Raw genomic sequence first — 57,671 nt, 5'->3', positions numbered from 1 at the left:
GGAATTCGATATTTACGGCAACGTCAACTCCACCCATATATCGGGCACGAAAATGATGAACGGCATCGGCGGTTCGGGAGATTTTGCCCGCAATGCCAGATTATCGATCTTTGTCACCAAAGCGACAGCCAAAGACGGGAAAATTTCAAGCGTAGTGCCGTTTGTCTCCCATGTTGACCATACCGAACATGATGTCGATGTACTGATTACGGAACATGGCTACGCCGACCTCCGTGGCCTTGCGCCAAGGGAGCGCACTGCCCTCGTTATTGAAAATTGCGCCGATCCAACTTACCGGCCCCAATTGCGCAGCTATTACCAGGAAGCACTGACGCGGGGAGGCCACACTCCACATGTGCTTGAAAAGGCATTTTCCTGGCATCTGCGGCTGGCAGAGAAAGGCAGCATGCTGGAAGAATAGCCATGCCTTTTTCCTGCACCAGTAATTGCCGGAAATGCTTTATAATGAAGCAGTCATATAGAAACAGGGGGAAAAGTATGGAGAAATTCACATTCGGTTCGCTGCTGGACGTCATGGGAGAACTATTCTCCGATGAAATTTCCATCGCGGTGTCGGACACAGAACAATATATTTATTACAGGCCGAGCAAACGCATCGATCTGAAAATAAAACCGGGAGACCCGGTGAAAAAAGGGACCATTGCCCATAAAGCGCTGACGACCAATCAGAAAGCTTCCGAGTTCATCGATCGTGAAGTGTTCGGGGTGCCGTATAACGGGATGGCTGTGCCGTTTGAAGAGAATGGCGAACTGCAGGGCTGTGTGATGGCCATATATCCTGCTTATACAGAAGGCAAATCCGTAGTGACGGTGAAAAGTCCGGATGGCTGGAAGCCGGTGCCATTCGATGACGTCGTCAGCCTTGAAGTGAAAGACCGCAAAACGCATGTGCACGCGGCAAACTTTTCAGGCACGAATAAAAACCCGCTGCAGGAGTTCGAGTTTCTGCTGCCGCGGGAAACGTTCATCCGCTGTCACCGGTCGTTTATCGTCAACGTCCATCATATAGAAGAAATCTATCCGGATACCCATTCGACTTTTGTGCTGGCCATGGACAACGGCAGCCGGATTCCGGTCAGCCAGTCCTATTCGAGCTATTTCAGGAAGCTGCTTGGGTTTTAGGGCATGCTTTCGAATTTGCCTTGACTGATATTCAGAAAGGCAACTGCTCCTGTCTCTGCATCGCTGGCTTCGATACATGAAAAACAGTTGATCCCCTGCTTAAAGCAGGGGATTTTCTGCTTCAGCGGCACAAATGCTTATCGGCGTCCCAATCACTCCATGCGCTCTCTGGATATATTAAAATTATCTAATAATTAACCTCGGAATCTGCCTCCGTTTCCATTCGGATAAATGTAAACGCTTCATTCCATCGGCAGCCGGAGTTTATCCCTTAAAACCTTTGAGAAAGAGAGTGATTGATATGACGAACAGCAGTAACCGGATCAAAGCAGCAGGACTTCAGGAGCGAGTGGTGTCACCGCAGGAAGCCGCTTCCTGGATAGAGGACGGCATGACGCTCGGCCTCAGCGGATTCACGCGGGCAGGAGATGTAAAAGCGGTGCCGTTTGCACTGGTGGAACGTGCGGAAACGGAAAGTTTCAAAGTGAATGTGTTCACGGGCGCCTCCCTCGGTTCAGATATCGACCGATTGTTCGCCGAAGCGGGCATCGTCAATAAGCGGCTGCCGTTCCAGGCGGAACCGGCTATGCGCAACAAGATCAATTCCGGCGAGATGCTATTTGTTGACCACCATTTATCGCACACAGCGGAATGGGTGCGCACCAATGTCACGGAGACGATCGACTTTGCAATCATCGAAGCCCTGTCAATTACAGAAGACGGCATGATCATCCCGACAACGTCTGTCGGCAACTCTCCGGTCTTTGCACAGCATGCCCGCAATATCATCATTGAGATCAATACAGCGCAGCCGGAGCTCTTTGAAGGCCTGCATGATATTTACGATACCGGAAAGCAGGGGGAACGCGCGCCGATTCCACTGACATCTGTCAAAGACCGCATCGGAACGATCGGCATCCCTGTGGACCTGGAGAAAATCCGCGGCATCGTCTTTACGGAGCAGAAGGATTCGCCATCGAACATTGTACCTCCCGACGAGGAAACGAAAATCATGGCGGACCATCTATTGGAATTTTTCCGTTCGGAAATCCGTGACGGCCGGTTGACGGAGGAACTGGCACCCCTCCAGTCCGGCATCGGCTCTGTTGCCAATGCGGTGCTCCACGGCATGATCGATTCGGAATTCAAGAACCTCGAAGTCTATTCGGAAGTACTGCAGGACGCAGTATTCGATTTGATCGACGCAGGGAAAGTCGGTTTTGCCTCGTGCTGTTCGATTACGCTGTCCGAACCGAAGATGGAGCAGGTATTCGGTGAATTTGAAAATTACCGCAATAAAATCATCATGCGCCCGCAGGAAATTTCAAACCACCCGGAAATCATCCGCCGCCTCGGTTTAATTTCCATTAATACGGCGCTGGAATTTGATATTTACGGCAATGTGAACTCCACCCATGTGTCGGGTACGAAAATGATGAACGGCATCGGAGGATCGGGAGATTTTGCCCGCAATGCGCGCCTCGCGATATTTGTCACCAAATCGGTTGCCAAAGGCGGCAATATTTCCAGCGTCGTGCCATTCGTTTCACACATTGACCACACGGAACATGACGTGGATGTGCTTGTCACCGAACAGGGCTATGCAGACCTGCGCGGCCTTGCGCCGCGCCAGCGTGTGGAAGTCATCATCGAAAACTGTGTCCATCCGACTTACCGTGCGCAGATGCGCGAGTATTACGAAGAAGCGCTGACCCGCGGCGGCCAGACGCCGCATGTCCTCGAAAAAGCGTTCTCGTGGCATACCGCACTTGCGGAAAAAGGCACCATGCTGCAGAAAAAAGAGCAATTGGTGTAAGTGGAATAAAGCAAATCAATAGTTATGGAAAAAAACCAGCCCCTTCTGAACAGACAGGGGCTGGTTTTGTTTTTTTCCGTATCCAGATGTCAGCAGCGCCGTTTCGTCGCAAAGGGATGGCCCAAGAAAAATTGGCCACCTCTCACTGTCGCTGTTCTTTTTAAGTATTGCTGTAGACTTCCGCTGTGCTGCGGGTATAGAGTTCGATGATATGGCCGAAAGGATCTTCAGCGTACACAAGATAATGGGGCTTGCCTTTGTTGATGTTCCAGATTTTGCTGCGCTGTTTGCCGCCGTGAAGAACGACTTTTTCAATCGATTCCACAATGTCTTCGACTATCAGGCATATATGGAAGAAGCCGGCATGGGGCGAGGGCTTTTCTTCATTGAAATTAGGATTCTGAAACTCGAACAATTCGAGGCCGACACCGCTGTGTGTCATCAGGTGCACATTTCGCATTTTCTTGACCTCGGAACCTTGCAGGTCCTGGGTCATTGAAAAAAGCTGTTCATTCCTTTCGTCAAATTCGTATGGCCCGGCCAGTATGTAAAAGCCGAAGACTTTGCTGTACCAGTCGATTGCCCTGTCGAGGTCAGGTACTGCCAGGCCGATATGGGTGACTGTTGAAGTCATATTAAAACCTCCTCTATAAATCCTGATACCCGCAGGCAAGGGCTTTTAAGCCTGTGAAAAAGCAGAGTTTTCTGTTTAAACGAAAATAGTTGTTGTCATAGCTTATCTTTAGTATTATAATAATCAATTGTGAAATTCGAAATGAGGGTCCTGAAAATGAAAAATTCTATATATGGATTAACGATAGATCAACTGAAAGAATGGTTTTTGGAAAATGGCCAGAAAAAGTACCGTGCAGAACAAGTATGGGACTGGTTATATATCAAACGCGTGGCACAATTCTCTGAAATGAATAACCTGAGCAAGGAAGTTATTCAATTATTGGAAGAGAATTTTGCAATCCGCACACTGGAAGAATCGGTCAAACAGGAATCCGCTGACGGCACGATCAAATTCCTTTTCCGTCTGCAGGATGGCAACCTGATCGAAACTGTCCTGATGCGTTTTAAATACGGAAACTCCGTCTGTGTTACGACACAGGTCGGCTGCAACATCGGCTGCAGTTTCTGCGCAAGCGGACTTTTGAAAAAGAGCCGCGATTTAACTGCGGGCGAAATCGTTGAACAGATCATGCAGGTCCAGGCGCATTTCGACGCTCAGGAAAAAGGCGATCGCGTAAGCCATATCGTGGTCATGGGTATCGGCGAACCATTCGATAATTACGCAAACATGATGGACTTCCTGCACGTGGTCAACTCACAGAAAGGCCTTGCCATCGGCGCGCGCCACATCACCGTATCGACAAGCGGAATTGTTCCGAAAATCTACGATTACGCGGATGAAGGCCTGCAGGTCAACCTGGCAATTTCGATCCATGCACCGACCAATGAATTGCGGACACGCATCATGAAAATCAACAAAGCTTACCCGGTCGAGAAATTGATGGCGGCCATCGATTATTATCTGGAAAAATCCAACCGCCGCATCACATTCGAATATATCATGCTTCGTGACGTCAACGACCATGTTGAAGAAGCGAATAACCTGGCGAAGTTGCTTGAAAACAAGCGCCATCTATCATATGTCAACCTGATTCCGTACAACTCGGTCAGCGAACACGATCAGTATCAGCAAAGCACACCGGAAGCGATTTCCGCTTTCTACGATGCATTGAAGAAAAAGGGCATCAACTGCGGCGTGCGCCACGAACAAGGAGCGGATATCGACGCTGCCTGTGGCCAATTGCGAAGCAAACAGATCAAAAAAGAGAAAAAACCAGCAACAGTTTAATAATGAAAAGAAACAGCCACCGATTTCTTCGGCGGCTGTTTTTTATTTAAATTTTGTAATTTACACATAGTTCTTTATAATTAGAATATAATGACGCAAAGGGGAGTCGCAGATGGCTGAGATCAGGATCAATAACCTTGGCAAAAGATATGACAAAGGTGCTTTGGCGGTAACCGATTTTAATTTACATATAAAAGATCAGGAATTCATCGTGTTTGTCGGGCCGTCAGGTTGCGGAAAATCAACTACATTGCGGATGATTGCCGGATTGGAAGAGATTACGGAAGGTGAATTTTTCATCGATGGCAAACGGATGAATGACGTGGAACCGAAGGAACGGGATATTGCGATGGTTTTTCAGAACTATGCTTTATATCCCCATATGACGGTCTACGAAAACATGGCTTTCGGGCTGAAGTTACGGAAATTCAAGAAGCCTGAAATCAAAAGGCGGGTCGAAGAAGCCGCCAAAATACTTGGCCTCGAAGATTACCTGGATCGGAAACCCAAGGCGTTGTCAGGTGGACAGCGGCAGCGGGTCGCTCTCGGACGGGCCATTGTACGGGATGCCAAGGTATTCCTGATGGATGAGCCCCTGTCGAATCTGGATGCCAAACTGCGTGTGCAGATGCGGGCGGAAATCGCCAAATTGCATCAACGTCTCAAAACGACGACAATTTATGTGACCCATGACCAGACCGAAGCGATGACGATGGCTACGCGCATTGTCATCATGAAGGACGGCATCATCATGCAAGTCGGCACGCCGAAAGAAGTTTATGACTTTCCGGCAAATCGCTTTGTGGGCGGTTTTATCGGCTCCCCGGCCATGAATTTTTTTGAAGGAAAAATTGCTGACGGCAACTTTCTGGTCGACGGAAAATCCGTAGCGATACCGGCTGAAAAAGCAGCTCTTCTGAGAGATTTGGGTTATGATGGCCGACCGATTGTGCTGGGAATCCGACCTGAACATATACACGTTAACAACGAAGATCTCGCAGATTTGCCGGCCAGCGAATTTGAAGCCGAAATCACCGTAGCTGAATTGACGGGCGCAGAAACCATTCTTTATGCAGTCTATGCGAACCAGGAATTCATCGCCCGTGTCGATGCCGATTCACAGATCGAATCCGGTGATACAGCGACCCTGGCTTTTGATATGTCGCACGCCCATTTCTTCGACCTGGAAACCGGAGAACGGTTGAAAGCATCGGAACGGTCCGTCACTTCGCCTGCCAATTAGTGTGCTCCGTCCCTCTTCTGGAGCGGGAAAGGGGCTCTTTTCCCTTTTGGTATTTATGGAATATTTCAAATTTTTTTAAAAAAATATAAAGAAGTGTTTAAGTTCCTGTAATTAGGGAAAATAAAGTAATAGACATTTTTGGAAAAGGAGTGGTAATCAGATGGTAAAAATCGCAATTGAAGAACCGTTTACATCCGTACAACAAGCCTTGCTTCAAAGAGGGTATAAGGCAGAAATGCTTGAGGATAAATCAGACGCCATGGATTATGACTGTGTTGTAGTTCGCGACAAAGAAGATCTGGTGGATTTCCACATGAATGTTCCGTTAGTGGAAGCGAAAGGCCGCACATTATTTGAAATCATCGAAGAAGTTGAAGAGCGTCTCGTACGCAGCGGCAAAATTATGCCGCCACCACCGATAGAGTCGGACGAAAAAGAAAAATCGGGCGGCGGATTTATCGCCGGCGCAGCAACAGGCGTTCTGCTCGGCGCGGCAGCCGGTTTGATGCTGGCACCGAAAAGCGGCAAGGAATTGCAGCAGACAGTTAAGGATAAAGCTGCAGAAATGAAAGAAAAGAAAGAAGCCAAATCGGATTCCGATGACAATTCAGGCGGCGGCAAACTTGAGCAAGTTAAAAGCAAGGTCGGCCAGGTCAAAGAAAAGACAAATGGTGTGACTGAAAAAGCCAAGGGTAAAGCTGATGAATTGAAAGCGAAACGCGAAGAGATGAAAGAAGAAAAAGAGCTGAAGAAACAGCAAAAAGCAATTGAAAAAGAAGAAAAAGAAGAAGAAAAAGCGAAAAAAGAACACGAGAAAGCCATGAAAGAGGCAGAAAAAGAAGAGAAGAAAGCTGAAAAAGAAGCCAAAAAGGAAAGCGGCGGCATCGAAGTCGTGGAATTCGGCAGCTCGACCGTTGAAAAAACTGACAGTGGTGATGTTAAAGTTCAACCTGACGACGATAAGAAATAAAGTGAAAACCGGCGCTCCCTGATGGGGGCGCCGGTTTTTTGATGGCTAAGATGGACAGCAAATTGTCTTCATTCAGAAATACGATCAACTTTCTATCGAATACGATCAACTTTGAATGAAATACGATCAACTTCCACAGAAATACGATCAACTTCAACAGAAATACGATCAACTAGCTTACAATTGATATTTTGCATCTTTGAAAGTCCCGATTTTATTCAAATTCATCTCTTTTAATAATCGACTAACCAAATGCCGATCACCCACCCCCAAAATCTCCCGCCCCACCTTATTCGTCATCGGCTCGCCGGTCAGCAACAGCCAGTCCCGGATTGTCCGGATATGTGCATTTTTCTCCGAGACGCCGCAGTCTGGGCAAAACCAAACGCCGTAGCGCCGCACCATGCCGATCCGGTTGCACGCCGCACACCAGACGCCGCACCGCATCACCTCGATGGGGTATCTCGGATCGCTGCAGATTGGCTTCGGAACGAAACGAACCAGCGCCGCCACCATCAATTCGGCCAATCCCTTCATTTCATCCGGATTGAAAATGGCTTGCTCAACCGGAAGCGTATGAAGATATCGCGGCAGCTGGTGGGAAAAGATGATGGGCTGCGACGGCGGGACGTTTTCAGCGATTTGCTTGGAATAGGACAGCACCAGCACGGAGCGTACAGGGACCAGAATGTCCCGCTCCCTCAGCCATTCTTCCAGCAGCCATTCATTGTCAGCCATTTGTTCAATAGGCGACCTGCGTCCGATCACCGTGCCGTCTTCCTTCATCTGCAGCATCTGAACAGGATGGCTGTTGAAGAGCAGGCGCCCGTTCATATTTTTCACTTCGAACACGTAGACGCCCCACGGGGTGATCATCACCGAATCCATTTGGAACACGCGGAACGATTTCAGTGTAACGTTGTGCAGCATATAATGCGGAAACGTCACCCGGCTCGCCGCGTAATAATGGTCGAATCGCTTTTCGCCTGCCTGTCCGGCCGTCTCCGCATAATTGTCCCTTTCCACCTGCCCATATAAAGCATGCCGCTTTGGCAATCGCCGCAACAGCACTTCCAGCTCCTCTTTATTTCCCGATACCTCCCGCTCCTTCCAAATCACCGGCATCCCCCGTTTTTGATTTGACTGTAGCATTTAAACCAAGCGATGCCTATACTTTTATTGAAAATAAAAATTTGAATGCCGCATAGACGCCAAAAATGAGATTTGGAATATAAAAAATGCACCTCCCCTTTAAGGGAGGTGCATAATAAAATTGAAATCACGATTCCCCCGCAATTTCATCAACGGGTTCGTGGACGACCGGTTCCGGTACGCGCGACAGCACAATCAGTCCGATGACAAAGAGGATCACGAGACTGAAAACCCCATAACGCGAATCGCCGGTAAGTTGCGCGGTGACTGCCACGAGGACGGGCCCTGTGATGGCGGCAAATTTCCCGAAGACGTTATAGAAACCGAAAAATTCATTGGAGTTTTCTTTCGGCACCAGCTTGCCGAAATACGAGCGGCTAAGGGCCTGGATTCCGCCCTGACTGGAAGCCACAAGCATGGCCAACACCCAGAAATCGCCTATGGTTTCCATAAACACTGCGTAAATGCAGACCACGATATAAACGCATATTCCGACATACAGCATTTTTTTACCGGTAAAGCGGTCCGCGAGCCGGCCATACAAAATGGCGAACGGAGCAGCTACGACCTGGGTCGCGAACAGGACGATAAGAAGGCTGGTCGAAGTGAGCCCTAAATCCGTCCCGTAGGCAGTGGACATTGCGATAATGGTGCCGACACCGTCGATGTAAAAGAAATAAGCGATCAGGAACAGGACGATGGCCCGGTATTGGCGGATTTCCCTCAGCGTTTTGCCGAGGCGCTTAAAGCTGTGCGCCACAGGATTCGGCTCGCTTTTGATGAAATAGCGCTGCTGGACATTTCTGAACAACGGAATCGAGAACCCGATCCACCAAAGTGCCGTGATCAGGAAGGCGGCCCGGCTGGCGTTGGTCACCGACAATGGAATGATTTCATTCTGCGCAAGCAGGATGATGGCAATTGCTATTGCAAAAGGAATCGTTGAGCCGATATAGCCGAGCCCGTAACCAAAAGCGGAAACCCGGTTCATACGTTTTTCGGTGGTGACATCGACGATGAAAGCGTCGTAGAACAGATTGGCTCCGGTGGCTCCAAGTGCAGCGAATACATAACAGATGAGCATCAGCAGCCAATTATCGCTCGGCACGAAGGCAAGCAAGGCTGTTGATACCGTACCGAGCAGGAAGAAAGCGGTGAAAAACTTCTTTTTCATGCCTTCATAGTCGGCGATGGTTCCCAGAATCGGCCCCAGCATCGCCAGGATGAATGTAAAGATTGCGATTGTGTAGCCAAGATAAGCAGTTGAATCGGATAAACTGACGCCAGCGTCCGTGGCTGACGCTTTATAATAGAGGGGAAAGACGGCGGTAGTGATGATTATCGAATAAGCGGAGTTTCCCCAGTCGTAAAATGCCCAGCTTTTTTCTGTCTTCGTGAACTTTTTCATCTCCTGATTCCCCTTAACGAATGATAATTTCATTGTACAAGAAGCAGACGGGAAAAAAACCGATTTTAAGAAATTTACTGAAATTTTACATAATTACAGATTGTTTGGCAATAAAACACAGGTAATTGAGCCGCTGTCCGAAATCCGTTAAACTGGCAAAAGACAGTGAAATGAGGAGAATGGCTTTGAAAATGATTTCATGGAATGTAAACGGCTTGCGGGCTGTGGTGAAGAAAGGGTTTATGGATTTTTTCGAGGCAGCCGATGCGGACATATTCTGCCTGCAGGAAATTAAATTGCAGGAAGGGCAAATTGAGATGGACCTTCCCGGCTATCATCTTTACTGGAATTATGCGGAGAAAAAAGGTTATTCCGGAACCGCCATATTCACCAGGCGCGAGCCGCTTGCCGTGCAGTATGGCATCAATCACGCCAACCATGCGGATGAAGGGCGGGCAGTCACACTGGAGTTCGAAGAGTTTTTTCTGGTGAATGTCTATACGCCGAACTCCCAGCACGGCTTGCTGCGGCTCGATTACCGGTTGGAGTGGGAAGAAGCTGTGCTCGATTATGTCACAGAGCTCGACAGCCGAAAGCCGGTGGTGCTGTGCGGCGACCTGAATGTGGCGCATCAGGAAATCGACTTGAAAAATCCGAAGGCGAACCGGAAAAATTCAGGCTTCACACCGGAAGAACGCGGGAAAATGACGGAATTTCTGGAGCGCGGCTTCACTGATTCGTTCCGCTATTTCCATCCTGACCTGAGCGGGGCCTATACGTGGTGGTCCTACCGCACCGACTGCCGGCCGCGCAATATCGGATGGCGCATCGATTATTTTCTCGTGTCGGACCGCATGGCGCCAACGATGAAAGATGCAAAAATCCACAGATACATCGAAGGCTCCGACCATTGCCCGATCGAACTTGTAACCCAATAGGAAGAGCGCCCGGAGATTTTTCTCCGGGCGCTCTTTTTTTTCGGTGTCCAGTGCTTTCCAAACCCCGTGCTCCTGTCTCTGCATCGCTACGCTAGCTTCGAGACATGAAAAACCGTTGCATCGCTGCGCTGCTTCGTCGCAAAGAGATGGCCCAAATTAAATTTGCGCCATCTCTTCGCCGTCGCTTTTCTTGGTGTCCAGACTCCGGCGGCCCAGCCCCTCGGGTCATAAGCCGGCCCAGCTATGCGGCAAAGACCGCCGCGCCGCTGCTCCGTCTTATGCCTTTCGAGGCTTTACGGGCGCCGTCGCTTTTCTTGGTGTCCAGACTCCAACGGCCAACTCCTCGAGTCGTAAACCCCTCTGGCTGTGCGGCTGAAACCACGCCGCTTCGCCAGAGTGTCTTACGCTTGTCGGAGCTGAACGGCCGTTTCCGCTTTTCTTTATATCCCCATCACACGCTTCGCCAGGCGCTGGCAATTGTTCTGGTCGTAATAATCGATGAAAAGTGGTGCTTTCGGGTACCATTCATTCGTGGTGATATTTTCTTCGACGATTTTCTTCAGATATTGATAAACTTCATCAACAGAATCCGCTTTGTAGCCGTAAAGATCTGTATCGAGGCTCAGGTATGTGCCACGACGGGCCATATACTCCTCTTTATCGAACATATTGAAGATGATCGGTTTATTCAGGTACAGAAAATCCCATGACACGCTTGTGATGTCCGTCAGCAGCATATCATTTTCAACAATGGCCTTTTCAATGGAAGCATGGTTGAAGTCCTGGAATTCAATGCCGCTTTCCGGATGGTCAAGCCCGGTGAAGTGCTTTTCGAATTTCCGCATGAATGGATGGAGTGCGACGCGCATATGCATATCGTTTTCCGAAATTAGTCGGCGTATGCCTTCATGGCTCACAAGCCCGATCGTGTTTTGGAAATAATCGCTTTCGATGAATTCCTCTTCGGTCAGATCAAAAAGCCATTCCCGCCATGTCATCATCATCAGGATCCGCTTCACTTCGGGTGCGGGAGTGTTTGTTTTGAAGCGGTCAAAGCGTGGAAACCCGGTGACTATCAGTTTTTTTTCGGGAATCTTCCATTCATCCAGCTTCAAATCCTTTTCGTATTCCGAGGCACAGTTAAAAAAGTCTGTCCGCTTCAACAAAGGCACGTCCTCTTTTTGGATGAGAATTCTCTTGAAGCCTTCAATTCCATGGCTGACATGGGTGATGATGGTTTTCCGGTTCAGGAATAGGAACTTATCAACGGACGGCGCAATATCATACATCAGAGAATGGCCGTGGAAGGAATAATCAGCCTTGAAGAACAGGCGGTAATTCCGGAAACTGCCGAGTGCTACGGCATTGGCCAGCTGTTTGTCGTGGGCATAGGATTTCTTTGGGTCATACAGCCAAAAAGCTGTTACACGCTCCTGGTGGTTCTCGATGAGGTATTTATGGAAAACGGCTGCATTGTCCTCGTATTTCTCGCCAAGATTGCCGCCGACCAGCACAATTTTCTTATCGCCTTTTTTGGAGGGAAGTAAAGATAGTAGATAGGCTGCGGAAACTTTTAAAAAAACTATCAGGGGATCAAGTCTCCCTCTTTCCTTTAAATCGATACTCATCATTAGCCCTGCTTTCCTAAGTTGTTCTTTTTCTAATTTTTTCATATAGAAGCGACTTTGTCCATCTGCAAGAAATAATCAGTTTTCATGAACCGAAGCCAGCGCAGTGAGGGAGAGACAGAAGCATGTTTCTTCGGCATACATTACGTATAGGCAACTTGTTTTGGCCCTTTTATAAAGTTTTTTTAATTTTCTTCAAACACTTTGTCCCTTTCATCCGTTATCTTAATGAGACAGGCAATAAAGCAGAAAGCGGGGGATGGAATGGATACCGAAACGATGTATGAAAATCTGCAAAATGATCTGATCCGCTTCGCCGGTTCCATTGCCCGCCACAATCAGGAGGCGGAAGACCTGGTGCAGGACGCCCTCGAAAAATCATTGAAAGAAGAAGAACTATTGGACCTGCCGATCTACAAGCAGCGGGCATGGTTTTTCCGGGTGATGAAGAATCGCCTGATTGATGATCGGCGGAGGGACAAGCGGCTTTCCGGCTGGGAAGAAGAACTGGACTTTCCGGAACAGCCCCTGGCAATCAACCGCCTGGAAATGACGGAGTTGCTGTCGCATCTCACACCCGAAATGGGAGATCTGATATTCAAGCGTTATTGGCTGGGGATGACCAGCAAGGAAATAGGGGACCAGCTTCAGGTTCCGGCAGCGACCATCCGGTACAAGCTGCACTTCGCGATTAAAAAATTGAGAGACATCCTGGAGGAGGAATAATGATGAAACAATCAATAGGCAACGTAGGGGTACTGAATTTATTGAATGCAACAGAACAAAGTGTGCAGGCTTACGAAAAGATTGGAAATGTCGGCCTGGTACTCTACAGAAGCGGGCAATCGCATCTGCTGGCGGCATTGAAAATCGGCAATATCGGTAAAACAGTGGAAGTACCGGACCACTACAGCTATTACAATGGCACATTGGAAATTGACAGTGATTATCTCGATTCGATTGACGAGCCTGTGAAGATGGTGCTGAACGGCATGCTCATCTTTGCCCACGATGTCCGGCCGGAACAATTGAGTAAAGGGCTGCTGGAAATCATCGTGAATGGTGAAATCTATGCGCCGGCAAAACTTGCAGGCCAGGTGAGCCAGCAATTTCCGGAAGGCAGCCGTGAGGTCAAAGTATACGAAGGCGCACCGCCGAGACTCGAAAACGGCAGCATCACCTTAAGCAATGCGTTTTTGGAAGCGGCTGAAGAGCCGGTGCATCTCGTAGTCAACGGCATGCTGACGATTCCGAAAGACATCGACGCTGCATTGTTCAATGAAAAGATTAAAAAAATAGCCATCAACGGCATGGTCTCTGTTCACGAAGAGCAGGAAACCCTGCTGCACCGTAAGATGGATTCCGCTCCAAACGGCGTCATTGAAGTGATTCCAGCGGGATACAGAGTTTTAAAAGGAGCGCTGCGCATCAATTCAAGGTCGATCAAAAGCTTCCGGAACGAAAAGTTGATGACCAAAAAGCCGATCATATTCGAAGCGGATGTCCCAAGGGAAGCGCTGGAGAACTCGATCAGCCGAATCGATTCAAAGTCGTTCATAGTCTGCAGCGATGAAATTGAAGACCTGATCTACGAGAAACTGGAGCGCCTGGAAACGGAAGTGCTGTCCTATACGAACCGCTTTATCCTGATCGAAGGGGAAGAACATTGGTCAAACAGCCAGTTTGCCTCTTTGCAGGAACCGGCCAGCCTGATTGTGGACGGCACGCTTCGAATCGATGAAGATGTTACGGATGAAACGATCATGAACAAAGTGGAGACACTCGACATATTCGGCGAGGTCCAGGTGGCGTCAGCGGACATCAAAGGGGCATTGCAGCGCAAAATCCGCGCCAATGCAGGCCAGATTGTGCTGACGGAAGAAAAAGAAGCGGAAGGCAAGCCGCAGGAATCCAATAATATCGGAGAACTTGCACTGTAGGAGAAAATTCTGAGTGGACAATTGAATGAGGTGGCGGCAGAAGAATGGCTATCCAACTGGACTTAAGTTCCCGGACCCGAAAGAATCATCCAGGATTACGCTGCCGGCGATTCCGGTGATCCATGACCGGATCCAACTCCCGAACAGTGCTGCGAATCCATAAAAATGAGGAGGAAAAGGAATGTTTCACACAGATGAAATGGCAGTTAAGCAAAGAATGGAAGACATTCGCTCAGACGTGGAAGCAAGCCGTGTGAACAGCCGCCGCAAAACAGGAGAACCGCAGCGCAGCAATCCCATATGGACCGTTCTGTTCACCTTATTTCACAAATAGAAAAAGGAGTGCCGCGAATAATCAGCGGCACTCCTTTTTGTGTTGATCACTTCAAATTCAACGAAGAATGATTGACGCCGAAAACATTTTCTACATCAATGAGAAAGGCGATGCCGCGTCCTGGCGCATTGAGGTCGACGGCCTGTTCAATACTGCTGACGACTTTGTCCGTGTAGCTTGAAGGAACCAATGTCAGAATCATATCTTTTTCGGGATCGATGGTGAAATTCATGAAAGTTTGCTGTTCATTGACGCCGGTACCGCGGCCATTTAAAATTGTACCGCCCTCCGCACCGGCATCAGCTGCTGCTTTAATGACTTTTTGGGCATCACCGGTATTGACGATGGTGACGATCAATTGAAAATCGGGCAATGCGTTTTCCATGATTTTCTCCCCTCTCTTTTTTCTGCGGTCATCTTCACGTTTTGTCAAATGAGGAACACCGAGCAGTTTGCTGAGATGGACGGTAAATCCGAGTCCATAACCGGATTTGCCCAATTTCCCCTCCCGGCTGACCGCTTCAGCGACAGGTGCTTCATTATCGCCATCGATGGCGATGAAAATCACGTCTTTTTCGTGTGTCAGGGGAAGCCCGAGAAAAGTCGGTTTTTCATTTCGGCCGACTCCTTCTCCGTAAATTATTGTGGCTCCGTCGGCACCGGCCTTTTTTGCTTCTGTTATCACCGGGCGTGAATAGCCTCTTTTCACAATCGCAATCATCAATTTATGGTTAAGACTCATCGGGTTTTCCCCCGCCTTTCTTATTAAAGATTAGTCCCAGTACAAGGACAGCAATAATTGGCGTCAATGCCACGAGCGCAATCAGCCCGAAACCGTCTGCCAGAGGATCCCGGCCTTCCGTCACCGACGCCACGCCGACTGCCAGTGAAGAGATGAAAGTGACAGTCATGGGGCCGGTCGCGACTCCGCCGGAATCGAAGGCTATTGCAATGAAAATATCCCGCGACATGAAGATCAATAGAATAACGATGGCGTAGCCGGGAATTAAGAAATACCAGAGTGAAATTCCCGTCAGGATTCGCAGCATCGACAACGCAATTGAAAGGCCGACGCCAATTGACATCGTATAGAGCATCAAATTTGCAGAAATGTAACCGCCGGTGACTTCGTCGACTTCATCATTCATGATGCTGACTGCCGGCTCTGCAAAAGTGGCCGCAAATCCGAGAGCAAATCCGATCGGGATAAGAAGCCAGGTGGCCCTGCCTTCTCCGAGGGTTCGTCCCATCATTTCGCCGACCGGCATAAATCCGACGTGCACACCCTGCAGAAAAAATGACAGGCCCAGAAAGGTCAATACAAAACCGATGCCCACCTGACCGAGCCTTTTGAAAGGCAGTTTGAGCAGGAAGACCTGAAAGATTGCAAAGAAGACGAGCAAAGGCACAAGGGCATATGCCACTTCCTGCAAAACTCCGGCAAACCCCTGGAAAACGTGAATCTCCATCAGAAAATCACCCCCAGGATCATGACCGCAAGAATCGGGCCGATTGACGCAAGGCCGATCAGGCCGAAGCCTTCAGTGCCATCTTCGGCGTCGCGGGAGCGAAGAGAGGACGCCACACCTACGCCGAGAGCCAGGATAAAAGGGACAGCCATCGGTCCGGTTGTGACTCCGCCGGCATCGAAAGAAATAGGTACAAATGCATCGGGAACAAAGAAAGATAACCCGAAGACGGCGGTGTAGCCGGCAATCAGAACCCATTGGAGCGGGATGTTAAAAAGGGTTCTGATCATTGCCAGCGCAACGAATATGGCCAATCCCAAAGAAACTGAAAGGATGAGTACGGCCGAACTGATCTCCCCTTCAGAAACCTGATCGATTTGTTTGGCCAGGACACGCAAGTCGGGTTCAGCAATGGTTACCACGACCCCCAGTAAAAAACCGGTGCCGATAATGAGTCCGATATTTTTTGTTTTCGGCAGGCGTTTGCCGATCATTTCGCCGATGGGAAGAAGTCCGGCATTTACCCCTAAAAGAAACAGGAAAAAACCGATGCTTACAAAGAAAACACCGACGAGGAATTGAAGCAGAGCCTCCATTGGCAGGCGTATAATTGCAATCTGCAGTAAGATAACTACAATGGTAACAGGCATGATGGCAGCAACAACTTCTTTGAAGGTGCTTTTTACATTGTCCATCCTGTCTCTCCTTTTTCGCTTTTTCCTGCTATTCCCTATCGAAATTTACTGTAAACTTAACAAATATCAGATAAAAATACAAAAGGATTAAAGTGAAAAGAGAAGCTGAAAGGGGGCAAATTCAGATGAGCAAAACAAAAAGGTCGGAACCCAAAGTGCCGGCAGAATTAGAAATCAGTCGTTTTGAAGAGGCGCTGGACGATCATTACATAACAAATTGCCGGATTCAGCAGGAAACCATTGAATTTGAAGCAGCGCGGGCACTGCATATCGACACGGTGATATTCGAGAATGTGAATTTTATCGATATTGCCTGGCCGCGCAGTGAATTTGTGGATGTCATCTTTATCAATTGTGATTTGTCGAACGCCGACTTTACCCGCTGTGTGTTTCATCGGACGGAATTCCGGAATTCCAAGCTGGTGGGGACCAATTTTGCAGAAGCGGGAGTCCGGCACTCGCTGTTTGTGGATTGTGTTTTGAATTATGCCACATTCGGCTTTTCACTGTGCACTTTCACGGAGTTCGTGAATTGTTCGATGCGGCAGGCGGATTTCTATGAAATGGAGTTAAAAGAAACGGCGTTTACCACATGTGATATGGAAGATATCAATTTCGCCGAAACCAATCTGGGAAGTGTGGACCTCAGCACAAACCGATTTGAAAGAATCCAGGTGACTGTCGAAAAATTGGCGGGTTGCACCGTATCTCCGAACCAGGCCCTGGCATTCGCACGGCAGATGGGGATGCGCATCAGTGGTGAAGAATAAATCAGCGAAAGCGGTGGCAAAAGCCACTGCTCTTTTTTATTTTCGAAACTGTATATATTAAACATTTATTAACATGATTCACTCTATATCATTTATATGCTATTTTTTATCGATATAATTTTTACTTGAACAAGATTAACTATGAATTTTAGAGAGGGTGAATCCATAGGCGTAGTTATTAGGCTTTATGAAATCATACGCAATACCGAAAGTTCACACAATATTCAAATATATTTATAAATATTATTCAAAAATATTGTAATAATCTAAAAAGTACAGTATATTTTAAATAGTTAGAATTTTAATTCAAGAAGGAGCATTAGCTAAATGGAGCATTTAAGCAAAAAGATAAAGCAGTTACGGGAAGAACAAGGGGTTTCTCCGGAAAAACTTGCGGAAGAAGTCGGATTCGCCAAAAGTACAGTATGGGCTTACGAGAGCGGCAAAAAGCAGGTTTCAGTAAGTCATTTGATGCGCTTGGCAGATTACTTTGGAGTCTCGATAGATAATATGCTCGACAGGGAAGAACGGTCAATTGATTTGGATCTCCAAAGCCTGAAGGATTTCAATGATTACAATCTGCTGCTGGACGATAAGCCGCTGAACCGGGATGAGATAGCGGAAGCGGCATCCTACATTAAAGTGAAACGGCGCATGGGAAATTTTGGGGCGGCAACTTCATAACAGTCGAGATTTAGGTCAGGCTCTGCTCATTCCGGTTTTGGGAATGGGCTTTTTTAATGCCCCGATGCCATTTACGGGTATTTCCCTTTCAGGGAAACCGGGCTTTATGATAAAGTCAGGTTACGGATATAAGCATTGGAAGCGGGCTGCTTGCTGTTGCATATGCTTAGAGAAATCAGCTAATTTTTCGAAAAGCAGGCGATGGATCCATGGAACGTTACAATTTATACGAAACCTACCGGCTCGGTATTCTAATCGATCACCTTAAAACAAAAGACCTGATAGAAGAAATCGACGAATTCATCAATAATATCCCCACCGAAGATATCCCTCACGTCTTTTATGTTCTGTCTCTTGCCAGTGACAGGCGCACAATGCTCCAGCTGCTGACAGATCTTGCCCAGGGAGTTGATGAAGAGATTCCTGCCAGCATCGTTGTGGGATTGCTGCACCGGGACCAGGAGAAATATACAATAGAAGAACTCTACCGGAAAACGTCCTTGCTTGCTTCGTTGTTGAAAGATCCTGATGGGGATGTGGCATGGGAATTCCGTACGTTAAATGAAGCCTATGAAGAAGCTCAGTTGGCCTATGGCCTGCGCTTTAAGCGGAAAAAGGCAAGAGAACGGATGCTGGCAAAAAACGAGAAGGCCTTAAGGGATGCTTTGGCGAAATACGCCAAATATGCTGCGGAATTTGACAATAAAAACTGGGGGCTATGATCCGGTTTTCAGGAATCCACTGGGATGCTTCCGGTGGATTTTTTGTTTAGCCGGTTTTCTGAAGGGAAGACATCCAATAGGAAAAAAAACGGGAGGGATTCAAAATGTCAAAAACAATCTTTATTACCGGCGCAGGGAGCGGCCTTGCCGAAGGTACAGCCATCGGTCTGGCGAAAAAGGGCCATCGCGTCATTGCGCCGGTGGAAAACGCCCCGCAGGTGACTTCTTTGATGGAAGCCGCAGAAGCTGAAAACGTAAAACTGGAAATCTTCAAGATGGACATAAAAAATCCGCAGGATCTGGCGCAGATGCACGAGTATGATTTTGATATTTTTGTAGCGAATGCAGCAGTCAATGAAGGCGGTCCACTCGGGGAAGTGCCGATGATGAATTTCCGCGAACTGTTTGAAGTGAATGTCTTCAGCACGTTGGAAACCGCGCAGATTGCCGCGCAGAAATTTGTGGAAAAAGGGAAAGGCAAGATCATTTTCCTGTCTTCGATGGCCGGCATCATGTCGACGCCGTATGTGGGCCCGTATACCGCTACCAAACATACCATTGAAGCGATTGCCAAAACGATGAGAAAAGAATTGGAAGGCTTCGGTGTCCAGGTCGCGACAATCAACCCCGGCGCATTTGCGACAGGCTTCAACGACCGCAGCGCGGAAGCAAAATGGAAATGGTATGATGAGAAAATTCATTTCACCAAGAAAGAAGATATGGAAGAAGCGGATTCGGCACTCGAAGATCAATTCGATCCTGCAGACATGATTGCGAAGATGGTGGAAGTGATTCCACAGGACCACCATAAATTCCGCACCGTGTATCCGCCTGAAACGGAAAAACAGATGAAAGAGGAAGAAGAGAAACATTGGAATCTTGACATCTGAATGACGGATTTTACCAGCGCCGAAAGCTTTTGCCTTCGGCGTTTTTTGATGCTTGGAAAAAGAAAAAGCCGATGAAATATGGTAAGCTATGCAGTACGAATCGAGTTATAGGAGTGTTTACTATTGTTGGAAAAAGCAAGAGAATTACTGCAGACCTATTTTGGCTATGAAACATTCCGGACCGGGCAGGAACAGGCGATATCACAAGTTTTTGAAGGGGCGAATTCGATTTGTGTCATGCCGACAGGCGGCGGAAAATCGATGTGCTACCAGATTCCGGCCATGGTCATGGAAGGGACGACGATTGTTGTTTCACCATTGATATCTTTGATGAAAGACCAAGTGGATTCACTTCTTGCAGCCGGCATTCCAGCGGCCTTTATAAACAGCTCAATGGATTTCGAGGAAGTCCGTGAAACGCTTTATGATGTCCAGCGGGGCGCCATAAAATTATTGTATATTGCGCCGGAACGCCTGGACAATGAAATGTTCCTGAACGAACTGCAGGGCGTGCACGTGCCCCTCATCGCTGTCGACGAAGCGCATTGCATTTCGCAATGGGGCCATGATTTTCGTCCAAGCTATCGCCTCATCAGCCGCATGATGGACTTGTTTCCGAACAATCCGACAGTACTTGCCTTAACGGCAACTGCGACGCCTCAAGTGCGGGAAGACATTTGCCGCATTCTGAATATAGAAGAACGCCACACCATCATGACCGGTTTTGAACGCGCAAATCTGACGTTTTCCGTCATCCGCGGCCAGGATCGCGAACGTTTCCTGAAGGAATATGTCCAGAAAAACGATAAAGAAGCGGGAATCATTTATGCCGCCACGCGCAAGACTGTGGATTCGGTCTATGAGATGCTGCAGAAAAAAGGCATCAAAGCTGCGAAATACCATGCGGGGATTCCTGATGCCGAGAGAAGAGCGGGCCAGGAGCAATTCCTCAATGACGAGGTAACGGTGATGGTGGCGACCAATGCATTTGGAATGGGCATTGATAAAAGCAATATCCGCTATGTAATCCATTACCAGCTGCCGAAAAACATGGAAAGTTATTACCAGGAAGCGGGCCGTGCCGGCCGCGACGGATTGCCGAGTGAGTGCATCGTCCTTTATGCGCCACAGGATGTTCAAACGCAGCGCTTTCTGATCGATCAGGCGCAGGACCCGAGCCGCATTCCCGGTGAACTCGTCAAATTGCAGGGCATGGTCGATTACTGCCATACCGAAAACTGTCTGCAGCAATTCATCATTCATTATTTTGGAGATACTGCAGCCGGACACTGCGGCCATTGCGGAAATTGCATCGATGACCGTGAAAGCCTCGATGTGACGAAAGACGTTCAGATGGTGCTGTCCTGCGTCATCCGCATGGGCCAGAAGTTCGGCAAACTGATGACGGCTCAGGTGCTGACAGGTTCGCGCAATAAAAAAATACTCGATTTCAGGTTTGATAAGTTATCAACTTACGGAATTTTGAAGCATCAAAGCGCTAAAGAAGTGTCGAATCTGATTGAATTTATGATTTCCCAGGAATTGCTGGCAGTTGAGCAGGGTTCTTTCCCCACGATTTATGTACCCGATGGCGGCAGAGCAGTGCTGCTCGGCGAACGCCAGGTTCTACGCAAAGGGGCAGTTGTCACCAAACAGATTGCTGAAAACGATCCGCTCTTCGAAGAGCTGCGGAAAATCCGGAAAGAGTTGGCAGACCAGGGCGGCGTGCCGCCATTTGTCATCTTCTCCGATAAGACGTTGCAGGATATGTGCGCCAGAAAGCCGAAAACCGCTGAAGAATTTCTTGAAGTCAACGGTGTCGGCGCCAATAAACTCGAGAAATACGGCGATGCCTTCCTGTCCGCAATCCAGGCATTTGAACCCGTAAATACGTAAAAGCTCCTGTCTTCGGACAGGGGTTTTTAAGTTTCTGAAATAATAACTGAAAAGCTCTTTAAACTGACTATAAAATGAAAGCGCTTGCAGTAATAATTGACTATTTAAATTAATCTTAATTTTAAATTAATTCTGTTTTTTATGATATACTATCCTAATATTATGACACTTCACTGTGTTAAAGGGGGAAACAGCATGACAAAAAGAGAGTATCCAAAAGCACAAGGCTTATACAGTCCGGAGCAGGAACATGAAGCCTGTGGCATTGGAATGATTGCAAATATAAATGGTGAAAAATCACACTCGATCGTCCAGAATGCGGTCAATATCCTGTGTAATCTCGAGCACCGGGGAGGGCAGTCTTCTGACACGAGCACCGGGGACGGAGCCGGTATCCTGACGCAGATTCCGCACCGCTTTTTCCAGAAGCAATGTGAAAAAGAAGGGATCTTCCTGCCGGCGGAAGGAAGGTACGGCATCGGCATGATTTTTATGCCCCAGGATTATGATATCCGGATGAAATCCAAAGAAATCATACAACGCATTATTGAAGAAGAAGGGCAGCAATGCCTCGGCTGGCGGCCGGTTCCGGTAAATGATTCTTTTGTCGGCAAAGTGGCCACGAAAACCAAACCGGTTGTCCGCCAGGTATTTATCGAAGCGGCTGCCGATCTCGAAGGGCGTATGGATCTCGAAAGAAGGCTGTATATAATCCGCAAAAGAATCGAACAGGAAATGGGTGCAGACCCGGAATTCAAGGATGTTTATTTCAGCAGCCTATCAGCGGGCACCATTGTCTATAAAGGGATGCTTATTCCCGAGCAATTGGATTCGTTCTACATCGACCTCAACCATCCCGAATTCAAATCGGCGTTGGCATTAGTCCACTCGCGTTTCAGCACCAATACATTTCCAAGCTGGCAAAGATCGCACCCGAACCGCTATTCCATACATAATGGTGAATTTAATACCTTACGCGGAAATGTTAACTGGATGCGGGCGCGCCAGGCCCTGTGCACCTCTCCACATTTCAACGAGGAAGATCTGAAAAAATTAATGCCGGTCATCGATGAAAGCGGAAGTGATTCGTCGATGTTCGATAATTGCTTTGAGTTTCTTCATTTATCAGGACGCTCACTGGCTCATACAGCGATGATGATGGTGCCGGAACCATGGGTCAATGATCCGACGATCAAGAAAGAGAAGAAGGATTTTTATGAATACCACAGTACGCTGATGGAACCGTGGGATGGCCCGGCGGCACTGGTCTTTACTGACGGCAACCAGATTGCGGCCTGCCTTGACCGAAACGGGCTTCGACCGGCGCGTTATTACGTAACAAAGAGCGGCATGATTGTTTTGGGTTCGGAAGTCGGCGCCTTGGATATCTTTGCGGATGACATCATTTACAAAGACCGCCTGCGTCCCGGCAAAATGCTGCTGGTTGATCTGTTGGAAGGAAAAATTGTTCCGGACGAAGAGATCAAATTGCAGATTGCAGGGGAATTGCCTTATAAAGACTGGGTGGAACAGAATATGCTGGACCTGGAAGATTTGCCGGATCCGGAGCAGCCTGCAAACTATGAGGGTGCAGAATCCCTGGTGAAACAGCAACTGGCATTCGGCTACACGATGGAGGAAGTCCAAAAGATCATCAAACCATTGGCGACCGAAGGCAAGGATCCTGTCGGTTCTATGGGCTATGATTCCCCTTTGGCCGTCTTATCGAAAAAACCGCAGCTGCTGTACAATTACTTCAAACAATTATTTGCGCAAGTAACAAATCCACCGATTGACGCAATCCGGGAACAGATTATTACAGCTGCGCGGACAACAATCGGAGCAGAAGGCAACCTGGTGCAGCCGACCCCGGCAAGCAGCCGCCATATCCGTTTGGAAACACCGGTTCTTACCAACGGGCAGCTGGAAAAATTGCGCCATAACCCGTTGGGTGAATTCAAGGCAGTGACTTTGCCGATCCTATTCCCGGTTTCAGACGGAACCGAAGCGATGGAGAAACGGCTTGAAGAGCTGTTTGCTGAGGCTGATGCAGCCTGCAAAGATGGCGCTACGCTCCTGATTCTTTCAGATAGAGGAATCAATAAAGAGCTGGCGGCAATTCCGGCTTTACTGGCCGTTTCCGGCTTGCACCATCACCTGATCCGCGAGGGCATCCGCACAAAAATCAGCATTTTGCTGGAATCTGCTGAGCCCCGGGAAGTGCACCATTTTGCAGTTCTTCTTGGATATGGTGCGGAAGGGATCAATCCGTATTTGGCCATGGATACGATCGACAACCTGATTGAGGCCGGGGATATTGAAGGCCCCGATTACGAACAGGCTGAAAATACCTACATCAAGGCGGTCACCGACGGCATCATCAAAGTGCTGTCGAAAATGGGCATTTCAACAATTCAAAGTTACCGCGGTGCACAGATTTTCGAAGCCGTGGGAATCCGAATGGATGTAATCGACGAATATTTCACCCGGACTTCTTCAAGGCTGGAAGGAATCGGCCTCGATACAATCGGCACAGAGGTGCTGATGCGCCATGCCAAAGCATATCCGGAACGAGAAGGCAGCGACTGGGAACTGGAATCCGGGGACGAATTCCAATACCGCGAAAATGGGGAAGACCATCAATACAATCCCAAAACCATCCATACGCTGCAGCAGGCGTGCCGGACAAATGATTTTAATGTCTTCCGGAAATATTCCGCTCTGCTGACGGATGAGAAAGCGAACCTGCAGTCATTGCGTGGTTTGCTGAAGTTTAAGGACCGGACGTCTGTGCCATTGGAAGAAGTGGAAAGCGTCGAGGAAATTTGTGCGCGATTCAAAACGGGTGCCATGTCCTACGGGTCAATCAGCAAAGAAGCGCATGAAGCGCTTGCAGTCGCCATGAACAAAATCGGCGGCCGCAGCAACTCGGGTGAAGGTGGCGAGGAAATCTCCCGCTTTATCCCGGATGAAGACGGCACAAACCGCAGAAGCGCAATCAAGCAGGTGGCCTCGGGCCGTTTTGGTGTTACGAGCCATTACCTGGTGAATGCCGACGAAATCCAGATCAAAGTGGCACAGGGGGCGAAGCCGGGAGAAGGCGGCCATCTGCCGGGGAAAAAAGTTTATCCCTGGATTGCAGAAGTTCGCGGCTCAACGACCGGCGTGGAATTGATTTCACCGCCGCCGCATCACGATATTTATTCCATCGAAGATTTGGCGGAATTGATCTTTAATCTGAAGAATGCCAATCCTTATGCACGCATCAGTGTAAAACTGGTTTCAGCGGTTGGTGTTGGAACGATAGCGGCTGGAGTTGCAAAAGGCCGGGCGGATCTGGTGCTGATCAGCGGTTACGACGGCGGCACGGGCGCAGCGCCGAAAACAAGTTTGAAGCACACCGGCCTGCCGTGGGAGATCGGTTTGGCTGAAACTCATCAAACCTTATTATTGAATGGGTTGCGCGACCGCATTGTCGTGGAAACCGACGGCAAAATGATGACGGGGCGCGATGTCGTCATGGCGGCACTGCTTGGAGCAGAAGAATATGGATTTTCCACCGCACCTCTGGTTGTGCTCGGCTGTGTCATGATGCGCGTTTGCCATATGGACACCTGTCCGGTGGGCATCGCGACACAAAATCCGGAGCTTCGCAAAAAATACGGCGGAGACCCGGAACATGTCGTAAACTTCATGCGCTTTATCGCACAGGAAGCACGCGAATTGATGGCGGAGCTTGGCTTCCGCACCATCAATGAGATGATCGGCAGAACCGATGTACTTGAAGTGAATGGGGCGATCGATCATTGGAAAGCCAAAGGAATCGATTTATCGGCGCTTCTGTATCAGCCGGATCTTCCGGAAAAAGTCGGACGCTATGCAACCGTCAAGCAGGATCACGGCTTGATGCAAACACTCGACTATCAGGAACTTCTGCCGCGTTGCAGCAATGCGATAAAGACCGGCGAGCCGGTTGAAATGACCACCGCCATCCGCAATATCCACCGCGCGACGGGTACCATTATCGGCAGCGCAATCTCAAGACGTTACGGAGCGGAAGGTTTGCCGGAAGACACGGTGAAACTGAATTTCCAGGGCTCGGCAGGCCAAAGCTTCGGCGCATTCATTCCGCGGGGAATGACGATGAACTTGGTTGGAGATGCCAATGATTTTGTCGGAAAAGGCCTGTCCGGCGGCAAGATTATAGTCAAGCCGGCAGCGGATTCCACATTTATCCCGGAAAAGAATATCATCATCGGCAACGTTTCCTTCTATGGTGCTTCTGCCGGTGAAGCGTATATACACGGCGTGGCCGGAGAGCGGTTCGCGGTTCGCAACAGCGGCGCGAACATCGTTGTGGAAGGTGTCGGAGACCACGGCTGTGAATACATGACAGGCGGACGGGTTGTGATCCTTGGAGACACCGGCAAGAACTTCGCAGCCGGAATGTCCGGGGGAATCGCCTATGTCCTGGATGAAAGCGAAACCTTTGCGCGATATTGCAACACTGACATGGTCTACTTGCAGCCGATGGCGGATCCGCACGAAATAGAAGAGTTGCGCAGTATGATCAAGAGCCACTACAGCTATACCGGCAGTTTAAACGCTCAGCGAATTTTGGAGCATTGGGACATATTCTCAGGGAAATTTGTTCGGGTTATTCCGAAAGCTTATTTGCAGATCAACGAGCGCATCGACAAATTACTGGACAGCGGCATGACAAAATCCGATGCTGAAATGGCGGCATTTGAAGAAAGCAAAATGAGTGAAGGCATAAAATAGAGAATCAGCCTTTTGGCAGAATCGATCAAGGAGGGGTCTGATGGGAAAGAGTACAGGTTTTATGGATTATGGAAGGCAGACGATGAACGAACGCGACCCGGCAGAACGGACGCACGATTGGAACGACTACACGATTCCATTATCCAATGAGGAAGTGGAAAAGCAAGGCGCCCGCTGTATGGACTGCGGTGTGCCGACGTGCCACACGGGAATGGAATTGGAAGGGGTGACAACTGGCTGCCCGGTTAACCACCTGATTCCTGAATGGAATGATCTTGTTTACAGAGGACAATGGAAAGAAGCGCTGCGCCGGGAACATTTGAAGAACAATTTCCCGGAATTTACAGGAACGGCCTGTCCGGCGCCTTGTGAAGGTTCCTGTGTTTTGGGCATCAACGAACCGCCTGTCGCAATCCGGACGGTGGAGCGCTCCATTATTGAACGGGGTTTTGAGGAAGGGTGGGTTGTACCCGAGCCGCCGAAAACACGCACCGGCAAGCACGTGGCGGTAATCGGCTCCGGCCCCGCCGGCCTTGCCGCTGCAGCGCAATTAAACAAAGCGGGACATTGGGTCACTGTTTTTGAACGGAACGACCGGGTGGGCGGATTGCTGACGTACGGCATACCGGAGATGAAACTGCCTTATGACATGGTCCTCCGCCGTGTGGACATTCTGAAACAGGAAGGCATCACTTTCCAAACAAATACTGAAATCGGCAGAAATTATGCCGCTGAAAAACTGAAAGAGGATTTTGATTCGGTCATCATGTGCACCGGTTCCACGGTGCACCGCAACCTTCAGGTGGAAGGGCGCGAGCTCGCCGGCATCCATTATGCGATGGATTTTCTGCATGCCAGCACAAAGAGTCTGCTGGATTCAGATTTCGAAGACGGCAATTATATTTCGGCCAAAGGCAAAAATGTAATTGTCATCGGGGGCGGAGACACCGGAACAGATTGCCTGGCAACAGCTGTCCGGCATGATTGCAGAAGCCTTGTCCAATTCGATGTCTATGATAAAAAAGGGGCGATACGCGACGAGCAGGGCAACCCCTGGCCGCAATATCCGAAAGTGCACCGCGTTGAATACGGCCACAAAGAAGCAGCCGCCACTTTCGGCGAAGACCCAAGAGCCTATGCTGTCATGACGAAAAAGTTCGTCGGGAACGAAAAGGGCGAAATCAAGGAAGTCCATACGGTAAACGTGAAATTAAAAATTGATGAAGCAGGCAATCGCATCCGTGAAGAAATACCGGGCACGGAAAAAGTATGGAAAGCAGACCTTGTGCTGATTGCCATCGGATTCAGCGGACCGGAACAGGGGCTGATCCAGCAGATGGAAGTGGCGACTGAGCCCAACTCTTGTGTGAAAGCCGATTACGGGAAGTATGCCACCAGTTTGGTTGGGGTCTTTGCGGCAGGCGATGTACGCCGGGGCCAAAGCCTGATTGTCTGGGCTATTAACGAGGGGCGCGAAGCGGCACGCGAATGTGACCGCTATTTGATGGGAGCTACTGTGCTGCCTTAAAACGAATAATCGAAAGCAGGCACAGGAATATCTGCACGGTTCCTGTGCCTCTTTAATGCCGGCCAAAAGACACACCTTGTTGTAAATCGATGTTGTTCTTTGTGCCTACTTCATTTATACTTGTTGATGAAGCGGTTGCAGCAGAATGTGCTGGCTTTTGTTAGGAACTATCATATTTGATTTACAAAACATTATCAGAGAAAAAGGGGAGGAAACAGAATGTTTAAGAAATATTCGATTACTGTACTTTTTTCATTGCTCTTAATCTTTACTGCATTTACGGGCGGAGGATTTGCTGAAACGGCAGAACAGCCTATGAGCCCGGAAACAGCGGAGGCTTTGGCAGATGTGTATGAAGTCAATGCAGAAATCTACAAAGAAATCGCTAAAGTGCAAGTGAAGGCTGAAAAGATGTATGCGGATTATTTAGCGGAAGTTGCAAAAACAGAAGATGCCTCAAAACAGGCTGAAGCCTGGGAGAAATATGATCTGAAAGTTGATTCGATGATTGCTGATTTGAAGTTGAAAACAGAAGCGATGACTTTAAAAGGCATGGAGAAAGCTGAAGAAGCGGGCCTTACTGTGGAAATGGAATGGGTTACTGTCCGATTTGCGGATCGTGAAGCAGATATCGATCCTATTAAAGTGATCGACTGGTAACACCTATTGTCATAAAAGCATCCTTTAGAGTACTATGAATGTATGGCACGTGCATACATTCATAGTGCTTTTTTAGAAGGGATGTGTATTAGTGAAAGGCTTGGACATTTTTAGAAATGAATATCTTGAAACAGTCACCAATAATTCCAATACCCTGAGTTTGCTCGGGCGCGGTGGCGGAATTGAATTTATGAAGCAGACTGTTCAAAAAGACAAGCTGATGATCCTTTTTCCGGGTGAAAATGCGGATGTCCAGGAGTTCTTCTATATATTGAATGGTGAAATGGAGCTTAAAATAAACGGTGAAATTTCCCGACTTATTGCAGACGACGTAATTTCAGTCAAAGACTTGGAAGAAGTCATACAAATAACGGCTATAACGGATGTAACTTTTCTTTCGGTTTCTAATGCGATGGTATTTCATTCTCTCAGTGAGGGTATTAAAGAATTGCGCAGCATTGGTGAAATTGTGGAGAAAAAAGATAGATACACTTATCGGCACAGCACCCGAGTTTCGAAATATGCAGTTAAAACCGCTTCCAAAATGAAATTGGATCGTCAAAGGATTGATGATCTGTTCATAGCTTCCATCCTTCACGATATCGGAAAAATTAATATTCCTGAAGAAGTGCTCAATAAACCGGGGAAATTGACGGACATAGAATTTGACCTGATTAAAAAGCATCCGGGGGACGGAGCCGAAATGCTCCGCAAAACAGCCTATAAGAAACTTGCAGATATCGTAGAGCAACACCACGAACGAATCAATGGAAAAGGTTACCCTTTCGGCCTGAAAGCGGAAGAAATTCTGCTGGAAGCCAAAATCATCGGCGTGTGCGACAGCTTCGATGCAATGACTGAAGACAGATCCTACCGCAAAGCCTTTACGGCGGAATATGCCATGAGGGAAATCCGGCGCCTGTCAGGAGACCAATATGATCCTGAAGTCGTAGATGCTTTTGAAAAAGTACTGCAGCAGGAAGGCAAAATTTAATAGGATGAATCTCACCGCCCAAAGACACCTGACAAACGAGAAAGGTGTCTTTTTTACCGGGTAAAATGTTTAGGATGTCCGGAAATAGTAAATAATAAGGATAAAGTGTATTCCATTACTGAAAAGGGGAGATTCCAATGGCAAAACGTTCAGGCGGGTTATTTGGCAAATTAGTATTATTAGGTATAGGTGCGGCAATAGGGTCCGCCATGGCACAGAAAAAAGTGGATTCTAACGGCACTTCTGCAGGCGCGACCGGCGATTCACAGTCGGGGAATATGAAAGAGAACGTCAAAAAGGGCCTCGACCGCTTTAATGAACAGTCGGGCGGCATGGTAGATAAAGCGAAGCCTTATGTCTCTAAAGCGGTAGAACAAGTCAAGACTGCAATCGATAAGCAGCAGAAGATGATGGACCAGGAGAAAGACATGCTGGATAAAGCGGATAAAACGGTTCAGGATGAAGTCGGTGGAAAATCGGAGAGCAGCTCTGGAACTTCAACTGGCTCAACCGGCTCAAATGCCTCGAAGGAAAGCGGTACCGACAAAACGGGCAGTCCGTCCGATGAATCGAAACCGAGCGCCGGCGCTTTCGGAGGCAGCACAGAGTATAGCGATTCCCTGAAAAAAGGAATTGACGAAGAAACGTCGAAAAAGGATTAAGAGCTATTAAAACCTGCTGCAAGGTAAGAATGGAACAACATGAAGCTGCCACTCGCAGATAGTGAGTGGCAGTTTTTTTACACAAAATTAACCGAATATTTAGAACAAAAAAGGAGGGGAATTATGTTTCAATCATATCTCGTAAAGCCGTTTTTTGATGAAATGTTCGAAGAGAACAAACAGCCAAAACCCCATTACCAAAACTTCTTTCAATTGCTCCAGCATTTCAGTGAGGAGGAATTGCGCGAAAAACACGAGACAGCCCAATTATCTTTCCTCAGACAAGGCATCACATTTACGGTTTACGATAATAATGTGGGTACTGAACGGACGATGCCCTTCGATTTTATACCGATCATCATACCCCCTGAAGAATGGGAAGTCGTAGAGAAAGGAATGGTTCAACGTGCAGAAGCGCTGAATCGATTCCTTGAAGATGTCTACGGAGAGCAGCGGATTCTGGATGACGGGATTGTACCGAGAAATCTCGTGGAGGAAAATCCGTATTACTATGATAAGCAAGTCAAAGGGATCGAAATCCCTTTGAACAATCATATTTTTCTGGCCGGCATCGATCTTATACGGGATGAGAACGGGAAATATCATGTGCTTGAAGACAATCTGCGCAATCCTTCGGGAATGTCATATGTCTATCAGAACCGTTATGTGATGAGGCAGGTTTATCCAGAATTTTTCGCCAAGCATTCCATTCAAACGCTTGAGCATCAGATGAGCCATATGCACCAGGCGATACTGGATCATGCCCCGGCTACCCAAAAAGGCAAGCCTTTCGCCGTCCTGCTGACGCCCGGCATGTACAATTCAGCATATTACGACCACCTTTTCCTTGCCCAGCAGATGGGGATCGATCTTGTGGAGGGACGGGATCTGATCGTGAAAAAAAATATCGTATACATGAAATCGATTCGCGGCTTAAAAAGGGTGGATATCATTTACCGCCGGATTGACGATGATTTTTTGGATCCGGAAGCCTTCAATGAAGATTCCGCATTGGGAGTGGCTGGCCTGTTGCAGGCTTACAAATACGGCAACGTCGCTATACTCAATGGCATCGGCAATGGTGTGGCTGATGACAAGGCGATTTATGCCTATGTTCCTGAAATGATCCGCTATTACCTGAAAGAAGAACCTTTGATTGATAACGTGAAAACCTATCTGCTTGAGAACAAAGAAGAACGCGAGTGGGTGCTGGATCACCTCGAAGAGCTGGTCGTGAAAAATGTAGGAGCTTCCGGCGGATACGATATGCTGGTCGGACCGCATGCATCAAAAGAAATGATCGAGATTTTCCGGGAGAAAATCATTGAATCACCGCATCAGTATATTGCACAGCCTACCATCAAATTATCACGGGCCCCGGCCTATCAAGGCGATAAATTCTATCCCTGTCATGTGGACTTGAGAGTATTCGTTATGCGTGGAAAAGAAACCAATGTTCTGCCCGGCGGCTTATCAAGAGTTGCTCTTAAGGAAGGATCGCTGGTTGTCAATTCGTCGCAGGGCGGCGGCGGAAAAGATACATGGGTCTTCAAGAAAAAAGAAGAAGGAGGGGATTCCTGAATGTTGAGTCGAGTTGCAAATTCGTTGTACTGGATGTCGAGAAATGCGGAGCGTGCAGAGAACAACGCACGGATCCTGGATGTACAATTGCTTCAAATGATTGAAGCATCGGACGAAGAGCTGGTGCGTGCAGACGATTGGAAGCTCATATTTGAAATTTGTGCTTCAACGGATATGATGGAATACATCAAATCGCTGCCGGCCTATAATGAAGATCAGCTGGTCTACTATCTGTCTATGGAAGAAGAAAATTTCAATTCCGTGGCAAGCTGTGTGCGATTTATCCGTGAGAACGCACGGGTAAGCCGGGACCATATCACCGATGATTATTGGGAAGTTTGGAACAGATGTTACCTGACATTGCAGGATATGGACACTGAATCGCTGTCGGTCCATGAAATGCGGAGATTTTTGGAGAAAGTCAAAAATACGGCACTAACATCACAGGGAATCGTGGAATCCTCGATGTCACGCGGCGTGGAATATCAGATGATCAAAATCGGAAAATGGCTGGAGCGTGCTGAAAAGACGGCACGCATTCTGAATATAGTTTGTGAGCGTACGCTCGCACGTGCGGAAGAACAGCAATCAGAAGATTATTATTACTGGCTGGCTGCCCTGCGGATGACGAATGGCTATGATGCCTACCTGAAAGCGAACCCACCGAAGATGGATCCATCCCTGGTGTTGACATTCCTGGTTTCGAATCCCACTTTCCCGAGGTCCATCCGCTATTGCCTGGATCATATGCGGGAAGCGATCGTCAAATTGGAGGACGGAAAAGTCTCCCATTATTCCTGGGAGTTGTTTGCGAAAATCGATCAGCTGACCGCTGATTTTGACAATTTTAATTTTCAGGAGCTTGAACCTGAAGATATGTTGGACTTTTTAAACGATTTTCAGAATGGCTGCAATGAAATCGGCCAACTCTTTTCAAAAACCTATTATCTTAATGATCACGAAACCGAAAACTACACGAGCACCCAAAACCAGACGGCGAGTGCGAAAGGAATAACATCCATGAAATATAAAATCGAGCATACCAATATTTTCGAATACGATACGATCGTCGACCAAAGCATGAATTCCATTCGCTTGAAACCAAGAACTGATGAAGTCCAGCGCCTATTGTCTTACCGGGCGGATATCACGCCTGCTTCATTAACAAAAGAACACATTGATATTTGGGGCAATAATGTGGAAACATTCTTTATCGCAGAACACCATCAGCATCTGGAAGTGAAAACGACTTCCATCGTCAGTATTCAAAAAAGCCCGTTCATCCACCAAATCGATTATTCCCCGGAAATGCGCACCATTTTCCATTCGAAATTATTCGGAGAGCATTACTTGGCTTATTTGAGCAATACCGCCTACACATATCTGAATCCGGAACAAATTACACAAGTGGATCGGGAACTGGGTCAAATTGAGAATCCGGTTCAGTATGCCATCGATGTAATGGTTTATATCCATGACCATTTCACGTATGACGGCGAATCAACGGATGTTTTCACCAAAGGATCTGAATCCTTTGGTCTGCGCAAAGGCGTTTGCCAGGATATTACGCATGTGATGCTCGGAATCCTTCGCAGCAAGAATATTCCTGCCCGTTATGTCAGCGGCTATTTATATGTCGGGGAAAATTCTGCTCTGGTCGGCGACGCCGCCAGCCATGCTTGGGCAGAAGTCATGATTCCGGGAGTCGGCTGGGTGGGGCTTGACCCTACCAATAATGTCGAAGCGCTGGAAAACCATATACGTGTAGGGGTGGGGCGTGATTACAACGATGTCAGCCCGGTGCAGGGCATTTACCGAGGCGGCAGCCAATCCCTGGATGTTAAAGTCGCCGTAAGCCTTCTGGATCAATGAAACCTTCAGTTCCATTAAACTTAATAATCCTTTAATGGAGATTGCATAAAATCCATGCAATAATGGAACTAAGGGAAGTTTGGACGAGAAGGAGATTTAATATATGAACAGCAAGCAATTCAAAGATTTTAAAATCAGTGAACCCGTTTTGCGGGCCCTTGAAGGTTTGGGTTATACAGAACCGACTGAAGTTCAGGAAAAAGTGATTCCTGTGGCTTTGCAAAAGATCGATATAGCGGTGAAATCACAAACAGGGAGCGGCAAGACAGCAGCTTTCGGCATCCCGATCTGTGAAATGGTCGAATGGGAAGAAAACAAACCGCAGGCATTGGTGCTGACGCCAACGCGTGAACTCGCCGATCAGGTCAAAGAAGACATTACGAATGTAGGCCGTTTCAAGCGCATCAAAGCGGCTGCGGTTTATGGCAAACAGCCGTTTGCCTATCAGCAGGCCGAACTGAAACAGAAATGCCATGTTGTTGTAGGGACGCCTGGCCGGGTACTCGATCATATCGAACGTGGCACGCTGAAACTCGACCGCATTGAATTTCTGGTATTGGATGAAGCGGACGAAATGCTCAATATGGGCTTTATAGAACAAGTGGAAGCCATCATCACTAAATTGCCGAAACAGCGGATGACCATGCTATTTTCTGCCACTTTGCCGGAAAACGTGGAAAAACTGCAGCAAAAATATATGAACCAGCCCGAACACATAGAAATTGCTTCCACTGAAACGCTGAAAAATCAGATTGAACATCAGCTGATCCGCGTGACGGAGAATCAGAAGTTTTCATTGCTTCGCGATGTTACGATTGTCGAAAATCCGGACAGCTGCATCATCTTTTGCCGGACAAAAGATAATGTCGATTTCGTGTTGGAGCAGCTTGAAAAGCATTATTACACCTGTGATAAATTGCATGGGGGAATGGTTCAGGAAGACCGGTTCACTGTTATGAATGATTTCAAACGGGGAGAATTCCGTTACCTGGTGGCAACGGATGTAGCCGCTCGCGGAATCGATATCGACAGCATCACCCATGTCATCAACTACGACATACCGCATGAAAAGGAGAGCTATGTCCACCGTGCAGGCCGGACAGGACGTGCAGGAAAGACCGGGAAAGCGATCAGTTTTGTGACGCCGCACGAAGGCAAATTCCTGCAGGAAATAGAGGAGTATATCGGCTTCTCCATTCCGGAAAAGACTGCGCCTTCTCCGGGAGAAGTGGCTGCAGCGGAAGAGGCTTTCACCGAAAAACTCGAAAGCCGGCCGCAGCTCAAGCGCAACAAGAATGAGCAAGTGAACAAGGATATTATGAAACTCTATTTCAATGGCGGAAAAAAGAAGAAATTGCGTGCCTTTGATTTTGTCGGAACACTGACAAGCATTCCGGGTGTCACCGCTGAAGACATCGGCATCATCAAAATTCAGGATACCGTTACCTACATCGATATCCTCAACGGCAAAGGGCCGATGGTGTTGAAGGCGATGAAAGACAAAACCATCAAAGGCAAAATACTGAAAGTCCACAAAGCGAAAAAATAGTGAATACGTAAAAAACCGCCTTGAAATGAGGCGGTTTTTTCAGCTTGTTGAGAAAGAAACATTAAAATCGATATTCCGCAAAACAGCTTCGCTTGCCAAAACCCGTGCTCCTGCATCGCTGCGCTAGCTTCGTCGCAAAGAGCCGGCCTTGCAGGCTACGGCCAACTCTTGGCTCGCGCTGAGCTAACTCGGTCTCGTTTCACTTCGTCCGAGTGGATCTCAGCACTTCGTCGGCATCCGCCTGCTCCCCTGGGCGTCTTCGCTGTTTTGCTCCATATCTCAGAATGCCTTCTATATGAGGATTATCCTTATAAGTTTATATAAGAAAGAGACAATCCGATTCTAAACATAACTAGAATGGAGCGTCAGACGGTGAAGGGCAAAGAGGTGCTCCTGCATCGCTGCGCTGCTTCGTCGCAAAGACTTGGCCTCGCTGGCTTCGGCCAATGTCTTTCCTGCGGGAACCAGAGCGAGTCCTGAGACTCCGCAGGGAAGGTTTGACCGAACACCATTCGGTCGAACCTTTGCGACGAAGCGCAGAGCGCTGCAGGAGCATCGGTTTTCGAAGCGGACGAGGAGGCTTAGGCCGCTCCCCGCGGAAAGTATCCGTCTAAAGCGTAATGATTGGAAAAGTTGCCAGTTTCTCGACAGCCTGAAAAAACTGCCTCGAAATGAGGCGGTTTTTTATTTGTCGAAAAGAAGAGTCAGGCGCAGAAAAGTTCTTCAACAGACGAACGTGGGAAACCTTCGTATGGAGTTACTTGTTCCGGGACATAGGGTATGATGAAAGTAATAGCTCTCCTGAAATGAGATAGGCAGGAAAGTGCAGGATCGACAAATTTACATTAGAAAGTGCCATGCTCCAGAAAGGCTTAATAATAGTTTTATTAAATTAGATAATGTATAATTTTTATATATATATTATATAACTAAAGAATTACAAAATGGGGTAATTATATGGCAAAGAGAATCATAATCATAGGCGCTGGGCCCGGTGGACTGGCTGCCGGCATGCTGATGGCGGCAAAAGGCTATCAGGTGGATATTTACGAGAAAAATGAACGGGTCGGAGGGCGCAATGCGGCATTGAAGCTCGGAGATTTCACTTTTGATACGGGTCCGACTTTTTTAGGCATGCTGCATATAGTGGAAGAATTGTTTGGTGTTGCAGGCCGGAACCTGGCTGATTATATGGAACCCGTGGAATTGGATCCGATGTATGAATTGATTTTCGAAGATCAGAAGTTGATCATGACGCGCAATGCCGAAGAAATGGTGGCGAAAATCGATAAAGATTTCAAGGGGGATGGTGAAGGCTATGTGCGTTTCATGAAAGAAACGGGCAAAAAGCTGGAAGCCCTGTCACCGATTCTCCAAACCCGCATGGATAAATTTTCACATATGCTCCAGCCTAAAGTATTAAAAGCATTGCCGGAACTGGAAGTTAACAAGAGCCTCTACGACGTGCTTTCACGCTACTTTAAGGACGAAAGGCTGAAACTTGCATTCGCTTTCCAATCCAAATATCTTGGGATGTCGCCGTGGGAATGTCCCGGCGCATTTACTATCCTGTCTTATATGGAACATGCCTACGGTATTTATCATCCGATTGGCGGAGTCAACCAGCTTTCCGAATCCATGGCGAAAGTGATCCGGGAACTGGGAGGGACGATTCATACAGGAAAAGGCGTGAAAAAATTATGGCTGGAAGGCCGTGCAGTCAAAGGCGTCGATCTCGAAGACGGCAGCCGGGAAGCGGCGGATGAAGTGATCATCAATGGAGATTTTGCGCACGTCATGACGAACCTGGTAGAACCTGGCGTCCTAAAAAAATACACGCCTGAAAAACTGGAGAAGAAAAAGTATTCCTGTTCAACGTTCATGATTTATCTCGGGCTTGATAAAAAATATGATCTTTCCCATCATACAATCGTTTTTTCCAAAGATTATAAAAAAAATGTGGAAGAAATTACAGAAACCCGGCTGCTTTCTGCAGATCCGTCAATTTATATCCAGAACGCAAGTGTCACGGATCCGACTCTGGCCCCCGAAGGGAAATCGGCACTTTACATACTGGCGCCGGTCCCGAATAATTTCAGTGACATCGGCTGGGACAATGAACAGCAGGAATTCCGGGAGCTCGTGTTGAATATCATTGAGGAGAAAACAGAGTTTAAAAATCTGCGGGATCATATCGAAGTGGAGAAAGTATTAACGCCGTTCGGCTGGGAACACGATTATTCGGTTTATAAGGGAGCCACCTTTAATCTTGGCCACCAATTAACGCAAATGATGGTATTTCGACCCCACAATGATTTTGAAGAACTGCGGCATTGCTGGCTTGTTGGCGGGGGAACGCATCCCGGAAGCGGTTTGCCGACGATCTTGGAATCAGCGCGCATCACTGCCAACGGCATTTTGAAAAAGGATGGAAACGAAGGCATCCCCATCCTTCCATTGCCGGCATTGGAGGGCTTTGCATGAAGATTGCAATGATCGGCGGCGGAATCGGCGGTCTTATGGGCGCTTTGTATTTAAGCGGCAGTGGACATGAAGTGACTATTATCGAGAAAGAAAATCGGCTGGGCGGACGCATGAATTTTGTGGAACGTGACGGCTTTAAGATTGATGAGGGGCCGACAATCGTCCTGCTGCCGGAAATGTTTAAGGATTTACTGGCACAGGCAGGGATTGGACAAGAGCAGTATGAATTATTGCTCTGTGACCCGCTCTATACAATCCGATTCAATGATGGAAAAGTTTACACAAAATACCCTGACAGCAAGCGGCAGGAAGAAGAAGTTGCGAGAGTGTTTCCGGGCCAGGAAGAAGGCTTCCGGCGGTTCATGGCTGAAGGGCGTGAGCGTTTTGCAATCGGCAAGACCGCTTTCCTCGAGCATTCTTTCGTCAGAAGGAGTGAATTCTGGACGCCGGGAAACGTCAGAAACCTGGTGGCTCTGAAGCCCCAGCTTTCCGTGAAAAAGCTTATGGTGCGCTATTTTACAGATGAACGGCTTCAATTGGCTTATACGTTACAGACTTTGTATATAGGTGGAGATCCGTTCAGCGCACCCGGGATGTATTCGCTGGTTCCTTTCAGTGAACACGAACACGGTGTGCATTATCTGAAAGGCGGTTATGCAAGCATCGTGCCGTTGCTTGAAGAAAACTTGCGTGCCCGATCAAATGTCATAATCCGTAAAGGGGAGATGGTGAAAAGGATCATTATCGAAAATGGCACGGCCAAGGGACTGGAACTGGAAACTGGCAGGGAAGATTTTGATGCTATCGTCTACAATGGTGATTTCCCTACTGTTTCCCGCTTATTGCCGGAACGGAAGAGCAAAAAGTTTGTTCCGTCTTCCGCTTGCCTCCTGCTGTATTTCGGCCTTGACCGCATTTATGACGATGTAAACGTTCACCAGTTCTTTATTGGAAATGATTATGCAAAGCATATGAAAGACGTGTTTACGGCCAGACAGAAACCGGAAGATCCGGCATTCTACACATTCCATCCATCCAAAATCGATGACTCACTTGCTCCCGAAGGCAAGAGTGTCCTGTATACGCTGATTCCGGTTCCGGCAGGTTCGGATATAAACTGGGAGAACGAAGATGAATGGATCAGCAAGGTTGTCGACAGAATGGAAGAGCTGTCTTTTCCTGGCCTGAAAGATGCCATCGAATGGATGGAAGTAAGGACGCCGACTGATGCCGAGGCGTTCGGTTTGTTCCGTGGCGGAAGTTTCGGAATCGGTCCGACACTGCTTCAATCGGGCGTTTTCCGGCCTCAAGTCAAACCTTTTGAGGTGGAAGGGCTTTATGCAGTGGGTGCTTCCGTCCATCCGGGTGGGGGCATACCAATTGTCATGCAGGGCGCAAAATTGCTGGCCGAACAAATTGAACGTGATTCCTTACGTGAGAGGAGAGGTTCTTGATGGAATTGAATAAGGCATACCGTTTTTGTGAAGAGATCATTGCCGCCAATTCTAAGAGTTTCTACAAAAGCTTTTCCATGCTGCCAAAGGAAAAAAGAAAAGCAGTTTGGGCTATTTATGCATTCTGCCGGACAGTGGATGACATTGTGGATGAAGGCTCGGATCCTGCAGGGCAATTATCTCTCTTTAAACAGGAATTCAATAATTTTTTAGCGGGGAATTTTGATGCAATGAACCCGATGTGGCTGGCACTTTCCGATGTCTTCAGTAATTATGAAATGGACGAAGAAGCATACCGGAGCATGATCGCCGGCCAGGAAATGGATTTGCAGCCGACCCATTATCGGACAGTGGAGGAAGTGCTGGGTTACAGCTATCATGTAGCCAGTTCGGTCGGCCTGATGCTGCTGCCGGTGCTGGCCCCGGGAAAAATGACAATCCTGAAAGAAGGAGCCATTTCACTTGGCTATGCGATGCAGATCACGAATATACTGCGGGACATTGATGAAGATCTGGAAATGGGCCGCATTTATCTTCCTTCAGAACTGTTGGATAAATATAATTTCGGGATAGAGGATCTTCGCCGGAGAACGGTGACACCGGCTTTTGTGTCGGTCTGGGAAGAAATGGCCAAAGAAGCTGAACATCATTATCAGAAGGCTTTTGAAACGATAAACGAATATCCGGTAAGTTCCCGGATCCCTGTAAAAGGGGCGGGCTTGGTCTACCGCGAAATTCTGACGACCATAAGAAAGAAAGAATACAATGTATTTGGCCAGAAGCATTTTGTATCGGATCAATCAAAACAACAAATCCTCGCCTATTTATAGGAGACAAGAATAGAACAAAAAAAGGATATGTCCGCGGACATATCCTTTTTCAGTCAGCCGAAGAATTTCCGGCTGATTTTTGTGTTTCAGGCAAGGGTGAAATCCAGGGTCAAGACGGCGGGAAGCCGTATTTTTTCAGGATGCGCTTTGCCACATTTTGGCCGCTCATGGTCACCATGGGTGAACCTCCGCCTGGATGGGTACTGCCGCCGACAAAATAGAGGTTTTTAATATCCGGACTGGCATTGGCAGGACGCAGAAATGCGTCCTTTTTTTTATGCGAGGACGGCCCGTACAGGGAACCCCGGTAAGCATTGAAGTGGTCAGCGATGAATGAAGACGTAAAGACTTTTTCTTCAACCAAATGGCTGCGGATATCAAGGCCGTACGTTTCCAGGAAATCATAGATGCGGTTTTTATAGGCTTCCGCATCAATCTGTAATTTCCCGTCGGCCGTCAAAGCGGGTGCATTTACTAGAATGAACAGGTTGTCTCCGTCCGGTGAGACGGACGGATCAGTAAAGGAAGAGTTGCTGATATAAACGGTCGGTTGCTCGGAATAGCACTTCTCATCGAAGAGATTGTCGAATTCGCGCCGGTAGTCTTCTGAAAAGTAGACGTTATGGTGCTTCAGACCGGACAATCGGGTGTTCAAGCCCGCCAAAATGACGAAAGCGGAAATGGATGGCTCAAAAGAAGCGCTCTTTTTATCACTGAACGATGGCCGCTCGCTTTCGGCAGTTAATTGCGGAAAAGCGGATAGTAAATCACCATTCAGAATGACGGCATCCGCTTCGGACATTTTTCCGTCATCCAGCTCAACGCCAACGGCTTTACCATCTTTGAGGATAATCTTCTTAACAGCGGTGCCTGCATGAAGCAGTGCACCGTTTTTTCGGGCTATTGAGGCAAACCCTTCTGCAATGCTGGCGTTGCCGCCTTTGGCGTAATAGACGCCGCCAACGAGTTCCAAATAGGCAATCATCGAAAAAGTGGCGGGCGCCTTATAAGGGGAGGAACCGATATAGGTCGCATACCGTCCAAACGCCTGCAGCAATTGCGGATTCCGGAAATAACGGCGGTAGAAATGGTCCATCGTTTCTGCCGGGCGCACCTGAAGCAAAGCCTTGCCTAGGGAAGGAGATAGATAATCACGCCAGGATTGAAAGGTGGACGGAAAGAAATAGCGCTCGGACAGTGAATAGATCCGGCTGATTTCATCGATGAAATTGCTGTAATTCGCAGCATCCACCGGAGTCAGGCGGTTTATTTCCTCCTGCATCGTTTCGGGCTCAGAGGAAAAGTCGAGATGCTGCCCATCCGGAAAGTGGTTTCGGGTATGGGTGGTTAAAGGAATCAAATTAAAATAATCAGCAGCGGATTCACCGGTCTGTTCGATAATTGAGTTGAAAACTTCCGGCATCGTGATTGTATTTGGTCCAAAATCGAACGAGTGGTTTCCCAGTCGAACGGGCATCAGCTTGCCGCCGAAATGTTCGTTTTTCTCGTACAATTCGACAGCCAGTCCTGCATTTGCAAGGGTCACGGCTGCAGCCAGCCCCCCCAGTCCGCCGCCGATGATGATTATTTTCTTCTTCATGAGTAGTTCCTGCCTTTCCATGAGTAGGCTTGCTTGCTCCATGACTTTTTCATCGCATGCAGAAGCACGGCAATCATCGCTCCGGCTTGAAGAGGCATCAGAAAAGCCAGAAGGGGATTTTGGCGCGTCCGGACCATGACGTACCATTGCTGCAGACAAATCAGGATGTATGGAATAACGAACAGCCATTGAAGGGTGAAGAGGCCGTATGCCGCAAAGAAAAGTGGAGAGATGTAAAAGGCTGTGTAGAACGCGGCAAGCCCGAATGCCAGCAGCGGAGAGCGTCCGACTCCTGTGTAGCTGTTTTTCAGAAAGCCTTCCCACACTTCAGCGTTCGTTTCGTACATCCTGCTGCTTACGGATCTGGTGATATTGGCGAGCAGCATGGGATGTCCCGCTTTTTTTATTTCTCGGGAAATGTGGACATCTTCGACAAGCGAGCTGTGGACGGCCTGGTGTCCGCCGATATCATCATAAGCTTTCCGTTCAAAGAGCATCCACGCTCCGTGCGCGGCAGTAGCCGCCGGGAATGGAATGTAATTTGCCAAAAGAAGCGGCAAGTGGAAAAAGACGACGAAATGCTGCATCGGCACAAGCAGCTTGCTTAAAAAAGGCGCCACTTCGAATGCTGGAAAACCGGACAGCGATTTTGCACCAGTCTTCTGCATCAGCGCAAGCGATTGCTCAAATGCCTGCGGACTGAAATTGATGTCGGCATCCACAAACATCAGATACTCCCCCGAAGCCGCCTTTTGCAGCTGATAACATGCGTGCACTTTGCCGACCCAGCCTGTCGGCAGTTCCGCTCCCTGCAGCAGTGTGAACCGGCTGTCACCGGCAACTTGGGCTTCAAGCAATTGCTGGGTCTGGTCGGTGGACTTGTCATTCAGGATGATAAATTCGCAATTCGGGTATGTGTTCCTTTTCAAAGAAGTGATCAGCGCGGTTACGTTGCGTTCTTCATTGCGCATCGGCACCAGAACAGACAGCAAAGGCTGATCGTAAACGTTTGGTTTTGATGGCAGCGCCGGCATGAAAAAGCTGTTGAAGATTGTCCAAACCAGAAAAGAGGCAAGGCATATTGTCAGGATCCATATGAGCATAGCCTTGCTTCACTCCTTTCTTAACAGGTCTTTGAATGCTGTCGTATCCTCTGCGATGACGTTCTCTCTGAGTCCATCCAATTGATTTGTTAAAACTCGCTGTAATGAAGCGGACTTTTCTTTTCTGGTGATCCCGTTAATCTCTTCTACAGATAAAGAAGGGCCCTGGTGAATCCAGACTTCAGGTTTTTGTTCATGCCGGAATGAATAATAGAATGTTATCGGAATTACCGGAACTTCCGGATGTTTTTCCAGCATGTAGCCGATTCCGCTGTGAAAGTTGAGCGGCCGGATTTCCTGGTGGAATTCATCGCCCTGCGGGAATAACACCACCGATTTCCCGGCCTTCAGCAATTCTTCAGCGTATTGGAGGGAACGGATGATATCCTTCGGGTTTTGTTTATCGATTGAAAAAGCCCCCAGATTGCGGAAAAATTTATATTTGTTCAAGTTCTTTTCGTGCATCATCATATGAATGTCGTGTTTCCAGACTGTACGGTTTAAAAAGAAGAACAGCAACCCATCCCACCAGGAACTGTGGTTTGCGATAAAGATCGCCGGCTGCTGCGGAATTTTCCGGATATTGTATCCGAGAAAATGCGCAAAGGAGCGACGCATCAAAGGAAACAGATAGAGGGCAAAGCCCCTTTCAAACAGACGGCTCTTTTTGGCTTCGATCATAGGGGCCTCCTTTTCCATGCCACGGCAACCAGCAGCAAAGCGGGGATGATACTGGCCGCTACAGCGAGCCATAGACCGCCCAGGGCGCCCAGCATGGCGAACATGCTGATCATCAGCAAATACAGCAGCACCAGCCTTCTTTCGGGTGTTTCATCGGTAATGGTCATCGATTTGCGCCGCATTATCCAGTCGATCAGCAGATGCAGCACAAACGATACCGCAAACCATCCGAAAAAATTGGTCCAGGGAATGCCGTAGTACCAGCCGGTGTCTTCCCAGATCCAATAGGATTTTAACTGATAGGCGACTGGATCGATGATCAAATCCATGATGACCGCCCCAATTCCCCCGGTTGCGGCATAAGCGAATGTGCCCGTTGGAAATATCCAGCGCGCCAAAACATGCGATGTGGAAATGACCATCAGCCAGGCAAAGCCGATGGCAATCGGCACTCCGAATAAATTCGGAGCGAAGCGATCGGTGTAATCATAGGACCCGAAGAGGAATCCTGAACTTGCTCCGGCCCACTCGATGACAAAGGTCGCCAAAAAAATGGTCGAACCGATCATAATGCCGGCAGGTTTTCCAAAGCGACGCAGGAAGTACATGAACCCCAAAGTGCCGGCCAGTATAAGAAATACGGCGTTGGCCCATTCCAGCCAGGGCGGCAGCAAGTCAAATGCCAACAGGATGATTCCGATGGCATACCATAGTAAGAAAAGGCGATAAATTCTTTGTTCCCATTTCAAAGACAACACTCCATTTTAAGGTTATACAAATAGTATACTAGAAAACTTCAGGAATTGAGGCAATTAAGAAAAGCGGTGTCGGTTGTAAATTTACTGGGAGTTTGGAAGGGGAAGGAATAGGGAAAAAGAAGTGCAAATATTCCTCCTTATACTTGCTTTTAAAAAGAATATTCAATTTATTATTGAAGGAAATCCTGCAGTATTGTATAATAAGTAGTAAGACTTTACCTTGTTCTTACATTGGGGGTTCCAAAATATGCAGGATTTACTGCGGAATGTTTCAAATTCTTATAAAGATTTCAGTTCCGGCCAAAAGAAGATAGGAGATTTGTTTTTTAAGGAACCTATCTTCCTGGCGTTCTCTTCTGCGCTGGAAGTGGGGAAGAGAGTGAACGTCAGTGAGTCGACGGTGATCCGTTGGTCGCAAAAGCTGGGGTACCGGGGCTATGCTGAATTTCAGCATGTTCTCCAGAGGAAACTCGCTGAAGAGCGCTTTGAACAGGTTGAGGAAACGGATCCACAGCCGGCAGTTGAGCAATCCTTCCTGGGGAATTTATTGGATGCGGATATTGCCAGTATCACTCAGTTGAAGAAAACGATGGATGAAGATCAGTTGCTGCAGGCGGTGGATTCCATCGGACGGGCAAAGGCTATTTATGTCACAAGCAATTTTTTTGATTATGGACTTGCTCATTTTATGACTTCCTGGTTGAATCTGACATTGGACCATGCTGAATTGCTGATGCATGGCGATGGCCAATATTACCGCCAGTTATCGGATTTGACCGCTGAGGATACGGTCATCGCCTTTGTTTTCCCGCGTTATACGAAATCCGTTATTGATACGCTTGCGACAGCAAAAAAACAAGGCGCCAAAATTGTACTGATTACGGATTCTGCGGATTCCCCCGCTGCTGCTTTTGCAGATATTTCTCTGGAAGTTTCCGTAAACTCGAATCTGAACATCGATTCCTATACTGCCGTGCATGCGCTGATCGCTTCAATCATGCGTTTCGTCTATGTAAAGGAACACGCGAAAGTGAAAAGCAATTTGGCGAAAGTGGAAGCGATTTACATGAAGAAAGAGATTTTCATCTGATGTATACCCAATGTAAAGCAGGCCCCGAAGCGCCCAGGCGTTTCGGTCAACTATAAAACGAAAAGGGGATATTAATTATGAATAAAAAATTACCATTTTTAGGGATTGTTTTATCAGCAGGTATGATTATCGCTGCATGCGGTGACGAAGACACATCAAACGGCTCGGAAGGATCGGATTCAGAAGGAGCAGGAAGCGATTTGGATCTGGTGGAGCCAGGTGAATTCACGACAGCATCAAGTGGTCTGTACAAACCTTTTAACTTTACTGAAGGTGGAGATTTGACAGGCTTCGATATTGATATCAGCAACGCGCTTGCAGAAGAGATGGGCCTTGAACCAAATCCGATCACGACTCCTTGGGAAACGATTATCCAAGGGCTGACAACTAACCGTTTTGATGCCATCATCGGATCGATGGCAATTACTGAAGAGCGTGAAGAGCAGGTTTCATTTTCTGATCCTTATTACTACTCCGGCGGTGTAATTTTTGTACGTGAAGGAAATACGGAAATCACTTCGGAAGAGGATCTTGAAGGCGCGAAAATCGGCGTTGTCGGCCAGAGCACATATGATACAGCGGCACAGCAATATACAGATGATATCCAGTATTACAACAGTGACGTTGTCGCATTGCAGGATTTGGCGATTGAAGGACGTCTGGACGCAGTTATTACTGCAGACGTCGTAGGATTTGAAGCACAGAACGCAGGACTTGAAATCGAAATGGTCGGCGACCCGCTATGGATTGAGCAAGCGGCTGTTGCAGTAAACAAAGAAGACGAAGCACTGCTTGAAGCAGTAAATGAAGCACTTGATGCAATCATTGAAAACGGCACATATGATGAGATTTCTGAAAAATGGTTCGGCCGTAACCTCCTTGATGTAGATCTTGAAGGAGTCGAGATCCTCAAATAATCATTTGGGATAGGGAGGAATGGTGTCTATGTTAGAATTATTTTCGACAGTATATGAAGTATTTATGCGGACCTATCCCGGATTTCTGAGAGCTACGGTTGTCACGCTGCAATTGACTGCAATCGGCGTCGTCCTGGGTACAGTCATCGGGTTGGTATTTGCCCTGATGAAAATTTCAGGCTCAAAAATTCTGCAGGGAATCGCCAACATCTACATTACGGTCATCCGGGGAACCCCGCTGATTGTACAAATCATGTTCCTGTATTTTGGGATTGTGGAAATTTATACAATGGATAACTTCTGGGCAGGTGCCATCGCCCTGGGTGTCCATAATGGTGCCTACATCGCAGAGATATTCCGTGGTGCCATCCAGGGCGTGGACCCTGGGCAGCGCGAAGCGAGTATGTCGCTTGGCATGAACCGGAAACAGACGATGCAGCGCATTGTTTTTCCGCAAGCCTTGCGCCGCTCGATTCCACCACTTGGCAACCAGTTCATCATTACATTGAAAGATTCATCCCTGGTCTATATCATCGGGGTAGGGGAAATTTTCTCGCTGGCAAACCGCGAAGCGGCACAGTCTTTCCAGCCATTCGAATCTTTCCTGGTAGTTGCGCTGTATTATCTTGTGCTCGTAATGATCTTTACGTACCTGTTGCGCTGGTATGAAAATAAACTCGATGTGGACAAAGCCTAAGGAGGTTTAAACATGATAATTGGAGAAAATATACACAAATCCTTTGGTGATCTCGAGGTGCTGAAAGGCGTTGACTTGCATGTGAAGCCCCAAGAGGTGGTTGTTCTCGTCGGGGTCAGTGGATCCGGAAAAAGTACGCTTCTTAGATGTTTCAACTTTTTGGAAATGATCAATAGCGGAAAGATAACGATAGACGGGCATACGATCGATCCAAAAAAAGAGAACTTGTCCAAAATCAGAGCAGAAGTTGGAATGGTTTTCCAGCATTTCAACCTCTTTCCGCATAAGACGGTGTTGGAAAATGTAATTGAAGCACCGATCACAGTCAAAAAGATGAAAAAAGAAGAAGCGAAAAAACTGGGGATGAACCTTCTGCGGAAAGTCGGCCTTGAAGATAAGGCAGACGTTTATCCAAGTAAACTTTCCGGGGGCCAGAAGCAGCGGGTCGCCATTGCAAGATCACTTGCAATGGAACCGAAAGTCATGCTCTTTGACGAGCCGACTTCGGCTCTCGATCCGGAACTGGTCGGTGAAGTGCTTCAGGTTATGAAGCAGCTGGCTGAAGAAGGGATGACGATGGTGGTGGTTACCCATGAAATGAAGTTCGCGAAAGAAGTAGCGGACCGGGTCATCATGATCGATCAGGGAACAATTATCGAATCGGCGGATCCGAAAACTTTCTTTGAAAACCCTCAAAGTGAACGTACAAAGCAATTTATCCAATTGGTTGAATAAGACAGATGGCGGTTCCGTTTCAAAGCGGAATCGCCTTTTTCATGGGTGAAAAGGTTTCGATGGCTTCAAATCGGATAAACAAGGAATATGAATAAATAATAAGGAGGAATTTCCAGTGAAAATAGCAGACATTATGACCAGCGAAGTAGACACGTGCACACCGCAGACGTCTCTGCAGGAAGCGGCATCAAAAATGAAGGAAATCAATGTGGGATCCATTCCCGTAATCGATAACGACAAGCTGATCGGCATCGTAACAGACCGCGACATTGTGGTTCGGGGCATTGCAGACAATCTGTCACTGGACTCAGCGGTTTCGGAAATCCTTTCGGAAAGTATTGTGACGGGAAGCCGGGATATGTCAGTGGAAGAAGCTGCTGAATTGATGGCTGACCACCAGATCCGCCGTTTGCCGATCGTGGAAAAAGACAAAGTGGTGGGCATCGTTTCACTCGGAGATATTGCTGTAAAAGATAAATCATACGGCAATGCAGACATTGCGCTCGATGAAGTGTCAGAACCGGCTGAGCCGGATAAATAATCACTGAAAATATGGAAATGAAAAACCGGCCACGTGATGGCCGGTTTTTCTATGTTTGGACACTGTAAGTTTTTTATTCCACAGTGATCACTGAAGCGGATATCAAAGGCATATCTTCTTCCGCATTGCCGTCATATATCCCTTCGACTTGAATGCTGTCCCCAACCTCGGCGGCGGTTTCCGACATATTGCGGATAAATACCTGCTGATCGCCATTGCTCAAAATAAATGAAGGAAATGCCACACTGTCGGCCAACTCTTCAACCGTGCCGGAAATCTTTACGGGCGCACCCTCTTCTATATTGCCTTCCACCAATTCAGCTATTTCGACTGTTTCGGCGTCTTCCACTTCCACTGGATCTGTGGGATCCAGATCATCGCCTTCCGGGGCGGAAACTTCTGTCTCGCCTTCTTCTTCCAATTCCGGATTTTCTTCAGTGTTGCAAGCTGCTAATAATACAGTCAAAGTGATTGGCAGCATCCATTTCTTCATCAACTTTCCCTCCTGGTAAAAGAATTTATTTGTATAAAAGAATGTACCCGTTCTCTTGGGTTCTTAAAAGGGAAAGTGGTGAACGGGAGAGGGATATTTAACCTGACACTGGCAGCTGCGGCAGAAGAAGCAGAAGTCAGCAAAGGTGGGTAATTATACGATATTTCTCCGAAAGAAGCCTTGGTTGAAGGGGTGGTAATACATTTGGCAGGCAATTATCGGGAAAAGATTGCAAAAGGTGCAAAGGAAATGGAGAAGGAAAAAGGCAGGTGGACAAAGTCATACGTTGAGGTGACATACAATAATCCTTACGGCACTAAAGAAATGAATGGTGGTTTGTTAGCGGCGAAAGCTGTCAATGCGGACCTGTTGAATAAGCCGGGACCCTCCTTTTAAACGGATGGTCCCGGTGTTTTTCTGCCATAACACCCAGAAAATGCGTATTTCGGAATCATCTAAGTGAAAAGAAAAAGCCTTTGCTTCCAGGGAATCCTGGACAGCAAAGCCTTTTATGGCTGAAAGACGCAGCCGAAGCTCAGCTTTTTCGATTTTACCACTCGATTTCTTCCGGATATTCCGCCGATATGTTGATTTCGTGGATCCGCTTTTTGCCGGTCGCCGCAGTCATTACCTGCTGGCGGAATGCCTGATAATCTTTATCCTGTACAGCGAGTTTTAAAGCGATGGTGGAAAGGTTTTTTTCGCGCTGCTGCTTTGTCATCCCGATATACTTCAGGTTCATCAGGTCGACGTATTGGATTGCATAATCGTCCACGGTAGCCAGCTGGTCGAAACCTTTTATAATTGTTTTGTATTCTGCGTCCGGTATATGCCCCTGAAGACAGTCAAGGACAAGAGCCTGAAAACGGTAGATGACGGGAAGGTGAATATCCCATACAGATTTCGAAGCCTGTTTCTGGTAGAGGCTGACGAAATCCTTCATGGCAATTGCTGCATAGATCAGCTCCGGCCAAAGTACTTCAACCGAATAATAAATATTTTTATCCGGTGCGATAAATCCATGTTGCTTCATCGTATGGTCATGGAGACCATTAAAAACAAATTCGACATTGCGGTCACCCTGGGCAGCGTGACGGAGTTCATAGGAAATTCCGAGCAGGCGCCTCCGTGATCCTTCATAACCGTGATATTGCTCTTCTTTGCCGATCACTTTATAAATGGCCTGATTTAAATCATCGAGATCAAAATAATCACCGCTTATTTTAACACCGGTATAATTCGGTGTGTTCGTCATTGTCAGCATGCAGCATCCTCCTCATCGTTTGGGTGTATAGCCAAGACGCCTGAATAATTCACTGCGTTCATCGTCCGTCAAGTCGCGCCATTCTCCGACCGGCAGATCGCCGAGATGGATATTCATAATCCGAATCCGCTGCAGGCTCCGTACTTCATAGCCAAGTGCGGTGCACATCCGGCGTATTTGGCGATTCAAGCCCTGTTTAAGCGTCAGTTTAAAAATATACTTTGTCAGTTTTTCCGCTTTTGCCGGAAGCGTGACGGTATCGAGAATCTCGACGCCGCTTTCCATTTTATCCAGAAAAGAATCGGTGATCGGCATATCGACCCTGACGATGTATTCTTTTTCGTGTTCATTTTCATGCCGCAGGATTTCATTGACGATGTCGCCGTCATTTGTCAGCAGAATGAGGCCTTCTGAGTCTTTATCGAGGCGGCCGACGTGGAAGATGCGTTCAGGATGATTGACGAAATCGACAATGTTCCCTTTGATGTGGCGTTCGGTCGTGCTGGTGATGCCGACAGGTTTATTCAACGCGAGATAAATATACTCCTGCTGCGGTTGTTCGATTAATTTGCCGTCGACGTGCACTTCATCTCCCGGCTGAACCTTGCTGCCGAGTTCCGCTGGTGCACCGTTGATGGTGACGCGGCCGGCATCGATGAATTTGTCCGCTCCGCGGCGTGAGGTAATTCCGGTTTCACTTAAAAATTTATTGATTCGCATAATAAAATCCCTTCGATTTATAGAATTTGCTGTGTGTCTCCATTATACCCCCCAAAAGGGGCAGAACAAAACGAAGCGTTAATTGAGGGCCGAAGAAAAAAGAAGAGTATAATCTATTGCAATTTTCTAAGTTGTTTGACAATATAAGAGGTAAGCTGTTTCATTATGTGCAAACAAATCAACAGTATAATGAAAGCGCATACATAACGGCAATTGAATTAAAGGGAGGAAACAGAATGGTAATGGAATATGCAGTGCCGAATACAAGTGGGGCTAAGAGTTCATTTAAGGAAAGGTATGAAAACTATATTAATGGTGAATGGAGAGCACCGGCAAAAGGACAGTATTTCGATAATGTTTCTCCTGTTAACGGCAAGAAATTCACAGAAATTGCACGTTCGACTGCGGAAGATGTGGAAGCCGCGATAGATGCAGCCCATGCAGCGAAGGATGCCTGGGGCAAAACATCAGTTACGGAACGCGCCAATATTCTTTTGAAGATTGCTGATCGGATGGAACAAAATCTGGAAATGCTTGCAGTTGCAGAAACCTGGGACAACGGTAAAGCGGTGCGGGAAACCTTGAATGCTGATATTCCTTTGGCAATCGACCATTACCGGTATTTTGCAGGAGTTATCCGTGCACAGGAAGGATCGCTCAGCCAAATTGATGATGACACAGTTGCATATCATTTCCATGAGCCGCTGGGGGTGGTTGCACAAATCATTCCGTGGAACTTCCCGCTGCTGATGGCAACCTGGAAACTGGCGCCAGCACTCGCTGCAGGAAACTGTGTCGTATTGAAACCGGCAGAGCAGACCCCTGCAAGCATCCTGGTATGGGCTGAACTGGTCGGCGATTTACTGCCGCCGGGAGTGTTGAATATTGTTAACGGTTTCGGGCTTGAAGCAGGGAAACCGCTGGCATCCAGTCCACGCGTTGCCAAAGTCGCTTTCACAGGGGAAACAACAACGGGCCGGATGATTATGCAATATGCGTCACAAAACTTGATCCCGGTCACGCTGGAGCTGGGCGGCAAATCACCGAACATCTTCTTCAAGGACATCATGGATCAGGATGATGCCTTCCTTGATAAAGCGATTGAAGGTTTTGTCATGTTCGCGCTGAATCAGGGCGAGGTTTGTACTTGTCCGTCCCGTGTACTGATTCAGGAAGATATTTACGAAGAATTCATGGAACGGGCGTTGAAGCGTGTTGAAGCAATTAAAATCGGCAACCCGCTTGATCCGGAAACGATGATGGGGGCACAGGCTTCCCAGGAGCAGATGGAGAAAATCATGTCCTATCTGGATATCGGCAAGCAGGAAGGCGCGGAAGTCCTTGCGGGCGGCGATCGAAATGTGCTTGAAGGCGATTTGGCGGAAGGATTCTATATCAAGCCGACTGTATTTAAAGGAAACAACAAAATGCGCGTGTTCCAGGAAGAGATTTTTGGACCGGTTGTTTCCGTAACGACTTTCAAAACAAAAGAAGAAGCGATGGAAATTGCAAATGATACATTATATGGACTGGGAGCCGGCATCTGGACACGCGATACGCATACAGCTTACCGTTTCGGCCGCGGCATCCAAGCGGGCCGCGTCTGGACAAACTGCTATCACCAGTATCCAGCCCATGCTGCATTCGGTGGATACAAAATGTCAGGCTTTGGCCGTGAAAACCACAAAATGATGCTGGACCATTACCAAAACACGAAAAATATGCTGGTCAGCTACAGTCAGGACAAGCAAGGGTTCTTTTGATTCCGTGGCTTAACGCATGGTCGCATTTCGCTGTCCAGACTCCCGTGGCCCAGCTCTTCGGGTCGTAAGTCAATCCAGCTGCGCGGCAAAAAACGCCACTTCGCTGGCTCGCCTTACGCCTTTCAGAGCTTAACGGGCACGGTCGCATTTCGCTGTCCAGACTCCCGTGGCCCAGCTCTTCGGGTCGTAAGTCAATCCAGCTGCGCGACAAAAAACGCCACTTCGCTGGCTCGCCTTACGCCTTTCAGAGCTTAACGGGCACGGTCGCATTTCTCTGTCCAGACTCCCGTGGCCCAGCTCTTCGGGTCGTAAGTCAATCCAGCTGCGCGGCAAAAAACGCCACTTCGCTGGCTCGCCTTACGCCTTTCAGAGCTTAACGGGCACGGTCGCATTTCTATAGAAAGAAGGGATTGCAATGGTTGAACGCGTAACAGCTACTGATGCCGCCCTAGAATTAATCGAGTTTTTAAAAGAAAAGCATGGCCCTCTGATGTTCCACCAGTCAGGCGGCTGCTGTGACGGCAGCTCCCCTATGTGCTATCCGGAAGGCGATCTGTTTCTCGGAGAACAGGATATGTACATGGGAGAAATCGGCGGCGCTAAATTCTATATGCACAAAAACCAATTTGATTACTGGCGCCATACTCAATTGATTATTGATGTAGTGCCGGGGCGTGGCGGAATGTTTTCACTCGAAGGCGTCGAAGGAAAACGGTTTCTCACAAGATCCCGGGCGTTTACGACGGAAGAAACGAAAGAGTTGCAGGAACAGGCTTAAAGAGAAGGCGGGAATTTTTCCCGTCTTTTTTTGGTGGGCTGAATTTCGGGGTTATAGAATTAATAAGGTCTAAATCTGGCTAAAAGTATATATTTCAATAAAAAACCTCGGAGGAATTTCCAGCTAAATGGATATACTGTCCGGAGCACGCCAAATACTGTCCGGAACACACCAAATACTGTCCGCAGATCGAAAATACTATCCGGAAACGAAAAATACTGTCCGGAAGAAAATCCGATACAAATAGAATATGATTCCATTCACGGAAACATTCTTTTTTACCGTGAAAAAGCAGATGAACAGCATCTGATTATCCGTAAATAATTATTTCTGTAAAGAATTTGCAGTGAAAACGAGCAGGTTTTCATTCCTTTTGAAATCCGGAAAAATACGCTGAATAACAAGCCCGGCCAAAGCGCTCCTATTCTTCCGAATCCGTTGCTGGAAATGGATTTGAAGCAGGTGGAATGGTATAATGGAAGAATGAAAGGTGGTCATCGATTTGACGAAATTAGTTAACCGGATTTCTTTTGAGCAGGCCGAACATGCCATCTCCTATGCATCCCATTCACTCCATATAGAAGGTTTTGACGTGACGCATGAGGATTGCAATTTTGTCCGGTCGGTTTTGACAGGGGAAAAAACGGAAGCTCAATTCCACAAGGCCATTCGAAACAGATTTGATGTCTAGGTATAAGCATTCTTCCATGTATTGTTATCCCGGCTCGGACGTTCTGATCAATCATTTTTCCATTAAGGATGACAGCACGCTGAAGGAACTGGAAACGGTTTATTCATTATTTCGCCTTTCCGAACTAAAGCTGAAAAAACCGGCTGATCCAGTCGATTTGGCGGCATTTATGGAAATTCATCGAAGTATACTTCAGGATGTCTATCCGTTTGCGGGACAATTGCGGCAGGAAATGATTTCAAAAGGATCTTCATCTTTTGCCCACCCTGATCATATCGAAGGCGAGTTACACCGGATTTTCAATGAATTGGCTGAGGAAAATTACCTGAAAGATCTTCCGCGCGAGGCAATGGTTAAGCGTTTGGCCCATTACCTTGCCGAGCTCAATGCACTGCACCCATTCCGGGAAGGTAACGGACGGACGGTGCGTGAATTTGCGCGCCAGTTAACGGCTGATGCAGGCTATCAGTTGGACTGGGAAAAAATTGCCCGGCCGGCTGAAATCATCAATGCATTCGTGGATTCCTTCAATGCCACCAACGATCGGCTGGAAGAATTGCTTGACGAAATTATAAAACCATAGGATTCCGCATTTGATTAGCGGGAATCCTATGGTTTTATTGTTTAGTAAGAAATTATAACTTTTTTAGTTTTAAATTTTTAAAAAGGGAAGTATCCCTGTCCAGACTCCAGTGCCTAGCTCTTCGGGTCATAAGTCAGCCCAGCTGCGTGGCAAAGAACGCCACTTCGCTGGTCTGCCTTATGCCTTTCAGAGCTGAACAGGCACTTACGCTTTTCCTTGCTGCAGCCATTGGATGCCGAATTCCACCAATGGGCGCATTTCAGTCAGTTTTGCTTCAGCCTGGCCAAGTGTGCCGGTTCTGATGTCACCCGGATAATCGTTGCCGATTTCCGGAAACCGGTCTGAGTCCATATCCACGCAGTCGAACCGTTGCCAAAGTCTTTGGCCATTCACCGTGATCGCAGCTCCCTGCGGGGAAGTCGTGCGATTGTCCTGTGCAAATTCAGCGTAATGCAGTGCTGTGCACGAATCAAAACCGACGCCGATGAAAAGGATCTGAAGTTGGGACTCCATCATTTTCCCGAGCGGCGAACTTTTACCAAAAGAATCTTCGAGTGGATGATCGCGCATCCACTCGTCTGCGCCATTTCCCCAAGCCATAAAGGAGTGGGCAGGGTGCGGGCTCCGGATGGTGAGCGGGTGGCGATGAAAACATTCGGCGATTTTCCCCATGCCGCGCAGATGCGTCAGGTGGGGGTCGTAGGCAGGCAGAGTTTCCCGCAGTTTCTCATGCCAGTTTTCAGGGATGGGCGGCTCCATCCAATAAACGGGATCTGAATTATCGGCGGACTGGGAGGGCATGACGATTGTGCCCTCTTTTGTGACGGTCTCCATGAGAGCCTCGACGACCGCCTGGGCGCCGCCTGCGATCCAGCCCATCGACTTGAGGGAAGAATGGACCATTATCCGGTCTCCTTGCCGGATTCCAAGTTCTTTCAACTGTTTTTTCAGTGTTTCTTTCGATTGAAATTCGGGTGTGTTTAAAATGCTCATCAGTTCTGACATACGGCACCTCCTGTCAATTCAATATACCATACCGCTAAAAGTTGCCGCTGCAGAATTTTATGTATAGCATTACTATTATGGAAAGCGACATGACAATAAAACAAACAGCAAAATTAATTCTTATCAAACAGGAGTGAGAGTATGGAAGGCAAGTTTATGAAAGAATCGAAGACAATCCAAACAAAGTTGGTTCTTCCGCCGGACACGAATCACATGAATTCGATTTTTGGCGGAAAAGTGCTGGCGTATATTGACGAAATCGCTGGCATCACTGCAATGAAACATGCCCGCAGGCAAGTGGTGGTGACAGCTTCCATCGACTCGGTCGATTTCCTGTCCTCCGCACATGTCGGCGATGTCCTGGAACTCGAAGCGAATGTCACGTCAACCGGCCGCACTTCGATGGAGGTCTACGTCAGAGTGAAATCCCAAAACCTGCAGACAGGCGAAGAACGGCTCACTACGGAATCCTTCCTGACAATGGTGGCGATGGGAGACGATGGAAAACCTACTCCGGTCCCACCGGTCATCCCTGAATCGGAAGGTGAAAAGAAGTTTTTCGACACAGCGCCGGCCCGCCGCGAACACCGCAAGCAAAGAGCAAAAACGCCACGATAATAAAAAGGTTCCGGAACCATCCGGAACCTTTTTATATATCTATTTTTGATTTGACATTCGCCAGGGTGTTTCCCGGCTCTCCTTGAATGACCGACATGCTGCCGTCGGTTTCCAGCACTACAGCCTGTACTTCCTCAAGACTTCCTTTGCCCTGGTTGCGGATGGCCTGCAGAATTTCAACTTCGTTGATCCGTTCTTTTTTCATTGTATCTTCCAGGAATGTTCCGTTAAAATACAGTAATCGTGGTTCTGATTTAACGAACTTACTGAAGCCTTTGGAACGCACTGCCAGAAAAGTCATCACGTATTGCATGGCGATTAACAGCGCGAATGCTGTCAGCCCTTCGAGCAGGGTATTATCTTTGCTTAGTAAAACAGTAGCCAGCGTCGAACCGAGCGCCACCGTAACTACCAGATCGAATGCGTTCAATTTGGTCAGCGTCCGCTTGCCGGATATTCGAAGAAAGAAAACGAGTCCCACGTATGCAAGAAAGCCGACTGTGACAATGCGGATAAAACTGCTCAAGGTAATTTCAAACATTCTTTCAACCCCTCCCTGTGGAAAACTGTTCTTGCCGAACTTATCAACATGTTGATAACTTTGCTTAATCGGATTTTGAATCCATAAAAGGGAAATTTACCCCCATTACACACAAAGTTATCCCGTATCCCATCTTTTCCCCATATCTCTGCAAGCAAACGGATTTCATCTTTTCATTTTCTGATATGCAGCGTTTAAAGGGGAATGGGGTATATAAAGTGAAAGGCGGAACATGAAAGAGGGGCGATTGCAATGAGAGTATTCCTGAATATCATCCGTTTTACAGGATTGGTGATTTTCGGTTTGGCCGTCCTGTTGCTGCTGGCAGCCATCCTCAATTATTTTTCATCATTCACGGAAATCATCTGGATGGAGCCGGGCTTCATCAGGCTTTACCTGTTTTTTGCCGTCACAGGAATCCTGGCATATATCCTGGTCACGTTCAGGAGAAGGAAGTAAAAAAAAAGAGCAGCCGAGGCTGCTCTTTTTGCTTAATTATTTACTTTTTGAAAGAAGTTCTTCGAAATACGAACCGAATTCCTTCGAGCGCTTCAATATGGTGCTTGAAGAGACATCGAATTTTTCGCTTAATTGTTTTGGTGCAAGCATTGGTCCCTTGATCAATTCATGATCCTGCAGGAATCTCCAATAACCGGCTACTATAGCTTCCGGTTTTTGAACGCTTGGCTTCTGGCTTATGAGGTAGCTGTTCATGATGCTGGTCACGTTATCAACCGTTTCGGCGTCAAAGTCAGCTTCCTGCACATGCTTTTTCAATTCGTCCATGACGGATTGATGTTCCGGCGAAAGGTCGATGCTTTCGTCAACAGTTCCTGTGGAATATTTGACGATGCTTTCAACCACCGTTAAATAGTTATCACGTACATATTGTTCGCCGTCAGTCGCATTTTCTTTTGCCATATCAGCTTTTAACTGTTCAAAGAATGGAGTGAATTCGCCAACAATGGTCAGATAGCCGTTAAGGAATAATGCGCCTTCTTCTCCAACGCGTGTATCGGGAAGAAGAATTGCAAGCAGTCCCTGGCCATCTTCCATATCCGTCGGAGGCTGGTCAGCCATTGTATAAGTGTCGCCGGTAAAGGCGTCTTTAAACTGAGCGGAACTTTCGTCTCCT

At 47.7% G+C, this 57,671-nt stretch carries 55 protein-coding genes (2 of these 55 cut by a window edge); 38 read left to right on the top strand and 17 right to left on the bottom strand.

The annotated features are described in order from the left end of the window. From DIJ65_RS02685 to DIJ65_RS02675, 3 genes are all read left to right on the top strand, one after another. Window positions 1–421, top strand: partial view of a succinate CoA transferase gene (locus DIJ65_RS02685; RefSeq protein WP_071152097.1) — the final stretch only. Its footprint begins 1,079 nt before the window's first position; the window shows 421 of its 1,500 coding nt (coding positions 1,080–1,500); the start codon falls outside the window, past its left edge; its stop codon occupies window positions 419–421. Between the two features lie 77 nt (window positions 422–498). Beyond that, entirely contained in the window at window positions 499–1,143 is a 645-nt protein-coding gene (locus DIJ65_RS02680) for a LytTR family DNA-binding domain-containing protein (RefSeq protein WP_071152096.1), read from the top strand. A 301-nt stretch (window positions 1,144–1,444) separates the two neighbouring features. Further along, window positions 1,445–2,959: an acetyl-CoA hydrolase/transferase family protein gene (locus DIJ65_RS02675; RefSeq protein WP_117299407.1), complete on the top strand. Its 1,515-nt coding sequence runs from the start codon at window positions 1,445–1,447 to the stop codon at window positions 2,957–2,959. 160 nt (window positions 2,960–3,119) lie between these two features. Here DIJ65_RS02675 and DIJ65_RS02670 read toward each other — a convergent pair whose 3' ends face one another. Continuing rightward, window positions 3,120–3,593, bottom strand: a complete 474-nt coding sequence (locus tag DIJ65_RS02670) for a VOC family protein (protein WP_117299409.1) — start codon at window positions 3,591–3,593, stop codon at window positions 3,120–3,122. Window positions 3,594–3,749: 156 nt separating this feature from the next. On the opposite strand from DIJ65_RS02670, the gene rlmN reads away from it, so the two are divergent. The 3 genes from rlmN (at window position 3,750) to DIJ65_RS02655 (ending at window position 7,036) form a co-directional block, all read left to right on the top strand. Continuing rightward, entirely contained in the window at window positions 3,750–4,823 is a 1,074-nt protein-coding gene (gene rlmN / locus DIJ65_RS02665; protein WP_117299410.1) for a dual-specificity RNA methyltransferase RlmN, read from the top strand. Between the two features lie 112 nt (window positions 4,824–4,935). Then, window positions 4,936–6,066 carry an ABC transporter ATP-binding protein gene (locus tag DIJ65_RS02660; RefSeq protein WP_117299412.1) on the top strand — a complete coding sequence of 377 codons (1,131 nt, stop codon included), beginning with the start codon at window positions 4,936–4,938 and terminating at the stop codon, window positions 6,064–6,066. A 160-nt stretch (window positions 6,067–6,226) separates the two neighbouring features. Then, window positions 6,227–7,036 (top strand): YkuS family protein, encoded by an 810-nt coding sequence (locus DIJ65_RS02655; protein WP_117299413.1) that lies wholly within the window; start codon window positions 6,227–6,229, stop codon window positions 7,034–7,036. Between the two features lie 177 nt (window positions 7,037–7,213). On the opposite strand, the gene DIJ65_RS02650 is transcribed toward DIJ65_RS02655, so the two are convergent. Continuing rightward, the gene (locus DIJ65_RS02650; RefSeq protein ID WP_185959475.1) at window positions 7,214–8,155 is read right to left on the bottom strand and encodes a nuclease-related domain-containing protein; all 942 of its coding nucleotides are present in this window, start codon (window positions 8,153–8,155) and stop codon (window positions 7,214–7,216) included. A gap of 160 nt (window positions 8,156–8,315) precedes the next feature. Beyond that, window positions 8,316–9,596 (bottom strand): MFS transporter, encoded by a 1,281-nt coding sequence (locus DIJ65_RS02645; RefSeq protein WP_071151838.1) that lies wholly within the window; start codon window positions 9,594–9,596, stop codon window positions 8,316–8,318. A 185-nt stretch (window positions 9,597–9,781) separates the two neighbouring features. Here DIJ65_RS02645 and DIJ65_RS02640 point away from each other — a divergent pair, with 185 nt between their 5' ends. Then, window positions 9,782–10,534 carry an exodeoxyribonuclease III gene (locus tag DIJ65_RS02640; protein ID WP_117299638.1) on the top strand — a complete coding sequence of 251 codons (753 nt, stop codon included), beginning with the start codon at window positions 9,782–9,784 and terminating at the stop codon, window positions 10,532–10,534. Between the two features lie 440 nt (window positions 10,535–10,974). Here DIJ65_RS02640 and DIJ65_RS02635 read toward each other — a convergent pair whose 3' ends face one another. Next, window positions 10,975–12,162 carry a CDP-glycerol glycerophosphotransferase family protein gene (locus DIJ65_RS02635; RefSeq protein WP_117299417.1) on the bottom strand — a complete coding sequence of 396 codons (1,188 nt, stop codon included), beginning with the start codon at window positions 12,160–12,162 and terminating at the stop codon, window positions 10,975–10,977. 228 nt (window positions 12,163–12,390) lie between these two features. Between DIJ65_RS02635 and DIJ65_RS02630 the strand changes: the two genes are divergently transcribed. The 3 genes from DIJ65_RS02630 (at window position 12,391) to DIJ65_RS16215 (ending at window position 14,436) form a co-directional block, all read left to right on the top strand. Continuing rightward, window positions 12,391–12,888 (top strand): RNA polymerase sigma factor, encoded by a 498-nt coding sequence (locus tag DIJ65_RS02630; protein WP_260678682.1) that lies wholly within the window; start codon window positions 12,391–12,393, stop codon window positions 12,886–12,888. A 2-nt stretch (window positions 12,889–12,890) separates the two neighbouring features. After that, window positions 12,891–14,102 carry a hypothetical protein gene (locus tag DIJ65_RS02625; RefSeq protein WP_071151964.1) on the top strand — a complete coding sequence of 404 codons (1,212 nt, stop codon included), beginning with the start codon at window positions 12,891–12,893 and terminating at the stop codon, window positions 14,100–14,102. 181 nt (window positions 14,103–14,283) lie between these two features. Next, window positions 14,284–14,436 carry a hypothetical protein gene (locus DIJ65_RS16215; protein WP_154706066.1) on the top strand — a complete coding sequence of 51 codons (153 nt, stop codon included), beginning with the start codon at window positions 14,284–14,286 and terminating at the stop codon, window positions 14,434–14,436. 46 nt (window positions 14,437–14,482) lie between these two features. Here the strand turns inward: DIJ65_RS16215 and DIJ65_RS02620 are convergent, their stop codons facing one another. From DIJ65_RS02620 to DIJ65_RS02610, 3 genes are read right to left on the bottom strand one after another with little or no spacing between them, the layout of a single operon-like run. Further along, window positions 14,483–15,178 (bottom strand): P-II family nitrogen regulator, encoded by a 696-nt coding sequence (locus tag DIJ65_RS02620; RefSeq protein ID WP_071151963.1) that lies wholly within the window; start codon window positions 15,176–15,178, stop codon window positions 14,483–14,485. Continuing rightward, entirely contained in the window at window positions 15,168–15,905 is a 738-nt protein-coding gene (locus DIJ65_RS02615; protein ID WP_071151962.1) for a DUF1538 domain-containing protein, read from the bottom strand. The genes DIJ65_RS02620 and DIJ65_RS02615 overlap by 11 nt, the downstream gene beginning before the upstream one ends. After that, complete coding sequence (locus DIJ65_RS02610; protein ID WP_117299421.1) at window positions 15,905–16,600, bottom strand: DUF1538 domain-containing protein; 696 nt, start codon at window positions 16,598–16,600, stop codon at window positions 15,905–15,907. Before DIJ65_RS02610 ends, DIJ65_RS02615 begins: the two co-directional genes overlap by 1 nt. A gap of 125 nt (window positions 16,601–16,725) precedes the next feature. Between DIJ65_RS02610 and DIJ65_RS02605 the strand changes: the two genes are divergently transcribed. The 16 genes from DIJ65_RS02605 to DIJ65_RS02530 all read left to right on the top strand — a co-directional run bounded on the left by DIJ65_RS02605 (window position 16,726) and on the right by DIJ65_RS02530 (window position 39,958). After that, complete coding sequence (locus DIJ65_RS02605; RefSeq protein WP_117299422.1) at window positions 16,726–17,370, top strand: pentapeptide repeat-containing protein; 645 nt, start codon at window positions 16,726–16,728, stop codon at window positions 17,368–17,370. A 327-nt stretch (window positions 17,371–17,697) separates the two neighbouring features. Continuing rightward, window positions 17,698–18,054: a helix-turn-helix domain-containing protein gene (locus DIJ65_RS02600; RefSeq protein WP_071151961.1), complete on the top strand. Its 357-nt coding sequence runs from the start codon at window positions 17,698–17,700 to the stop codon at window positions 18,052–18,054. A 209-nt stretch (window positions 18,055–18,263) separates the two neighbouring features. Beyond that, complete coding sequence (locus tag DIJ65_RS02595; protein ID WP_117299424.1) at window positions 18,264–18,776, top strand: hypothetical protein; 513 nt, start codon at window positions 18,264–18,266, stop codon at window positions 18,774–18,776. A 104-nt stretch (window positions 18,777–18,880) separates the two neighbouring features. Further along, window positions 18,881–19,666, top strand: a complete 786-nt coding sequence (locus DIJ65_RS02590) for an SDR family oxidoreductase (protein ID WP_117299426.1) — start codon at window positions 18,881–18,883, stop codon at window positions 19,664–19,666. Between the two features lie 123 nt (window positions 19,667–19,789). Beyond that, a complete protein-coding gene (gene recQ / locus DIJ65_RS02585) occupies window positions 19,790–21,562 on the top strand; it encodes a DNA helicase RecQ (protein ID WP_117299428.1) in 1,773 nt (590 codons plus the stop codon). A gap of 195 nt (window positions 21,563–21,757) precedes the next feature. Beyond that, window positions 21,758–26,344 (top strand): glutamate synthase large subunit, encoded by a 4,587-nt coding sequence (gene gltB / locus DIJ65_RS02580; RefSeq protein WP_117299430.1) that lies wholly within the window; start codon window positions 21,758–21,760, stop codon window positions 26,342–26,344. A 40-nt stretch (window positions 26,345–26,384) separates the two neighbouring features. After that, on the top strand, window positions 26,385–27,872 hold the full coding sequence (locus tag DIJ65_RS02575; RefSeq protein ID WP_117299431.1) for a glutamate synthase subunit beta: 1,488 nt from the start codon (window positions 26,385–26,387) through the stop codon (window positions 27,870–27,872). Window positions 27,873–28,091: 219 nt separating this feature from the next. After that, window positions 28,092–28,532 carry a hypothetical protein gene (locus DIJ65_RS02570; protein ID WP_071151960.1) on the top strand — a complete coding sequence of 147 codons (441 nt, stop codon included), beginning with the start codon at window positions 28,092–28,094 and terminating at the stop codon, window positions 28,530–28,532. A 91-nt stretch (window positions 28,533–28,623) separates the two neighbouring features. Continuing rightward, window positions 28,624–29,526: an HD-GYP domain-containing protein gene (locus tag DIJ65_RS02565; RefSeq protein WP_117299433.1), complete on the top strand. Its 903-nt coding sequence runs from the start codon at window positions 28,624–28,626 to the stop codon at window positions 29,524–29,526. Window positions 29,527–29,663: 137 nt separating this feature from the next. Then, window positions 29,664–30,188 carry a hypothetical protein gene (locus DIJ65_RS02560; RefSeq protein WP_071151959.1) on the top strand — a complete coding sequence of 175 codons (525 nt, stop codon included), beginning with the start codon at window positions 29,664–29,666 and terminating at the stop codon, window positions 30,186–30,188. Between the two features lie 123 nt (window positions 30,189–30,311). Beyond that, window positions 30,312–31,769, top strand: coding sequence for a circularly permuted type 2 ATP-grasp protein (locus tag DIJ65_RS02555; protein ID WP_117299435.1), 1,458 nt, complete (start codon window positions 30,312–30,314; stop codon window positions 31,767–31,769). Then, window positions 31,770–33,641, top strand: a complete 1,872-nt coding sequence (locus DIJ65_RS02550; RefSeq protein WP_117299437.1) for an alpha-E domain-containing protein — start codon at window positions 31,770–31,772, stop codon at window positions 33,639–33,641. A 103-nt stretch (window positions 33,642–33,744) separates the two neighbouring features. Next, window positions 33,745–35,190, top strand: a complete 1,446-nt coding sequence (locus DIJ65_RS02545; RefSeq protein ID WP_117299439.1) for a DEAD/DEAH box helicase — start codon at window positions 33,745–33,747, stop codon at window positions 35,188–35,190. A 957-nt stretch (window positions 35,191–36,147) separates the two neighbouring features. Next, window positions 36,148–37,674 carry a phytoene desaturase family protein gene (locus DIJ65_RS02540; RefSeq protein ID WP_117299440.1) on the top strand — a complete coding sequence of 509 codons (1,527 nt, stop codon included), beginning with the start codon at window positions 36,148–36,150 and terminating at the stop codon, window positions 37,672–37,674. Then, a complete protein-coding gene (locus tag DIJ65_RS02535) occupies window positions 37,671–39,128 on the top strand; it encodes a phytoene desaturase family protein (RefSeq protein ID WP_117299442.1) in 1,458 nt (485 codons plus the stop codon). Before DIJ65_RS02540 ends, DIJ65_RS02535 begins: the two co-directional genes overlap by 4 nt. After that, a complete protein-coding gene (locus tag DIJ65_RS02530) occupies window positions 39,125–39,958 on the top strand; it encodes a phytoene/squalene synthase family protein (RefSeq protein WP_230321260.1) in 834 nt (277 codons plus the stop codon). The genes DIJ65_RS02535 and DIJ65_RS02530 overlap by 4 nt, the downstream gene beginning before the upstream one ends. 109 nt (window positions 39,959–40,067) lie before the next feature. Here the strand turns inward: DIJ65_RS02530 and DIJ65_RS02525 are convergent, their stop codons facing one another. From DIJ65_RS02525 to DIJ65_RS02510, 4 genes are read right to left on the bottom strand one after another with little or no spacing between them, the layout of a single operon-like run. After that, window positions 40,068–41,558, bottom strand: a complete 1,491-nt coding sequence (locus DIJ65_RS02525) for a phytoene desaturase family protein (protein WP_230321261.1) — start codon at window positions 41,556–41,558, stop codon at window positions 40,068–40,070. After that, the gene (locus DIJ65_RS02520; protein ID WP_117299449.1) at window positions 41,555–42,661 is read right to left on the bottom strand and encodes a glycosyltransferase family 2 protein; all 1,107 of its coding nucleotides are present in this window, start codon (window positions 42,659–42,661) and stop codon (window positions 41,555–41,557) included. Before DIJ65_RS02520 ends, DIJ65_RS02525 begins: the two co-directional genes overlap by 4 nt. A gap of 9 nt (window positions 42,662–42,670) precedes the next feature. Continuing rightward, window positions 42,671–43,342: a lysophospholipid acyltransferase family protein gene (locus tag DIJ65_RS02515; protein WP_071152425.1), complete on the bottom strand. Its 672-nt coding sequence runs from the start codon at window positions 43,340–43,342 to the stop codon at window positions 42,671–42,673. After that, window positions 43,339–44,100 carry a carotenoid biosynthesis protein gene (locus DIJ65_RS02510; RefSeq protein ID WP_230321262.1) on the bottom strand — a complete coding sequence of 254 codons (762 nt, stop codon included), beginning with the start codon at window positions 44,098–44,100 and terminating at the stop codon, window positions 43,339–43,341. The genes DIJ65_RS02515 and DIJ65_RS02510 overlap by 4 nt, the downstream gene beginning before the upstream one ends. A gap of 247 nt (window positions 44,101–44,347) precedes the next feature. Here DIJ65_RS02510 and DIJ65_RS02505 point away from each other — a divergent pair, with 247 nt between their 5' ends. The 5 genes from DIJ65_RS02505 (at window position 44,348) to DIJ65_RS02485 (ending at window position 48,080) form a co-directional block, all read left to right on the top strand. Further along, entirely contained in the window at window positions 44,348–45,190 is an 843-nt protein-coding gene (locus tag DIJ65_RS02505; RefSeq protein ID WP_071152423.1) for a MurR/RpiR family transcriptional regulator, read from the top strand. Window positions 45,191–45,267: 77 nt separating this feature from the next. After that, a complete protein-coding gene (locus DIJ65_RS02500; RefSeq protein WP_071152422.1) occupies window positions 45,268–46,107 on the top strand; it encodes a transporter substrate-binding domain-containing protein in 840 nt (279 codons plus the stop codon). A 28-nt stretch (window positions 46,108–46,135) separates the two neighbouring features. Then, entirely contained in the window at window positions 46,136–46,804 is a 669-nt protein-coding gene (locus DIJ65_RS02495; protein WP_071152421.1) for an amino acid ABC transporter permease, read from the top strand. A gap of 12 nt (window positions 46,805–46,816) precedes the next feature. Continuing rightward, complete coding sequence (locus tag DIJ65_RS02490; RefSeq protein ID WP_071152420.1) at window positions 46,817–47,539, top strand: amino acid ABC transporter ATP-binding protein; 723 nt, start codon at window positions 46,817–46,819, stop codon at window positions 47,537–47,539. A gap of 115 nt (window positions 47,540–47,654) precedes the next feature. Continuing rightward, window positions 47,655–48,080: a CBS domain-containing protein gene (locus tag DIJ65_RS02485; protein ID WP_071152419.1), complete on the top strand. Its 426-nt coding sequence runs from the start codon at window positions 47,655–47,657 to the stop codon at window positions 48,078–48,080. Window positions 48,081–48,153: 73 nt separating this feature from the next. Here DIJ65_RS02485 and DIJ65_RS02480 read toward each other — a convergent pair whose 3' ends face one another. Then, window positions 48,154–48,573: a hypothetical protein gene (locus tag DIJ65_RS02480; protein WP_117299451.1), complete on the bottom strand. Its 420-nt coding sequence runs from the start codon at window positions 48,571–48,573 to the stop codon at window positions 48,154–48,156. 204 nt (window positions 48,574–48,777) lie between these two features. Between DIJ65_RS02480 and DIJ65_RS02475 the strand changes: the two genes are divergently transcribed. After that, window positions 48,778–48,969 carry a hypothetical protein gene (locus DIJ65_RS02475; RefSeq protein WP_117299453.1) on the top strand — a complete coding sequence of 64 codons (192 nt, stop codon included), beginning with the start codon at window positions 48,778–48,780 and terminating at the stop codon, window positions 48,967–48,969. Window positions 48,970–49,123: 154 nt separating this feature from the next. On the opposite strand, the gene DIJ65_RS02470 is transcribed toward DIJ65_RS02475, so the two are convergent. Together DIJ65_RS02470 and rluF are read right to left on the bottom strand one after the other, a co-directional pair. After that, window positions 49,124–49,837, bottom strand: coding sequence for a DUF6904 family protein (locus DIJ65_RS02470; RefSeq protein ID WP_117299455.1), 714 nt, complete (start codon window positions 49,835–49,837; stop codon window positions 49,124–49,126). Between the two features lie 12 nt (window positions 49,838–49,849). Beyond that, window positions 49,850–50,557 (bottom strand): 23S rRNA pseudouridine(2604) synthase RluF, encoded by a 708-nt coding sequence (gene rluF, locus DIJ65_RS02465; protein WP_117299457.1) that lies wholly within the window; start codon window positions 50,555–50,557, stop codon window positions 49,850–49,852. A gap of 242 nt (window positions 50,558–50,799) precedes the next feature. Here rluF and adh point away from each other — a divergent pair, with 242 nt between their 5' ends. From adh to DIJ65_RS02445, 4 genes are all read left to right on the top strand, one after another. Next, a complete protein-coding gene (gene adh, locus DIJ65_RS02460; protein WP_112222275.1) occupies window positions 50,800–52,320 on the top strand; it encodes an aldehyde dehydrogenase in 1,521 nt (506 codons plus the stop codon). Window positions 52,321–52,735: 415 nt separating this feature from the next. Beyond that, window positions 52,736–53,098, top strand: a complete 363-nt coding sequence (locus DIJ65_RS02455; protein ID WP_117299459.1) for a DUF779 domain-containing protein — start codon at window positions 52,736–52,738, stop codon at window positions 53,096–53,098. A 502-nt stretch (window positions 53,099–53,600) separates the two neighbouring features. Continuing rightward, entirely contained in the window at window positions 53,601–53,789 is a 189-nt protein-coding gene (locus DIJ65_RS02450) for a hypothetical protein (protein WP_084246736.1), read from the top strand. Further along, a complete protein-coding gene (locus DIJ65_RS02445) occupies window positions 53,782–54,372 on the top strand; it encodes a Fic/DOC family protein (protein ID WP_117299461.1) in 591 nt (196 codons plus the stop codon). Before DIJ65_RS02450 ends, DIJ65_RS02445 begins: the two co-directional genes overlap by 8 nt. 204 nt (window positions 54,373–54,576) lie before the next feature. Here the strand turns inward: DIJ65_RS02445 and DIJ65_RS02440 are convergent, their stop codons facing one another. Further along, the gene (locus tag DIJ65_RS02440; RefSeq protein ID WP_117299463.1) at window positions 54,577–55,377 is read right to left on the bottom strand and encodes an AAC(3) family N-acetyltransferase; all 801 of its coding nucleotides are present in this window, start codon (window positions 55,375–55,377) and stop codon (window positions 54,577–54,579) included. A gap of 141 nt (window positions 55,378–55,518) precedes the next feature. On the opposite strand from DIJ65_RS02440, the gene DIJ65_RS02435 reads away from it, so the two are divergent. Then, window positions 55,519–55,995 carry an acyl-CoA thioesterase gene (locus DIJ65_RS02435; protein ID WP_117299464.1) on the top strand — a complete coding sequence of 159 codons (477 nt, stop codon included), beginning with the start codon at window positions 55,519–55,521 and terminating at the stop codon, window positions 55,993–55,995. Window positions 55,996–56,026: 31 nt separating this feature from the next. Here DIJ65_RS02435 and DIJ65_RS02430 read toward each other — a convergent pair whose 3' ends face one another. Further along, window positions 56,027–56,536, bottom strand: coding sequence for a DUF421 domain-containing protein (locus tag DIJ65_RS02430; RefSeq protein ID WP_071152398.1), 510 nt, complete (start codon window positions 56,534–56,536; stop codon window positions 56,027–56,029). A 252-nt stretch (window positions 56,537–56,788) separates the two neighbouring features. Between DIJ65_RS02430 and DIJ65_RS02425 the strand changes: the two genes are divergently transcribed. Further along, window positions 56,789–56,995 carry a hypothetical protein gene (locus tag DIJ65_RS02425; protein WP_071152397.1) on the top strand — a complete coding sequence of 69 codons (207 nt, stop codon included), beginning with the start codon at window positions 56,789–56,791 and terminating at the stop codon, window positions 56,993–56,995. Window positions 56,996–57,031: 36 nt separating this feature from the next. Here DIJ65_RS02425 and DIJ65_RS02420 read toward each other — a convergent pair whose 3' ends face one another. Next, window positions 57,032–57,671: the 3' portion of a YecA family protein gene (locus DIJ65_RS02420; RefSeq protein WP_071152396.1), read on the bottom strand. It continues 383 nt past the right edge of the window; 640 of the gene's 1,023 nt are visible here — the last part of the coding sequence; its start codon lies beyond the right edge, outside the window; the stop codon is at window positions 57,032–57,034.

The sequence above is a fragment of the Planococcus salinarum genome, assembly GCF_007004625.1.
GTDB classification, from domain to species: Bacteria; Bacillota; Bacilli; order Bacillales_A; family Planococcaceae; genus Planococcus; species Planococcus salinarum.
Note: the sequence above shows the minus strand (reverse complement) of the source record. Positions and strands in the feature narration are given on the sequence as shown.

What these genes read in the sequence shown, in the direction of transcription:
- DIJ65_RS02535 (WP_117299442.1), top strand. Translation starts at nt 37,671, where the DNA reads ATGAAGATTGCAATGATCGGCGGCGGAATCGGCGGTCTTATGGGCGCT.
- DIJ65_RS02645 (WP_071151838.1), bottom strand. Translation starts at nt 9,596, where the DNA reads ATGAAAAAGTTCACGAAGACAGAAAAAAGCTGGGCATTTTACGACTGG.
- DIJ65_RS02590 (WP_117299426.1), top strand. Translation starts at nt 18,881, where the DNA reads ATGTCAAAAACAATCTTTATTACCGGCGCAGGGAGCGGCCTTGCCGAA.
- DIJ65_RS02625 (WP_071151964.1), top strand. Translation starts at nt 12,891, where the DNA reads ATGAAACAATCAATAGGCAACGTAGGGGTACTGAATTTATTGAATGCA.
- DIJ65_RS02545 (WP_117299439.1), top strand. Translation starts at nt 33,745, where the DNA reads ATGAACAGCAAGCAATTCAAAGATTTTAAAATCAGTGAACCCGTTTTG.
- DIJ65_RS02620 (WP_071151963.1), bottom strand. Translation starts at nt 15,178, where the DNA reads ATGAGTCTTAACCATAAATTGATGATTGCGATTGTGAAAAGAGGCTAT.
- DIJ65_RS02495 (WP_071152421.1), top strand. Translation starts at nt 46,136, where the DNA reads ATGTTAGAATTATTTTCGACAGTATATGAAGTATTTATGCGGACCTAT.
- DIJ65_RS02480 (WP_117299451.1), bottom strand. Translation starts at nt 48,573, where the DNA reads ATGAAGAAATGGATGCTGCCAATCACTTTGACTGTATTATTAGCAGCT.
- DIJ65_RS02435 (WP_117299464.1), top strand. Translation starts at nt 55,519, where the DNA reads ATGGAAGGCAAGTTTATGAAAGAATCGAAGACAATCCAAACAAAGTTG.
- DIJ65_RS02615 (WP_071151962.1), bottom strand. Translation starts at nt 15,905, where the DNA reads ATGGAGATTCACGTTTTCCAGGGGTTTGCCGGAGTTTTGCAGGAAGTG.
- DIJ65_RS02675 (WP_117299407.1), top strand. Translation starts at nt 1,445, where the DNA reads ATGACGAACAGCAGTAACCGGATCAAAGCAGCAGGACTTCAGGAGCGA.
- DIJ65_RS02610 (WP_117299421.1), bottom strand. Translation starts at nt 16,600, where the DNA reads ATGGACAATGTAAAAAGCACCTTCAAAGAAGTTGTTGCTGCCATCATG.
- DIJ65_RS02470 (WP_117299455.1), bottom strand. Translation starts at nt 49,837, where the DNA reads ATGCTGACAATGACGAACACACCGAATTATACCGGTGTTAAAATAAGC.
- DIJ65_RS02605 (WP_117299422.1), top strand. Translation starts at nt 16,726, where the DNA reads ATGAGCAAAACAAAAAGGTCGGAACCCAAAGTGCCGGCAGAATTAGAA.
- rlmN (WP_117299410.1), top strand. Translation starts at nt 3,750, where the DNA reads ATGAAAAATTCTATATATGGATTAACGATAGATCAACTGAAAGAATGG.
- DIJ65_RS02550 (WP_117299437.1), top strand. Translation starts at nt 31,770, where the DNA reads ATGTTGAGTCGAGTTGCAAATTCGTTGTACTGGATGTCGAGAAATGCG.
- DIJ65_RS02440 (WP_117299463.1), bottom strand. Translation starts at nt 55,377, where the DNA reads ATGTCAGAACTGATGAGCATTTTAAACACACCCGAATTTCAATCGAAA.
- DIJ65_RS02430 (WP_071152398.1), bottom strand. Translation starts at nt 56,536, where the DNA reads ATGTTTGAAATTACCTTGAGCAGTTTTATCCGCATTGTCACAGTCGGC.
- rluF (WP_117299457.1), bottom strand. Translation starts at nt 50,557, where the DNA reads ATGCGAATCAATAAATTTTTAAGTGAAACCGGAATTACCTCACGCCGC.
- DIJ65_RS02600 (WP_071151961.1), top strand. Translation starts at nt 17,698, where the DNA reads ATGGAGCATTTAAGCAAAAAGATAAAGCAGTTACGGGAAGAACAAGGG.
- DIJ65_RS02655 (WP_117299413.1), top strand. Translation starts at nt 6,227, where the DNA reads ATGGTAAAAATCGCAATTGAAGAACCGTTTACATCCGTACAACAAGCC.
- DIJ65_RS02680 (WP_071152096.1), top strand. Translation starts at nt 499, where the DNA reads ATGGAGAAATTCACATTCGGTTCGCTGCTGGACGTCATGGGAGAACTA.
- DIJ65_RS02575 (WP_117299431.1), top strand. Translation starts at nt 26,385, where the DNA reads ATGGGAAAGAGTACAGGTTTTATGGATTATGGAAGGCAGACGATGAAC.
- DIJ65_RS02660 (WP_117299412.1), top strand. Translation starts at nt 4,936, where the DNA reads ATGGCTGAGATCAGGATCAATAACCTTGGCAAAAGATATGACAAAGGT.
- DIJ65_RS02630 (WP_260678682.1), top strand. Translation starts at nt 12,391, where the DNA reads ATGAGACAGGCAATAAAGCAGAAAGCGGGGGATGGAATGGATACCGAA.
- DIJ65_RS02670 (WP_117299409.1), bottom strand. Translation starts at nt 3,593, where the DNA reads ATGACTTCAACAGTCACCCATATCGGCCTGGCAGTACCTGACCTCGAC.
- DIJ65_RS02500 (WP_071152422.1), top strand. Translation starts at nt 45,268, where the DNA reads ATGAATAAAAAATTACCATTTTTAGGGATTGTTTTATCAGCAGGTATG.
- DIJ65_RS02525 (WP_230321261.1), bottom strand. Translation starts at nt 41,558, where the DNA reads ATGAAGAAGAAAATAATCATCATCGGCGGCGGACTGGGGGGGCTGGCT.
- DIJ65_RS02595 (WP_117299424.1), top strand. Translation starts at nt 18,264, where the DNA reads ATGGAACGTTACAATTTATACGAAACCTACCGGCTCGGTATTCTAATC.
- DIJ65_RS02520 (WP_117299449.1), bottom strand. Translation starts at nt 42,661, where the DNA reads ATGCTCATATGGATCCTGACAATATGCCTTGCCTCTTTTCTGGTTTGG.
- DIJ65_RS02425 (WP_071152397.1), top strand. Translation starts at nt 56,789, where the DNA reads ATGAGAGTATTCCTGAATATCATCCGTTTTACAGGATTGGTGATTTTC.
- adh (WP_112222275.1), top strand. Translation starts at nt 50,800, where the DNA reads ATGGAATATGCAGTGCCGAATACAAGTGGGGCTAAGAGTTCATTTAAG.
- DIJ65_RS02555 (WP_117299435.1), top strand. Translation starts at nt 30,312, where the DNA reads ATGTTTCAATCATATCTCGTAAAGCCGTTTTTTGATGAAATGTTCGAA.
- DIJ65_RS02445 (WP_117299461.1), top strand. Translation starts at nt 53,782, where the DNA reads ATGTCTAGGTATAAGCATTCTTCCATGTATTGTTATCCCGGCTCGGAC.
- DIJ65_RS02505 (WP_071152423.1), top strand. Translation starts at nt 44,348, where the DNA reads ATGCAGGATTTACTGCGGAATGTTTCAAATTCTTATAAAGATTTCAGT.
- DIJ65_RS02455 (WP_117299459.1), top strand. Translation starts at nt 52,736, where the DNA reads ATGGTTGAACGCGTAACAGCTACTGATGCCGCCCTAGAATTAATCGAG.
- DIJ65_RS02515 (WP_071152425.1), bottom strand. Translation starts at nt 43,342, where the DNA reads ATGATCGAAGCCAAAAAGAGCCGTCTGTTTGAAAGGGGCTTTGCCCTC.
- gltB (WP_117299430.1), top strand. Translation starts at nt 21,758, where the DNA reads ATGACAAAAAGAGAGTATCCAAAAGCACAAGGCTTATACAGTCCGGAG.
- DIJ65_RS02560 (WP_071151959.1), top strand. Translation starts at nt 29,664, where the DNA reads ATGGCAAAACGTTCAGGCGGGTTATTTGGCAAATTAGTATTATTAGGT.
- DIJ65_RS02490 (WP_071152420.1), top strand. Translation starts at nt 46,817, where the DNA reads ATGATAATTGGAGAAAATATACACAAATCCTTTGGTGATCTCGAGGTG.
- DIJ65_RS16215 (WP_154706066.1), top strand. Translation starts at nt 14,284, where the DNA reads ATGTTTCACACAGATGAAATGGCAGTTAAGCAAAGAATGGAAGACATT.
- DIJ65_RS02635 (WP_117299417.1), bottom strand. Translation starts at nt 12,162, where the DNA reads ATGAGTATCGATTTAAAGGAAAGAGGGAGACTTGATCCCCTGATAGTT.
- DIJ65_RS02540 (WP_117299440.1), top strand. Translation starts at nt 36,148, where the DNA reads ATGGCAAAGAGAATCATAATCATAGGCGCTGGGCCCGGTGGACTGGCT.
- DIJ65_RS02570 (WP_071151960.1), top strand. Translation starts at nt 28,092, where the DNA reads ATGTTTAAGAAATATTCGATTACTGTACTTTTTTCATTGCTCTTAATC.